A 53,267-nucleotide genomic window follows, 5' to 3' on the forward strand; every position below is an offset into this window, starting at 1 on the left:
TTATGCTGTACTACAACCGATTGAGGTGGTGTTTGTGTTAAGTGGACAGGTCCCTGAAAACGTGAGGTAATTTTTAAGAAAACTTCCGAGGTTCGTTTGAAGTATCGAGAATAACGTCATCCAACCAAGCTGTAAGCTTAAACGACTACCTTAGCCAAAGGTTAGCGCCTTCTCCTCGTATACAGCTCTACAGCCAGCCAGAGCGGAAGGAAAAAGATTCCAAGTACCGCAAAGATTTTTGCAATAAAAATGAAAAACTCAAGCGTCTTTCCTCTCAGCACAGAGTCTGCAAGCATGAAGGCGAAGAACAAGTACGCGACAATACCTATTACCGCGTTATGTGCCAGTCTCGCTTTTTTGTCCTTGGCAAAGTCATCCCTGTCAAGAGTTGTTGAATGACTTACTAACTCTGGGAAATCTTTCCAGCCGTAGCCATTTTTGCGTAAGAGGAATGTGACGAAAAGGAACGAGACAGCAAATAAAGCAACTTCCGCTACCAGAAGCTCCAAAATTCTTTCTTCAACCTGATATATGTGCAGATTTCTAAAAGTTACTACTGCCATCATACCAACAAATATTGTAGTAAAAAATACAATATGAATAAGACCAATATGTTTTCTCCCCTCAACACTTCTCAAAATCCTCCAACTGTAGCCATAGCTATAGGCCAAAATCAACGCGAAAACCCACGGTGCAAACATGTAAAAACCTACCATCAAAATGAATTCTCCAACAGCAAATAACACCTCTGCATCAAACTTCTCCTTGGGAGCTGCTGGTTTGGAGGACTCAAGAAGGTAGTTGAAGCTGAAAGGGAAAGTCAGGGAAAGAATGAGTGAGAAAACAAGTACCTTCCTGAAGAGTGGTTTTAGCCTTTCCTCCTGTTCCCATTTTTCCACTTCACTCTTTTTCACCTTTCTCCTCTTAAGAAACAGAGGCCGTTAGAGAGGAGAGAGTGACAGCGAGAAGCAGGCTTTGAAGAGTTGAAAGACTTGAATGCCGAAATAGGAAAAACAAAACAATGACCTGAATAGCAGTGATGACTACCAACCTCATACTGAATGTTTTGCCAGAAATTTAAAATGTTTTGAGTCAGCACATATAAGTGGTTTTGACTCGCTTACTATCCATATCCACCAGATAGGAAAAGGAAATAAATGGCATCGTAAACGCTTATCATGGAACCTCTCGAACTGCTGAAAAAGTACGTGAGTGATGAGAAGCTGATAAAACACTGCATCGCGACCGCTGCTGTGATGAGAGAACTTGCAAGGGAGCTTGGAGAGGATGAGGAAAAGTGGTGGACTATAGGCATTCTCCACGACATAGATTACGAGCAGACACAGGGAGACATGGAAAAACACGGGATTGTCGGAGCAGAAATACTGTTGAAAGAAGGGGTGGATGGAGAGATAGCCGAAGTTGTCAAGAGGCACAACCACATGCTCTTTGGTGACTACGAGAAACCGGTTGAGATTGCGTTACAGGCAGCCGACAGCGTTTCGGGGCTGGTTATTGCATGCGCTCTTGTAAAGAAAGGGAAGATAACCGAGGTAACGCCGAAGACTGTAAAGAAAAAGTTCAAGGAGAAGAGCTTCGCTGCTGGATGTGACAGAGACAGAATCAGGATGATTGAAAAGCTGGATATGCCGCTGGAGAAGCTATATGAGGTGGCGATAAGGGGATTGATTAGCGTTAAGGAGGAACTCGGTCTTTCCTGAGTTTAACCTTTAACCTGAAACATCTCTTCCTTTCATCCCACTCCAAGCTCTTTATCTGCTCCATAACTTTTTCAGAAACGACAAAGAACTTCTGCTCCCTGCAAACCTCGTAAAAATCTTTTTTGGTTATGTTGAGCCACTCTCTGAACTCATCAAAGACGTTTTTTTCAACAACTCTAACCGTTTTCCCTCCCAAACATACCCTCACCGTTTTGTCGTGTAGCTCCTTCCTCAGCCTCCACTTTGCCACAAGTGGTGGTTGCACAGCCCTTATTGCCTTCTCCACATCCTCTCCGTCCAGCTCAACCCTGAGCAGAATTTCGGCGATATTGTTAATTCTGTCCGGAACACCCACAACGTCTCCTCTGAGCTCTATCCTCCTGTAGTCAACTTCTACTCCTGCCCTCTCAAGAGCTCTCCCTATTTTTGACGTGTAGCCCTTCTTTGTCCCGGTTTTATCCACTATACCGCCAATAATGAAGCACTTCGCCCCTGTTCTATCATAAAGCTCATCTCCGTTCGGGTCGAGAAGGACAACCTTTCTAATCTCATTTTCCCTCAAAAATTCCTCCGTTGTTCTCCAAAAACGCCCGAATCCAACGTCCCTGCAGGTTACAACAAGTTTATCGTCCCACATGTACTCTCTGATAACACCGAGAGTTTGCTTAACCTGAAGCTCTATCTTCCACCTCTCTTTTTCTGTATGCTCGTCATAAAATCGGCAGTCCACAACAACAAACGGAAACGGATACTGTGTCAGCTCATCCTTGCTTAGCAGAATTTCAGACTCACATTTCCCGACATATGCTTGCGGGGGTAAGTTAACAAAACGTCCATCGAGGGTGAAAGAATGCTGCAACCCCCCATCACTCCTGCAAACCTCAGCCTTACCATTTGCCACGTAAAGAGCCATCTTTGCAATTGGGTCTGGTGAGGACATCACCTTCTTCAGTCTAGTCCCTATTCTCTCCACTCCTCTCTTCCTAAGCTCAGAGATGAAGACGTCTTTGAGGCGCATTGAATGAAGGTTCGCACTTGAGTTAAAAGCTTTAGTAGCGGAAGAATTTTATATACGTCCACAACCTTCCGACATGCAGTACGAGAAGGTCAAACCTCCGGAGAATGGAGAGAAGATAAGATACGAAAATGGAAAACTCATCGTTCCGGATAACCCGATAATCCCCTACTTTGAAGGAGATGGAATCGGCAAGGACGTGGTTCCGGCAGCCATCAAGGTTCTCGATGCGGCAGCGGAGAAAATAGGTAAGGAAGTGGTCTGGTTCCAGGTTTATGCAGGAGAAGATGCTTACAAGCTTTACGGCAACTACCTTCCCGAAGATACACTGAACGCAATAAGGGAGTTCAGAGTCGCGCTTAAAGGCCCCCTCACAACTCCTGTTGGGGGTGGGTTCAGAAGCCTGAATGTCACCATCAGACAGGTTCTCGACCTCTATGCCAATGTCAGGCCAGTTTACTACCTCAAAGGTGTGCCGAGCCCGATTAAGCATCCTGAAAAGGTGAACTTCGTAATTTTCAGAGAGAACACTGAAGACGTTTATGCAGGAATCGAGTGGCCGAGAGGCAGTGAAGAAGCTTTGAAGCTCATAAAATTCCTCAGGGAAGAGCTCGGAGTAACCATTAGAGAGGATTCCGGAATCGGAATAAAGCCAATAAGCGAATTTGCAACGAAAAGGCTCGTGAGGATGGCCATAAGGTATGCCATCGAGAACGGCAGAGAAAGCGTTACTCTTGTACACAAGGGGAACATTATGAAGTACACCGAGGGAGCGTTCAGGGACTGGGGCTATGAGGTGGCAAAGCAGGAGTTCGGAGATTACTGCATAACCGAGGTCGAGCTCTGGGATAAATATGGCGGAGATCGGCCTGAGGGCAAGATTGTCGTTAAGGACAGAATTGCCGACAACATGTTCCAGCAGATTCTGACCAGAACTGATGAGTATGACGTCATCGCTCTGCCAAACCTCAACGGAGATTACCTCAGCGATGCGGCTGCGGCACTCGTAGGTGGGCTCGGAATAGCTCCGGGAAGCAACATTGGTGATGGTATAGGTGTTTTCGAGCCCGTTCATGGATCTGCTCCAAAGTATGCAGGACAGAACAAGGTTAACCCGACTGCTGAAATCCTCACTGGTGCACTGATGTTCGAGTACATTGGATGGAAAGATGCGAGTGAGATGATAAAGAGAGCAGTTGAGATAACGATAAGCAGTGGAATAGTAACCTACGACATCCACCGCCACATGGGTGGGACAAAGGTGGGGACAAGGGAGTTTGCTGAGGCAGTTGTGGAGAACCTGCAGTCACTATGATCCAGATATACGGTGCCGGGATAGCTGGCACTTACCTTTACCACTTTTTATCATCTGAAGGACTTGAAGTGGCTATTTACGACAGGAGAAAGGAGCCGGACTGCAGATGTGCATGGGGAATCGTTTACAGCGAGGCCAAGAGCTTTTACTCAGAAATTGGCTTAAATTTCGACGATTATGTTATTCTTAAACCAGAATTTGTTGTGGCAAACGGCGTGTGGCTTAAAAACAGAGACATCGTAATCTTTGACAAAAAAAAGCTCCTATCCAACCTCTGGGTAGAGATGGGTAAAGTTGAGGAGCCAGAAATTATAATTGATGCGACTGGAGTTGCCAGAGCGTACCTGCCGAAGATTGAGAATGATAGGGTTCTTCCAACAGTTCAAACCAAGGAGAAGCATGACGTAGAGCCGAACCTTTACATTCAGATGGAAAGAACAGGTTATGCATGGGCTTTTCCACTCGGCGACGGATGGTGGCACATTGGGGCGGGAAATATCGAGAGGGGGGAGATTGAAAGACTGCTGGCTGAGCTGAGAGCCAAATACGGTTTCAACTCCACAAAGCCGGCTTGCAACTGCGTCGGAAAAGTTAGAATGCTTCCCCCTTCACGCTGCAAGCCGTTTGTCAGTGGCAATGTTGTAGGGGTTGGTGAGGCTATCGGATGCGTCAGTGGTGCTGGTGAAGGTAACGCTCCAGCACTCGCATCTGCAAGAATTCTTGCTGACTGCTTGCTGAACTCTGAACTCGAAAATTACGAGCAGAGAATACTGAAAGAGCTTGAGTGGGTCGAGAACGAGCAGAGGTTTGTGGATGCGATGTTACAGAACAGCTATCTCACTGCCATAAGACTTTTACCGAAAATAATATCGGTTGAGAGCAGAAGAACAGTTCAGCACTCGCTTGAAGAGATCAGAAAACTCATAGGAATATGAAGAGGTTCAAATTCCAGTACAAGGAGACGATCGTAACTATCCTTACGGAGAGCGAGGAGTTCTACAAGATAGCGGTAAATGCAATTCTTGAAGCAAGGAGCGAGATTGAGAGCTACATCCTCCACAATCCGGACTTCTTCACAAGCTACGAGCCTATCGATTGCTCAGGAGGTGAAATTATAAACAGAATGTGCAGGGCGGGTGAGATTGCTGGAGTGGGGCCGATGGCAGCAGTTGCGGGAACGATTGCGTCATATGCAGTTGAGAGGATGATCGAAGCTGGAGCGAAGCTTGCTGTGGTTGACAACGGCGGAGATATTGTCATCCACACGGACAGGGAGTTGTTGATTGGAATCTACCCCTCCAATTTGGCTTTCAAAGTTCAACCAGTAGACTACATGGCAATCTGTACCTCAAGTGGGAAAATAGGCCACTCAGTAAGCTTTGGGAAGGCAGATGCTGCCACAGTTATTTCAAGAGACGGGAGTGTGGCTGATGCTCTTGCCACTGCATTGGGGAACACAATTGGGGATTTTGGCAAGGACGAGCTTGAAAGGACGGTATCCGAATTTTACAAAAAATACTCCAAGTTTGCTGAAGGGATTCTCGTCATAAAAGACGATTTGATAGCCATGGCTGGTAATCTTCCACCCATCGTTTCTGCCAAGTCAGGAGAGGACCTGATCACTAAGGGGTAGTTTCACATTTTAATATTTATCTTTAAAATACTACCAATCTTGAAATTTACTTTTCGTAATTAAATCTTTATAATTATTATCATAATGAGTAACAGTTAAATAACATGGATGGCAACATTATAATGATAGTGTAGATGATAACAATGAAAATAAGGAGGTGATCAAAATGGTAACCGAGGCAGAATTTACAACAGCCCTTGCAAAGTTTGCAGAAACTTCAGCCACAGCTTCTGCTGCCGCAGACAGAGTTATTGCCGTAGCCAACGTCGACCCGGGGAGAATATCGGAAGGATTTAACGTACTTCTCAACTGGGGGATGAAGATTGCAGCGCTCTTATTTGAAGAAATTTCAAGAAATCCATCGCTAAATGCCAAGATGGTCGCATCACAGCAAATGCTCTTCGCCAACATCGACGTAATAGCATCCGTATTGATCAAGTTCGGCCCTTACATCAACAAGATTCTTGGAAACTTTGGCCTGTCGCTTGTCAAAATAATTGGGTTATTTTTGGGATTCTGATTTTTCCTTTTTGAGGAAAAAGTATTAAAGCCTCTTTTGAACTTTAATTCATGGTAATCGGAGTAACTATGGTCAACGTTGCTCCCGGCAAGGAGAAAGATGTGTATCTTGCCGTTAAGGGCAAAAAGGGGGTTCGCGAGGTTTACCATGTCTTTGGTGAGTTCGATTTTGTTGTTATTATCGAGACAGACAGCCTTTCAGAGCTTAATAAGCTTGTAGACGAGATACGGAGTATAGAGGGTGTAACCAAAACACAGACGGTAATTGGAGCTGAAATATGAGTGGAAAGCACAGAGAAATCAGTGTAGCTGAGTTCTTCGAGAAAAACAAACATATTCTGGGATACTCAAACCCGGCAAAGGCAATCATAACCGTCGTAAAGGAGGCTGTTGATAACGCCCTCGACGCATGTGAGGAGGCTGGAATTCTGCCAGACATCTTCGTCCGAATCTCAAAGGTTGACGACCATTTCAAAATCGTCGTTGAAGACAATGGCCCGGGTATTCCAAAAGAGCAGATACCGAGGGTTTTCGGAAAGCTTCTTTACGGTTCAAGATTCCACGAGATAAGGCAGAGCAGGGGGCAGCAGGGTATCGGCATTTCTGCAGCTGTTCTCTATGCTCAGTTAACAACAGGAAAGCCGGCTATAATCATATCGAAAACACCTGATGAGGAGAAAGCAAAGAAGGTGGTTCTGTACATCAACACCAAGAAAAACGAGCCTGAAATTGTTGAAGAGGGAGAGGAAGAGTGGTATCTCCCAAGCGGCACGAAAATTGAACTGGAGATTGCAGGTAACTACGTTAGAGAGAGGAAGCAGAGCGTTTACGAGTATCTGAGGGAGACCTCTGTCATAAATCCACATGCAAAGATAACTTTCGTTGAACCTGATGGGACGATAAACGAGTTTAAGAGAGTAACTGAAGATGTTCCACCACCTCCTAAGTCCATCAAACCTCACCCGCATGGGATAGAGCTTGGAACGCTGATGAACATGCTGAAAGCGACTAAAGCAGCGACTTTACGGAAGTTTTTAAAGGACGAGTTTGTTAGAGTGGGAGACAAAATTGCCGATGATGTTTTGAAGAGAGGTGGTTTCAATGGAGATGAGGTTCCGCAGGAGATGGGGAGGGATGAGGCTGCGAGACTGCTAAATGCATTCCGGCAGACTGACTTCCTCCCACCACCAACGGACTGCCTTTCCCCTATAGGCGAGGCGATGATTGCCAAAAGCCTGATGGCAGAGTACCAGCCTGAGTTTGTGTATGCAGTAACAAGAAAACCCAAGGTTTACTCAGGTCACCCTTTCCTTGTAGAGGCTGGGATAGCGTATGGTGGTGAGATAAAGTCTGAAAAGGTCACACTGCTCAGATATGCTAACAAGATACCTCTTCTATACCAGCAGGGAGGTTGTGCCCTGACAAAGGCTGTTGAAAGCGTTAACTGGAAGTCTTACGGTATGCTCCAGAATAAAGGAGAACTTCCATCTGCTCCTGCTGTCATACTTATACACCTCGCATCAACCAACATCCCTTATACATCAGAGTCAAAAGAGAGTGTGGCTGCAATTCCAGAGATAGTTGATGAAACCCGCCTTGCACTTCAGGAAGTTGGGAGAAGACTGAAGGAGTATCTCGACAGAAAGAGCAGACAGCAAAAGAAGAGGAAAAAGGAAGAAATGATTGGAAAGGTTTTACCACTGATTGCTGAAAAGGTGTGTGAAATTCTCGATAAGGAGCCACTCGAAATTGACAGAATTGTTGCGAGAATAATGGGTTATCTGCATGTTGAAAGAGTTGTGTATGAAAAGGACGGTGTCAAGGAGGTTACTATAAGAGTCTCCAATTTTACTCGTTCTAAGAGAAGTATAAAGCTGTATGAGATGTGTTCTGGAGAGGTCAAGGCTGACGGAGCTAAGATTTCCGGGACAGGTTACTCAACGGTTATGTGGAACGTAGAGGTGAAACCAGAAGAGGAGGTTGAGTTAACCTACCAGCTAAAAGGAAAGATTATTAACAAAAATCCGCTCGTTGAAGGAGTTGAAGAGGATTTGCTTAGCGGAGCGGAAGTTATGAATTTTCTTTAACAACATCAAAAATGCTTTTGATCACTCCCAACATCTTTTCTCCTTTGTCGGTCAACTCATACTTCCCCGCCTTTTTGCTCACCAGCCCCAACTCCATTAGTGCTTTTAGGCTGCGGTCAACAATTCCGGGATTAAGGTTCGTTTCTGCCATAATCTGTGAGAACTTTTTTGGACCGTCTTCAAGGGATAGAATTACAAAATTAACACCACTCCTCGATATGACTTTAAGAGCTTCCTCAACTTTTTTCAAGTCAGTGTCATTCTCCTCCACACATACTTTGTTGTTCATTAGCATATAAAATTGTTATGAATGGGTTCCAAGGGAACAACAAAGCTTAAAAGACCTCTTGCCCCTAACCAAGAAATGTATGAAATTTGACGTCATAATTGTAGGAGCAGGACCGGGAGGGATGTTTGCCTCGTACAAGCTTGCAGGAAAGCTCAAAACTGCTATTTTTGAGATGGGCAGAGACATTTCAAGAAGAAAGTGTCCTAGCGATCTTTTCGAGAGCTACTGTACAAAGTGCAACCCGTGCAACATTACCTCAGGAGTTGGGGGGGCTGGTGGCTTATCTGACGGAAAGCTGAATTACGTCCATCCTGAGTATCCCTCAAGCTTCTCTGTTGGCGGTGACTTCGACTTTCTTGATCCCAACTACCTTATCGAAAAGATGAAAGAGGTTGATGATATTTTCCTCAAACACGGTGCTCCGGATGAGCTTTACGGAGACGACCTCAATAAAATTGAAGATTTTCTTAAGAAAGCCAACGCTGCTGGAATAGAGTTTGTCCCCCTGAGGCAGAGACATGTTGGCAGTGATGAACTTCCGAAGGTTGTTAAAAGCATCGAAGACAAGCTAAAGAAGGACGGTGTTAAAATATACACTCGCAAGACAGTTGTGGATATCGATCCAAAGAGAAAGGTTGTAAGAACGGAAAAAGGAGAGGAGTTTGGTTACGATTATCTGATAATCGCCGTTGGCAGAAGTGGGGCGAACTGGCTCGAAAAGTGGGCCAAGGAATACAACCTTGAGGTAGCTGAAAACTCGAAGGCCATTGACGTTGGAGTCAGAGTTGAGGTGCCGGCATCGATAATGGATGATATAACCTCCGCAATTTACGATCCAAAGCTGAGAGTTGTAACGAAAAGGCATGACGACTACATGAGGACTTTTTGCACCTGTCCGAGGGGATGGGTGATAAGGGAAGACTACGGCGATTTTTGTTTGGTAAATGGCCACAGCAAGGCTAAGGAGAAGACCAGCAACACAAACTTCGCTCTTCTGGGTCACTACGAGTTCACCGAACCATTTGACGAGCCCAACGAATGGGGAAGGGATCTGGCAAGGATAACGACAAAGCTTGGAGGAGGAAATCCCATAGTACAGAGGTTGAAAGACCTGAGACTCGGAAGAAGGAGTACGGAAAGCAGAATAAAGAACAACAGGCTCGTTCAGCCCACACTAAAAACGGCAATCCCGGGAGACATAAGCCTTGCCTATCCTGGAAGAGCTATTGACGATATTCTTGATGCCCTTGAGAGGCTCGATAAGGTGATTCCCGGTGTTGCTGACGATTCAACTCTTCTCTATGCTCCCGAAGTGAAGTTCTACTCCCTCAAGCTGAAAGTAGATGAGTGGATGAGGACGAACATACCATACATTTACGCAATTGGTGATGGAGCGGGTGTGAGCAGGGGTATTGTTGGGGCTGCTGTGACAGGTTTGATCGCTGCAGAGGGCATTCTCAGGGAGAGAGGGATGGAATGAATGAAGTTCTGGGACATCAGGAAAGTTGAAAATTTTTCCCTCAACCTTCAGCTTGAGAATGGTAAGCTGGAGAAGCCAAGATACAGCAAATCATCCAGCAAGGGTTTCAGGGTTCTCAAGAACGGGTTCTGGGGGGTTTTTGAGGGGAATGTTAACGACAACGAAGGGCTAAAGGAGGCTGAAAAAAACGCATTCACGCAGGGAGATGGGGACATAGAGGAGATCGTCAGTAGAGGAAGCTACAGAATGAGGGTAAAAAGAGATCCTCAGGATGTCTCTATCGAAGAGAAGGTGGAGTTGCTGAAAGACCTTGAGAAAATAATCAGGGATGTCTGCGTAAGCACGAAAGTCGCTTACTTTGAGAACAGAAGAAATTTCCAGTACAGAGATTCGTGCGGGTCAGAAGTCGAATATGAGGTTTTGAGAACCGGAATCTCTATAATGGGCGTTGGTAAGGGTAAGAGCCTGCAGTTTCTCTCGAAAAGGCAGATGAGAGTTGGCGGTTACGAAGTGCTGGATGGTGTTGATGACAAAGCTTACGAAATCGTTGAAATTTTGCCGAAGCTCGTCGATGCGTCATCTCCACCATCAGGCCAGATGAACGTCGTAATGGATTCCAGCCTGGCGGGAGTCTTTGTCCACGAGGCTTTTGGCCATGCCGTCGAAGCTGACCACGTGCTTCAGGGAGCAACAGTTCTCAAAGGAAAGCTGAACCAGAAGGTGGCTGATGAGAGCGTAACGATAATCGACGATCCTACTCTCCCGGAATTCGGCTTCTTCCCCTTCGACGATGAGGGTGTAAGGGCAGAGAAAAAGGAGATAGTCAGGAGCGGAGTCCTCAAGAGCTTCTTGCACAGCAGAGAGACCGCGAAAAAACTTGGCGGTGTCGCCGGAAATGCCCGGAGTCAGGGTGTTGACGTGCCGATTGTCAGGATGAGCAACACATACATTGACAGCCACGAGTACAGCTTTGATGAGCTTGTTGAAGAATGCAGTGAGGGAGTTTACCTGATTGGGTCGAGGGGTGGGGAGACCAATCCTGCAACGGGTTACTTCCACTTCAATGCTCAGTATGGGTATCTCATCAGGAATGGAGAGCTTGCTGAGATGGTCAGGGATGTCTCCCTCTCTGGAAACACTCTGGAAATTCTGAAAGATGTTAAAATTGGCAGAGAAATTGACTTTGACCCCGGATTTTGCGGTAAGGCAGGTCAGCTTGTTCCCGTGTCTGATGGATCTCCTCATGTGCTTTGCAGAGCGACGGTTGGTGGGGCGTGATGGAGTGGGAAATATTTGAGTTTAAAACAAGATTCATATCGGCAGAGGTCGAAGCTGGGAAGCTCAAGTATGTGAGCTCCGGTCTCGATCGCGGTTTCTCAGCAAGGGTGATTTTAAACGGAAGAGTGGGGTTCGCTTCGGCATCAACGAAAGATGAGGCTCTGTCTCTGGCTGAAAAGATAGCGAAAGTGTCAGAGGATGAACTTGATGACTTCCCCTGTGAGAAACCTGTAAGAGTTGAAGGAATTTACGACAGAAGGGTGGAAGAAGTAAATTCCGAGTATATCATGGAGGAGTTCGAAAGGCTAAGGAGTGCTGCAGATAAGGTGAACATAGCAGCTGCAAGAATCGAGCACGCAGTTGAAGAGGTGAGAATAACCAACTCCTTCGGTCTTGAAAGCTACGAAAAAGCAACGTCTTCATCCTTCATGGTCGAGGCCGTTTTTCAGGAGGGCAGTGCCTACGAAGTTTGCGAAAGTAGAAGCATCGAACTTGATATTGAGGGGACTGTGAAAAGGGCCGAAAGGCTTGCGGTGGATTCTGCGTCAGCGGTCAAAATCGACAGCGGGTTTTATGATGTGGTTCTTCAGCCAATTGCTGTCCACCAGCTACTCTCAAACACACTCTACCCCTCGCTTTCAGCGGAGAATGTCGAGAAAGGAAGGAGTGCTGTTAAGCTCGGTGATGAATTTGGGAGAATAACAATTATCGATGATCCCACTGTTGAAGGCGGTTTAATGAGCTGTGGATTTGACGATGAGGGAGTTTCAGCAAGAAAAACAGTTCTAATCGATAACGGTGTTGTTAAGAGCTACTACACAGACTGGAAACACTCCAAAAAGTACGGCATTACCGGAAATGGGTTCAGAGTTGAGGAAGGCAGCTTTCCCTCACCGGTGGTCAGCAATGTGGTTCTAAAAACAGAAAAAGCTGAGGATGACAACTGTCTCGTAATCCACTCCTTAGTGGGCTCCCATACTGCAAATCCTGTTAGCGGCGAATTCAGTCTTGAGTGCAATAACGCTTACTTCAAAGGAAAGGCTGTCAAAGGGGCGATGATATACGGAAACGTTTTCGATTTGCTGAAAAAGGTTGAAGGTGGTTTGGAAGAAGTAAGACAGGTGGAGAACACAATCACAAAGTCACTGCGCTTTGAGGGTATGAGAGTTATCTGAACATTCTTGTGATGAACATCGCGATGAACATCAGGAAAATCAATGCAATAATCAGCAAAAACACGTCTCTTGCTAACCTTCCCAATTTCAACTTCTGTTCTTTCTCAATAACCTGAAAATCGAGTGATTTGCTGGAACTCTCATATCCAGCTTTGCCCTTAAACCTTACTTCCAGCTTGTGCCTTCCCTTGTATGGTGCAGGGAATGCGAAACTGAACATCCCGAACTCGTTCGTCTCAACCTTCCCAAGCTCTCTTCCGTCAACGTAGATTGTAACCTGAGCTTTTTCTAATGGAATCCAAGATTTTTTCTCCTCATCATAGTACGTGAGCCAGCCCTCCACCGTCACAGCTTCATCCTCTGCTGGGGCAGCATCGAGAAAGTGGGCCGAAATCCTCGTTTTACGGGATGATAAATCTGAAGAAAACATACACTACCACCACCAAGATGAACACGTGCTTTAAACCTGCCTCAATCCTTCCCTCACCCATCTGACCGGCCATTATACCTGAGAAGAATGCGACGAGCAGTGAAGTCTGCATGAAAGTGTCCTTGACAGCTTTGAGGTCGATTTTTGCTGTGAACTGAGTAACCTCAACCGATGCAAAGACTGTGAGCATATTCTGAATCAGAATGTAAGCCGTGTAAAGGAAAACGGCAAACGCAAGATAAATAATAATGGTGTACATGCTCATCTGAGCCTTTATCCTGTCTCTAACCTCTATTTCCAGTTCAGTGTACATGGAGGCGGTGTTTAAGGCATCCCTTATGCTCGGTGTTGATTCAATTGCCTTCACGAGCAGGGTGATGGCCTTTGCCACAATTTGACTTCTAATTCTGCTTTCAATTTTTTCCAGAGCAGAGGTAATAAGCTCACCCCACTCGACTTCCCTCTTGATTTTTCTTATCTCCCTACCGAGAATGCCAAGTTCGCTTTCCGATAGATGTCTCAACGCCTCAACGACGTTTAACCCAGCCTCATTTAGGGATGCGAGCTGCTTCATAAATTCCGGAAGCTCTCTCTCCATTTTTGAAAGCAATCTCCTCTTGTATTCGATGAATACTATTGACGGAAAAATTACGACTGAAAGCGTGATGAAAATTAGCAGGTCGAGGTCTATTTTACCGTGAAAGTAAACGAATATAAATATAGCCGGAACAAGGAGATAGAAGGAAAGTGCACGAAGTGTTAGCAGATACGGCTCTTCGATGAAAGGCATCTTCAAAAAGTCGATTATTCTTCTCAACCTTAGCCTCCAGATTTCAATCTTAAATCCGGTTTCTCTGTCTGCAATATTGAAGAAAATATCGCTTCCCCTTCTTTTTTTGTGCTCAGCAAAACCCACAGGCTCACTCGGCATTGAAGATTTAATCAACCACATTAGCAGTAGCGAGCCGAGGGGTATGAAAGAGAACATAACTATCCTGAAAATTTCCATTGTCCCGGAGCCTATCATCTGGAAAACCACAAGAACTGTGAGGAAAAACAGCGGAGCGACAATGAATAGGGCAAGGTATATCTCGGCGTAAACCTGAAGGGTTTCAAAGAAGAGAGCATAGTAAGTTTCCCTTTCGGTAAGCAACTGCTCCGATTTTGCCCTTAAATATTCCACTATGTCCCCTCCACCCTCATAGACGTTGATAAAATTCTCCATAAACACCTTCAGCTTCTCTGACGGTGTTGTATCTGAGACATATCTCATGGCAGTTATCATGTCATATCCAAATACATCCACAAGTGTTACGATTTTATCGAATTCTCTGCTGATTTCGCCGAAAATTTCCCTGTTCTCTGCTACGAATTTGAATATTGAAATAAGAGGTACTCCACCCTTCGCCATTCCCAGCATCATGTTCACGGCATGGGGAAGAGCGGATTCTATCTTACTCCTCCTCATATTGGAGACATAGAAGGGATACGAAAGAATCAAATATCTCGTGAAGCCAAAAGCCAGGATTGCGAAGCCCGCAATAAGGGCGAGTTCGAACTCCCAGTAAGGTATCGCAAAACCCCTGACGACTAAATTCCCACTTGGTTTTATAAGTTCTGAGAAGAGAAAACCGAGAAGACTGCCGGGGATTATTGAAAGCAGCGGGTAAAAAAGGGCGATAGAAAGAAGCTCCGGTACGGTCATTTTTAACCTCGCACCTTCTATTGCAGAAGATAGGCCCAAATAATTCCCCGGTTTTCTTCTATACCTTCTCCTGTAAAACCTCTTGAGTGCTAATGGAGCGTAAAGAGTCATACGCCTTCCTCCATTTTTGTCATTGCCAGTTCAGGATTGCGGTAGTATGCGTGAATATGTTTGGTAACATCCTTGTAGTTCTTGATCCCTTTACTCAACATGAGTTCAAGGTACCTCTTTCTGTCGAGCAGTTCCTCGTAAACTTCCTGCACGCTCAAACCCAGGAAATCCGCTATCTTCTCAAGCTTTTTTGGCATGCTAATCTCGATATGCTTATCCTGCTTAGGGTCCCACTTCACGAATTGATTCACCAAGAGGTTTTTGTCTGCAGGATCTATACCGAGGATTTCATTTACCTCCTTGGTCCTCCTCAGCCTTGTTGCCCCCCTAACCCACATAGTCTGGACGAGAGCAATATCGAGGAACTGAAGCATGCTTCTCGGCACCTTTAATGGCTCAGATTCGAGCCTGTAAACCATCTGGTTGATGTCTCCAGCGTGAAGTGTTGAGTAGCTGGCATGGCCTGTTGACATTGCCTGGAAAAGTGTTTGTGCTTCTCTTCCTCTGACTTCACCGACAATAATGTAGTCCGGTCTCTGCCTTAACGCTGCCTTCAGCAAGTCGTACATATCTATTTCACCCTCACCCATCCCTGTCCTGGTAACTTCTGCGACCCAGTTTTCGTGGTAGAGCTTTATCTCCCTTGTATCCTCAATTGAGATGACCTTGGCATCCGGAGGGATGAACATCATAATTGCGTTTAATGTGGTCGTCTTCCCGCTCGCAGTTTCTCCGACAATGATTGCAGAAAACTTGTGCTCTATTGCCATCCAAAGATATGCAAGAACAACTGAAGGGACCGTTCCCTTTTCTATCAAATCTATCGGTGTCAGCGGCTCAACCGTGAACTTCCTTATGGTAAAACTTGAACCGTGAGGAGTCACTTCGGTGCCAAAAGTAGCCTGCAATCTGCTTCCGTCAGGGAGAGTGGCATCGACTATGGGGCTGGCTACAGATATGTGCTTTCCACTTCTCTGTGTTAGCCTTAAAACCATTTTATCGAGCTTTTCCTGGTCGAGGACGATGTTTGTCTCCAGATTCCCGTATTTCTGATGGTAAATGAAAATGGGGATTCCGTAACCATCGCATGAGATGTCCTCAACATTGGTGTCCTCCATTAGAGGGTCTATCAAACCATACCCAAAAAAGTCACGGAAGAAATAATATAGCATCCTCGAATAGAAATCATCAGTGAATTTCATCGCATACTCCTTAGCAAGCTTTTTAATTGCCTTTACAAGCACTTCTCCCCGCTCTTCAAGTTCGACAGAAACATCCTGCAGCACAAGTACTTTTTTAAGGTCATCATAAATGGCAGAAATGATCTCTGCTTCCTCTTTGCTTACTGTTGGTTCGAGAGCAAAGTAAACGTTTCTGAACTCGTCCTCTTTCTCAAGAATTATCGCCTTCGTGAAGGGCTCCTGGACCCAGTATTCCTCCACAACTCTAATATTGCCACCAAATTCAGGAGTCTCAAGTAAGTTTTCCGTTGTGATGTACTTTCTCAGTATATCGTAGTGACTCTTTGCCATTGATTAACGTTATATTCTTCTAAATATATGCTTTTCTTGCAAATCTACAAGTCATCTAACAATTGCTAATTACAGGTCGGGCAAATCCCATCGATTGCTTGGGTCTCCTTCCACATATTTCTCAACTAATTTCCTTTCAAGGTCGACGTTGAATAGATTTGCAAGGGAGATTACCATGAACAAAACGTCAACAAGCTCTTCCTCGACATTTTCGTTTTTTCTCACCGCTTCAGCCAGTTCTCCAACTTCTTCGAAAAGAACTGCCAGAAGAAAAAGGGGGCCGCTCTTCGAATCGATTTCATAATATTTTTCCCTAAAAATTTTTTGAAAATCTCTGAGTTCCATAAAAATTAAAATTACTGTTGAGGTTCCCTTCCCACGCTCTTTGCCCAGGTGTAGGCCAAGGTTCTGTAGAGAAGGTGGGCGAATTTAGAGTAGGGGGCGTATGCAATGAGGGTGAACACCAGAACTAAATGAGCCAAGTACATGTAGTATGCAGCAGCACTCCCCGTATATCTCAAAGCTTCGATGCCCACGCCAGTAAGTCCAACTGCAAATATTGTCCCGAGGAATAGCCAATCGAAGTAGGTGCCGTAACCCACTCTTTCATCGCTGAACCTCGCAACAATTGCCCAGAGTGAGCCAGCTATCAGCAGAATGGCTCCAATATTCCCTATGATTTTGACTGGGTCAGTGGGTGGTAATGCGAGCTCTTCAACGCCCAAGCCATAGAGGTAGACGATGTCACCAAGAGTGGCAATGCCGAGGATTATGAAGCCCCAGAAAATCATGAAGTGCGCAAAATAGCGGTATCTTGCCGTTCCACACTCGGCAAACCGTGAATGCTTAAGGATGTCAATTATAGACCAGAAAAGGCATTCTATGAATCTCGGACTTGCCTTCACCACTTCTAACTCCGCATTCTCGCCAAGCCTGTACTCGTAAACCTTTGAGACCTCTGAGTTTATTCCGCTCCAGAACCTGTATGCTCCTATAGCTGCAACGAGTAAAGCCCAGCCTCCGACAAGGAAACCTGCAAGTTCAATGTGTAAGTGCGGGATGAAGTTTCCTATTACAATCTCACCTTCAGGTATTTTTGGTGAGGCAATGCTCAGGTAGAGCAGTGTGAGGATTATCGGGATGGCAAAGTAAACGACTATACCCGCTGGCTTCATCAGTATCTTTGCAAAAAAGTTGGGGAAAGCGAGCTCCTGAATAACCTTGGCCCTTATCGCTCCAAGAACCTCTCCGGGCTTTGCCCCTCTTGGACAGTACTCACTGCAGTCGTTGCACTGGTGGCAGAGCCAGACATCTCCGTCCTTTATCAGCTTGTCCTTCAGACCCCACTGTGCCCAGATCATCTCCTTTCTCGGGAATGGGGCTTCCTCAGGGCTTTGCGGGCATACAACGCTGCATGTTGCGCACTGGTAACATTTCTTAAGTGTTTTACCCCCGAATCCAACAACATCCTTTACAAATTGCGTATCAACCTCCATACTCCACCTCAGAACCCCTTATACGGGTTCGCTCCAATTTCCATGATCTGGTTGACGAAGTTGTCGATGATTTCTGTAATCTTGTCCCACTCGTTTATGGAGATCTCTACAACCTGCACTCTCTCTTTCTCCAGCATCAGCCTCTCAAGCGTTTCTGCAACATTCTCCATTCTTCTGTTTGCAAGCTCACTCCCTCTAATGAAGTGGCACTGGTAGTCCTCGCCATACTTACAGCCTATCAGCAGAATGCCGTCAATACCCTTCGAAAGCGCATCAGCAATGAAGACCGTGTTAACTGAACCGAGGCACCTTACGGGGATAATTCTTGCAAGCGGGCTCCACTTCTTGCCATTCAAAGCCGCCATGTCCAACGCTGGCAGAGCATCGTTCTCGCAGGCGAACACTATGAAGCGGAACTTATCCTCAGCACCCTCATCCCAGTTTGGATCCGGGACGTATATGGACTTGACCGCTGACGCCATCTGGTCGATGCTGTAGGTCTTGAAGCTGATAATTCTCTCTGGACAGGCTCCAAAGCAGATACCACATCTCCTGCATCTAAGCGGATTTGGCATTGGTGTACCCTTCTCATCTTCGTCGAGGGCTCCAAATGGGCACTCTTCCGTACACCTCTTACACTGCGTACAGCGCTGGAGGAAGAAATTCGGGAAGTCGATGTCTCCTGTTCTCGGGAATGTTGTCTTACCCTCTGCAACAAGCTCAACCGCCTGAATTGCCTTGAGCGCAGCACCCTTGGCGTCTTCAATGCACGATGCAATCTCCATCGGTGCTCTCACGGCTCCTGCAGCGTAAATACCAAGCCTTCTGCTCTCGTACGGGAAGCAAATGTAGTTTGAGTCCGGGAAGCCGTATTTCAGCGTGGGTAGTTCAGGACCCTGCCTGTACTGGAGGTTGAGGATGTGTCCTGCCTGCTTTATGACCTCGATATCTTCTTCACTCTTTATCGGATGTGGCTCAGCGATGTGCTTGTACGGAACAGTTTTCTCATCTGGGAACTCCTCTTTCACTGTGTAGAGTCCCTTGAGCGTCGAAACCATTCCGGTTGCGAGAACGACGAGGTCGGCTTTAATGGCGATATCTTCTCCCAGCAGCGTGTTTGTAACGATTACTGTTAGCTTTCCACCCTCCTCCTTTATCTCCTTGATATCACCTTTTGTTAGGTAGATACCGTCATCCTGCTGCATCTCCTTGTAGAAGTCTTCCCACAGTCCCGGAGTTCTCATGTCCTTGTAAATTATGAAGGCATTACCGTTGGTAAACTCCCTAACATATTTTGCCTGCTTGAGGCTTACAAGGCAGCAGACTGATGAGCAGTAGGGCAGGTGGTTCTCATCCCTCTGTCCAGCACACTGGATGAACACCACATTCTTAGCTTCACTTCCATCTGACTTTCTGATGATTTTGCCCTCTCTGGCCATCTCCTCAAATTCGATGTTTGTAACAACATCGGCAAACTTCCCGTAGCCCAGTTCTTCCAAAGCTGTGGCGTCGTAGGGCTTCCACCCAGTGGCGACAACGATGCCGCCAGCCCTGAACTGCACCTTCTCTCCGTTCTGGTTTAACACAACATCAAACATTCCGGGCTGGCCGCTGATTGAATCAATCTGGGCAGAGGTGTAGATTTCTATGTTCTCATTCGCCTTTACCTCTTCAATGAGCTTGAATACCGGATTCTCCTCAATTTTTGTGTATGGAGGCTCAATTGGCAGAGTCTTGTAGTATTTAGCAACCCATCCACCAAGCTCTGGCTCCTTCTCCACCAAATAAGCCTTGTAACCTGCCTTCGCAACCTCAAGTGCCGCTGTTAGTCCAGTAACACCACCACCAACAATTAGGATGTCTTTCGAAATCTCTTCGATATAGGGTTCAGGCTTCTCAGCCTTCTGGGCTTTTGTAATCGCGATTCTCAGGTAGTCCTCAGCAAGCTCCTGAGCGTGCTCGTCGATGTCGTGGCTCCAAACAACACCTTCTCTTAGGCTCGCTCTTTCAACATACTTGTCATCGAACGTGAACAGTGCGGTTTTTACACGGGGTGAGCATGCAGCTATAACAAGCGCATCAAGCTCAGCAGCATCGTTTTTCAGCATTTCGACTCCTTCCTGTGAGCAGAGGTGCGGATGAACCTTTGGCTCGATTCCAAACTCTTCCTTTGCAACATTTTTCAGCCTCTCAATGTCCAGCTTATCAATATCACAACCGGTACAGATGTAAACACCAACTTTCTCCATCATTTCACCTCCTTGCAAGCTGAATAGCTTTCAGCGCCGCTGCCGTTGCCGATTCGTTGGCTGAAGCAACCTCCATTGGCATCGCTGCAACACCTACTGGAATTATACCCGGCTTTGCCTTGACAAACCCGTACTCGTCAAGCTCAATTCCCGGAATGGGCTCAATAGCTGGCTGCATTCCCGTAGCGAGGACAACCATGTCGACTTCCTTCTTGCTTTTAACACCGCTTAGCGTGTCCTCGGCAGTTACAACGAGCTTCCCGTCAACCTCCTCAACCTTGGCAACCTTGCCCTTGATGAGTTCGATATTTTCGTCAGCCTTAACTTTTGCAAAGAAGTCCTCATATCTTCCAAATGCTCTGATGTCGATGTAGAAGATGTAGATTTTCGCATCCGGATACTGCTCTCTCACATAAGTCGCCTGCTTCAAGCTTGCTAAGCAGCAGACTGCAGAGCAGTATGGCAGGTGGTTCTCATCCCTGCTCCCGGCACACTGGACAAATGCGATGGTTTCAATTGGCTTTCCATCTAATGTTTGGATGACACCCCCAGTCGGGCCGTTTGGAGAAGCCAGCCTTTCCATCTCCATGTTCGTTATGACGTTCTTGTACACTCCATAGCCAAGATTGTCAAGTTTGGTTGCATCGTAGGGCTTCCAGCCGGTTGCCACGATAATAGATGAAACGTTTAGAGTCAGCTCCTTCTCCTCCTCGTTCAGGTCAATGGCGTTGTACTTGCATGCCGAAACGCACTCTCCGCATTTATCGCAGTAGTTGTCGTCGATGTAATACTGGAACGGCATTGCCATGATGTTGGGCAGGTCGATCGCCTTCTTCTTCTTCAGTCCGAAGTTGTATTCATCCGGAGCTTCAATTGGACAGACCTCTTTGCAGGCTCCACAAGCCGTGCAGTTCTCATTGACATATCTCGGCTTGATTTTCACCTTTACCGTAAAATTCCCCGGCTCTCCGCTTATCTCCTGAACTTCAGCGTTGGTGAAGTATTTCAGCTTCGGTGTGCTCTTCATTCTCTTGAAGAGGATTTCAAGTCCGCAGAATGGTGGACAGAGTTTCGGAAAGTACTTGTTCAACTGGGACACTCTTCCTCCAAGATATGGGTTCTTTTCCACGAGAATCACATCATACCCCGTCTCGGCAGCTTCTATAGCAGCAGTCAGTCCAGAAATTCCGCCTCCTATAACAAGTATCTCGCCAGCCATAGCTAACACCTGATTGCGTATTTCAACCTCTGGCTTGAAAAGAAGTTAATAAATGTATCGAAATTAAGCCACGTTCGAAATTCAGGATTTTTGGAAACCGAAAACATTTTTAAGATTCAATTGTTTATATACTGTGGTGAGAGCTAAGCTTCTGTCATGGCATGATGGAGTGGGCAGCAGAACTTTTGAATTTGATGTTGATATCGAACCAAGAAGTTATACAATTTCACGAGTTAGCCAGCTAATCCCTATAATCGCAAGTGAGGATCTCACGGTATGCAAGGGAGAGGTGGCTGTCATTGGTATCAGATTAATTGAAGTACCTGAAAACACTATTGTAAGCCCTTTAACGGCTGTAAACCACGCAAACGGTTTTGTTGTCGATGTAATCGAGTGCGGGCTTCCCGGGATGGTTGAGGATGAGAAGTGCATAAATCACGCCATCTTCATCCCCACAAGGTCTGGAGATGTAAAAGAGGGCGATTTGATCGGAATACTACGGATCAACTTTGTCAGGACTGGACTGCTTTCCAGAGTGATCCCATCAAAACCAAAAGTTGAGACCAAAAACGTCAGGGCTTTCTTAACATGGATAGAAGATGGAGTTTTTTACCGAGAGAACGTAACAGGGACCTTCAGCGGTTATTTCGAGAGTGATATCTGCAATCTAACACCTGTTGTGGCAAAGGAGAGGGCAAAGATTGGAAGGGGCGAGGCTGCGGTTGTTGAGATTGAAAAGATAAATGTAGAAGGTGGAAGTATAATCTCACCCTACGGTCTGACTGCAAATGCCTTTGCGCAGCTTCTAAATCTTGTAGGAGATAAAGTAAGGAAGTTTGAAGAGAAAAGGAGTTTTAGTGAGGCTGTTTTGCTCGGTTTTGGGAATGGAGTTGTGGAAGAGGGGGAGGTCTTAGGTCTCCTCTGCGTGGCGGGTGGAAATGGAGGAGAGAACAGCGGGTTTCTGCAATTTTCTCAGAAGTCAGGAGGTGGAGTTGTGAAGACACTTCAGGAATTTAACAGCGGAAGGCTTAAGGTAGGGAGAAAAGGTGAGTGGAAACCGGCCATCTCCGCTGAGACTAAAAAGCTTAAAAGGGGTGCTGCGGAAATCATCAAAATCAGGCCAATTGACATCTCTGACCACTCCACGATCAGCCCTCTTGGCATTATGAGGCAGGCGTACGGAACGATGGTAGGAGGGATTGCGAGGGAGCCATGGAATCTTGAGAGCAAGAAGACTATCAGAGAAGTTGTTTTCCTTCCGATAATGGATGGTGAAGTTAAAGAGGGGCAGCTTGTCGGTGTTTTCAATGTTACGAGGGTTGCTGAAGGTAAGCTTTAATTTCCATTCATCTTTTCTCAAACCGTGAAGGTTTATCTTGGAGGGGAGGCCGAGGTCAAAATTCTGGATGATGTTGTTATTAAAACAAGAATTCCAAAGAGGTACAGGATAGGGGTACTTGACAGGGAGCTGAGGCTGCGGAGGACTAGGATGGAGGCGAAGATAATCTCTGCAGCAAGAAGGGCCGGAGTTCCCACACCTATTGTGCTTGATGTCGAGGAAGATACGATTATCATGGAGAGAATTCACGGGACAGCAGTCAAAAATGCAATGAGCGAAGAAGTTAGCAGGGAGGTGGGAAGACTGACGGCAAAACTCCACAAAGCGAATATAATTCACGGAGACATAACGCCAATGAATCTGATTCTGAGTGATGGAAGAATTTACTTCGTCGATTTTGGGCTCGCGTTCTTCGACAACAAGGTGGAGCCGATGGGTGTCGATGTCCACGTTTACTTTGAATCGCTGAAGGCAAGTTTTGAAGATTGGAAAAAGCTCAGAGATGCGTTTATTGAAGGTTATCTGGATGAGGGAGGCAAAGAAGAGGTTTTGGTAAGAGCGAAGGAAATAGAGGAAAGAGGGAGATATGTTGAGAGAGTTAGTATGTGATTCTCTGGCAATTTCCTGTATAAAATTTCCCGTAAAAACTATATGTTGGTAGAAAAAGAAAGCACATGGTTGGTGCAGAACCCCATATGCAAGAGGACCCCTTAATTGCCGCCGGTCTCTTCATAATCCTTCTTCTTGTATTGATTCTCCCGTTCAGAGTCAGAAAAGTTGAGGAGAATCTTGAGCCATTCTTTTTAATAATGGGGATTGCTGCCGTAACAGTAAGTGGTCTGTGGAGCACGAAACTCATTGTCGAAGCTCTCGAAACACCTGTTAAGATTACCGAATTTATGGGAATTCCGATAGGCATATTTCAGGTTGTGCTGATTGTAGGATTGATAATCCACTACTACAATAAGCAGGTTTACTCTTTTCTTGTTGGAGTCCTAAAGAAAATGGGTATCAGGGCATTTGCCTTCCTTGTAGTGACAGTTTTCGGCCTAATTTCCAGCATAATATCTGTTATAGTCTCCGCTGTAATACTTGCTGAAATTGCACTTGTGATGCCCTTGGAAAGAAAATCAAAAATCGAGTTTGTGGTTATAGCGTGTTTCGCTGTAGGTTTAGGAGCCGCACTCACACCAATAGGTGAGCCTCTCTCCACAATCGTAGTCAAGAAGCTCAACGAGGACTTCTTCTACCTCGTAGAACTTGTTGGAGAGTACATAATTCCTTCAGTTATCATTCTGGGCATTTACTCAGCGATTAGAGTGGGTGGCGTTTCCGTTAAAGAGATAGAAATCCCCGAATACACAGAGACTTTGAGAACTGTTGTTGTAAGGGCGATAAGAGTTTATGTCTTCATCGCAGCATTGGTGCTGCTCGGAGAAGGATTTGCGCCAATCATTGACTGGTACATATCAAAGATTCCGCCTGAGATAATATACTGGGTGAACATGGTTTCAGCAATTCTCGATAACGCAACCCTCGCTGCTGCAGAAATAGGTCCCCAGCTTACAGAACTGCAGATAAAGGGTGCTCTGATGGGTCTTATAATCTCAGGAGGTATGCTGATTCCGGGAAACATTCCGAACATCGTTGCTGCCGGGAGGCTGAGAATTACGATGAGCGAGTGGGCAAAAATAGGCGTCCCGCTTGGACTGCTCATGATGGGTGTTTTCTTCGTGATAATCTATCTGCTGTGAAAAGGTAACCTTATAAACAACGCGGAGATGGGAGGGGAGTGAAGCGCCTCTACGCCGACCTCGGACTGGCTCTGGTCGCTCTGATCTGGGGATCCACGTTTCCGGTAGTAAAGATAGCCCTCGACAGCATGTCCCCATTTGCTTTCAACACCGTTAGATTCTTCATTGCATGTCTTTTCTTCCTTCCCTTCCTGAAAGGGTGGGATTTCAAGGATGGATTTAAAATAGGCGTTGTCTCCTTCCTTGGCTATACCTTTCAGACAGTGGGGCTTGACTACACCACCGCAACGAATGCTGGCTTCATAACCTCAACCTATGTGGTTCTTGCTCCAATCATCTCGTGGCTCGTCTACAAGGACGTGTTCGACAGAAGAGACGTTTCAGGTGTTTTGCTGGCTTTCATCGGATTCTATTTCCTCTCAGGTTATTCAGGATTCAATATTGGAGACATTCTTATGCTCTTCTGCGCTCTCTTCTTTGGAGCGGAGATAGCCATGATTTCCCACTACTCTCGCATAACAAATCCGACAATGCTCGCATTCTGGCAGGCTTTTGCCATATTTATCCTCTCCGCCCCGTTTGCTGTATTCATCACCACAAAATTTGAAATAAACACAACCGTAATTATTTGTCTTCTCATAACCGCATTCTTCGCAACTTTCGTTGCAAAAATGTTGCAGAACTGGCTCCAGAGCTACACTAAGTCCTCTGATGCCGCCGTGATTCTGTCTCTCGAAGGAGTTTTTGCCCACCTATTCAGCGTTTTGGTTCTGGCAGAGATATTAACACCGCTGCAGTACTTTGGAGCATTTTTAATATTGCTTGCGGTAATCATCGTTTCTCTCAGAATATAGCCGTGAAAAATGAGAAATTTTGATTTATCGCAATCTTCATATAGTTTGAAAACAAAGATAAAATTAAGGTGATAGTATGGGCGTGCACAGAATAACGAGTGAGGCTGCGAAGTATTACGCTCAGAGAGAAAAAATTGTGGGGGCAGGAGTTTCCCTTCTCGGTGAAGCCAGTATGAATCTAGATAAATTGACTAAGGAACAGCTTGAAAAACTTGGGGATTTAGCTGCAAAGCTCCTACCACACTCTCCGGGCTATGCGGGCAAGATGATGCCGATAGTCGCGAGACTGTTCTGGAGACTTGCCGGAGTGGGGGAGAAGGAGTTTGGGTTCGCAGAGCTTGACGAGCTTGAAAAGGAGATAGAAAAACTGAAAGAGGAGCTTGAGTTCAACTCTCAGCAATAAAGCAAACAAAGTCCTTTTCATCGTATTTTAGCCTTCTTCTCCTTATTTCTTTGACTTTGAAGCCTGTGTCCTGAAGCATGTCTATTACTTCTTTTTCAGTGTAGAATCTCGCTTTTTGGTAGAACGGACTGTCCTTTCTGGCGTATTCTCTCCCCAACCTTGAGTCTGCGGGAACTATACACGTAACGAGTATGCCATTTAGGACTCTCTTAATTTCTCTGAGAACCCTATATGGATTGTCGAGGAAGCAGAGCGTAAAAACGAGATAAACTGAGCGGAATGATTTGTCTTTGAATGGAAGGTTGGCAGCATCTCCCCAGACGCATTCAACTCCTCTTTTCCTCGCAATTTTGAGCATCTGGAGTGAAATGTCTATTCCAATATCAATCCCTATTATTGCGAATCTTCCGGTTCCCACTCCAATTTCCAATGAAGGTGAGACTGGCTTTGGGAGCAGTTCCAGCTCAGCCTCGTAAAGCTCCCTGTTTTTGTCGTACCAAGCATCATACCTTTCGGCGTTTCTGTCAAAGATGTCCATAGTTTTCACTTAAACTCCAGAATTTATGTCTTTTCGCGCTTCTCTCTCTCGGAAAAAAATAAGTATGGTCTGGCGTTAAGAAACTCAATGGACGTAACCATCGCCCTCATTGCAGCGCTTGCGATAGCCTTTGCGATTGGCTCTAACGATACCTGTAACTCTTTTGGGATTTGCGTAGGATGCGGTCTGCTTACGATAAAGAGAGCATCTTACATTCTTTTCCTGCTGGTTTTTGCCGGAATGCTGTTTGGCAGTGGTAGAGTAATGGATACTGTGGGCAGGGAGCTTGTTGAGCTTAACGAAATTGTGGTCTCCGTCTCACTGATAATTTCCTCGGCGGCAATTGTTGTTGCAAACTACCTCCGCACTCCCGTTTCAAGCCATCAGGCAATCGTCATGAGCCTCATCGGCTCGGCATTCGCTCTTGGGAACAGAATTGATGTTAATACTGTAGCCAAAATCATCCTCTCGTGGATTGTCTCACCTTTTGGGGCACTTTTCCTCTCCATATTTATTTACTGGGTCATGGAGAATACTCTATCAAAGCTTCCCGCGTTGAAAGTTGAGAGGGTTCTGAGAGTACTATTGTTCGTTGGAGCAACGATAATTGGATTCAACACCGGAGCGAATGAGCTTGCAACAGCTCTCGCCCCCATAGTGGCGTTTGGAGCGATGAATGTCTTCGAAGCTGCCCTGCTTGGCTCTGCAATGCTTTTCCTCGGTGCATGGATAGTCAGTGTTAGAGTTGCAGAGGTTGTGGGAAAAGGGATTACTGCTCTCGACCCCTTCACGGGATTTGCTGCACAGTTTGCTGCTGGACTGACAGTTTTGCTTTTCACAGCCATTGGAATGCCAGTCTCAACAACCTACTGCACTGTTGGTGCTGTAACGGGAGTTGGCTTATACAAGAGTGTCAGGGGAGTTAAGTTTGCCTTCCTGAAAAGAATTGTTGCGAGCTGGATTCTTACACCATTTGCATCCTTCACTGTCAGCTTTGCTGTAACCCTGCTTCTCTCTCAACAAGTTTTTTGAATCTGAGCGCATCGTCAAACATGTGCACGTTGTTGAACATCACATACCCGTCCCTGTCAATCATTCTCAACAGGTTTTCAAGCTCCTCGTCGGTATATTTATGCTTGTAATCAAATCCATGAAGCCTGTAGTAGCATATTTCTCCGTAAAGCTGCTTGGACACGAAGGGGTCAACGACGTGGATTAAATCCAGCTCCCCACATATTTTCCTTATATTCTCCCCACACCAGCCCCTCGGCTCAAAGCAAAAGGTGAACTTCCTCTCAATGCTGCCAAAAAAGGTTCGCATATTTTCTATGTTTTCCTCAGTGTCTCTGAAGCTCCTTGGTGTTTGGAAGACGATTATTTTCGCCTTCAAGGCTTCTGCAATCTCTCTCGTTTTTTCCCATGCCATAAAAACAACTTCTGTTGGTTTGAAAAACCCGCAGTTCTCGAATTTAATCCCCGCCTTTCTGTAGGTGGGGCTGTTTGGGGGGTGAGTGATTACCTGCCACGCCTTGATGGTGAATTCAAAAACTTCAGGTGCGGATTTCCTCCATTTCTCGGCTGTTTTAACTTCTGGTGGCTTGTAAAACGTCTTCTGGACTTCTACAACATTGAACGTTTCGAAGTACTTTTTCATCGAAACGGGGAAGCCGCAGCATCCCACTTTCAACTCCATGTTGTTTAATTATCCGGCAGCTACAAAAGATTGTCCTTGGAAAAAGATATATACATCTGACATCAAGTGTCAACATGGAGGTAATCACAAATCCGGACAGTTTTTTGAGAAAAAGGCTGGATAAGGGATTTGGCGAGGCATTGGCGATTGTTATTGTTGCTGCTGTTATTTCATCCCTTGCTTCCTACGTAGTTGCCCCAGTAGTGCTTGAGAACGTGCGAGAGCGAATTTCAGAGGTAGGGACTCTTACCGAGGAACAGATCGAAGCAATGCTTAACATGACATATTATGGAATGCTAATCTCTCCCTTCATCACAACACTCGTCTTATGGCTGATAATCTCAGTTGTTCTCCACATACTCTCAGCACTTTTCGGTGGGGAGGGGAGTTTCGGCAATCTCGCAAAGCTTGTGGCTTATTCCTACATCCCGGTCATAATCCTTAGCCCGATATCGATTTACCTCAGCTACGAAACGACTCAGCAGGTGCTTTACGGACTGAAAAGCTCCCTTCTGCCAAACACGATTTTGGGAATTGCTACGACATTGTGGCAGGCAGTTTACTGGACTTTTGCTGTCAAAAATGCAAGAAATCTGGATTTAAGAAACTCAGCGATTGCAGCGGGGATAGTATTCATCGCATACATCCTGCTGACTATGTCTTCGCTGATTTTCTCATTTCTCTCAGGGACTCCCTGACTGACTTGTTGAAGGCTATCTCACCTATGGACTTCATGTGTCTGCAGGCGCTTAAAATAGTCTCAACTGCCAGTCTGTAATAGACTCCACCCTCCATGTTGCTCAAAAGCAATTCCTCAAGCTCCTCAAGCTTTTCTATTGTTTCCTCGGAAAGCTCAACATCAGAGTTGAAGTATGCCTTTGCTAGGGAATCAAAAATTTTGCCAAGCGTTTCAAAGTAGCCTCTTGCCCTCTTAAGCTCCTCCGGAGTCATTTCAACAGCGTAGGTCGAGAAGTTGTAAAGTGAGTCGGCAATTTCTTCAATCAGCTTTGCAACGGTTCTTATTCCCAATATCAGCCTTAGTTCATTCCACTTACTCGGACTTGAGAACTCTCTGACTAGCCTGTGTTCCTGCCTGACTGCCAGCAGATAAAGTCTGTCTGAATCCTTTTCGAGGTTTTCAATGTCCTTCAGAACTTCCCTGTCTCCCTTTTCTATGGCTTCTATTATCGTCTCTATCATGCTCTGTATAATCTGGCTCATTCTCCTTACAACGCCATAGACATCGAAATCCGTTGAAGTTAGGCACTTCAGCACAACTTTGCCCTCTGTTGCATCAATTATTTCCATTCCAATCAAATCTTTCACTATCTCCCCTATTTTGCTGACCATCCTCGCGTTTATCCTATCATCGCTGATGACTATTTCATCAATCCCCTGCAGGTAAAGAGCGTAAATGAACCTCCGCACGAACTTTTCGTCGAGCCTGAACAATTTTTCAATGTGAACGCTTGTTACTCTGGAAAACTCTCGAAAAGATTTTGGATAAAGAGTTATCACGCTATCCTCAACCTGCAGGTAGATGTCGTCGCCCTGCTTTAACTCGTTATCCTTTACCCAGTTCTTCGGCAGACTTACCATGTAGCTTGAACCGCCTATTAACTGAAGTTTTCTGACTTCCATTGATACGTACTCCTATTAAGTGATTAAAATACCTTTCCTTTTCTTGATGTTCCACTAATAGATAACTATAAATTCAGAACCACCATAAAATATAACATGTATAAGTACTATGAGCTTAAGGAGCTTGAAAGTAAGGCTCCAAAACTCTTCGGCATTCCGACGGGGACCAAGCTTGATGAGCTCTTCTACAGGGTTGAGAGAGAAGGTGATAGGTACGTTAAAAAACCCCTTGGAGGTATTCCTCACCTCGCGGTAATGAATATTACTGGAGTTCCCGATACAGGGAAATCACTGCTGGCTGAGCAGTTCGCCATAACCCAGGCTGGAAACGGTTACAGAGTTCTCTACGTGACGGTTGAGAGTCCAGCGCATTTCCTCTATACGGCAATGAAGGAAAGGTGTGAGGCGATGGGTGTAGACTTCAGCAAGGTGGAAAGCAACGTTGTCGTTATAGATGCGAGTGAAAGCGATGAGCTTAGAGAGAACCCAAAAGCCCTCATGGAGACCATGGCCTACGCGATCAGAGAGAAGAAGATTACCAACACCATAATAGACAGCATCACAGGTCTCTACGAGCATAAAGAGATGATGGCAAGACAGATAGTAAGGCAGTTCTTCAACTTCATGAAGAAGCATCGCCAGACGGGAATTTTCGTCTCACAGAAGAGATCTGCACAGGCGAGTGAGAGTGCAGAAGCTGCTGGTGGACTGGCTGTCGCGCACATTGTTGATGGAACAATTGTTCTCGACAAGAAGCTGATAGAATCTCGCTGGGATGTTAGCCTTTACGGTCTCCCCCTGGGTAGCGTTCTCAGAACAATAAGGATTGACGGATGCAGAATTGCTCCTCACGATTCAAGAGTATGGGTTTTCGAAATCAGCGAGATTGGAACAATTGAAATTGTAGCCCCACTGAGCGAGTACATCAAGAAGAGGGGGAAGAAAGACCTTGAAGAGGAAAAATAATGGGGGGTGGTGGATATGGGATTTGAGGTTATTGCCAGGCCAAAAGGTGGAAATATAGATAAAATGGCAGAGAAAGTGTTCTATGAGAGCATAAACCTCCTCGGTGGTTTGAAGAAGCTAATCGAGTACAGGAATCTCACCTGGCTGCCGAGTCTTGCTGAAGCGGCATATGTTGTTGTGCTGAAAAACGAGGCCATGAAAACGTACGGAGAGATTGCCAGGGAGCTTGGGATAACAGAGCAGACGGCAAAGAACATCGCCACGGCAGATGAAGAGGAGGTTAAGAAGTACCTCGAAGGAGAGCTTGAGGACAGGCCGAAGGAGCACATTGCTGGTGGGATAGCAAAACTCGCCTACAAAAAGCTGAAGGAGGAGGGCAGGCTTGATACAGAGGAGGTCGAGATAAAGCATGAAGAGCTTGAGGTTCTGGACATAGACTGGGCGGTGCACGTGCTTGCGAGAATTAAGGGATTGGATTTCCCAGTAGAGAAGGATAAGCTGCTCGAAAGGCTTAAGGGGATGGTAATAAAGGGCAAGAGCATTGAGGAGATTCTTGAGAAGATTAACTATCCGGTAAAGTCCCCTGCACAGCTTTTGCACGAAATAAAACTGCACATTTAATCCCAAATCTTTTTTTAACCTCTGTTTACTTGAGTTGTGGAAATCGTAACCTACTCTAAAAACGTTTTCATCCCCCTCACAAGAAATTGCAGAAACCGCTGCGACTATTGCGGATTCAGAAGCGAAGAGATAAACATAATGAGTGAAGAAGAGGTAAGAAGTGTTCTGTCAGCGGCTAAGGGTGCCAAGGAGGCTTTGTTCACCTTTGGAGAGAGGCCAGACGAGGCTTACCCTGAATTCAGAAAGGCACTCAACGAAATGGGTTACAAAACCATGCTCGAATACATACTTGAAATGAACAGAGTCGCTTTGGATATGGGCTTCTTACCTCATACAAACGCCGGCATTCTCAGCAAGGAGGAGATGCGGAAGCTAAAGCCATACAACGCCAGTATGGGCCTAATGCTTGAGCAGGCTGTAGAGCTTGAATGTCATGCGAACAGCCCTGGAAAGAGGCCAGAAGTCAGGATAAAGATGATTAGAGATGCGGGAAAGCTTCAAATTCCATTTACGACCGGAATTCTTATTGGGATAGGGGAAAAGAGGGAAGATAGACTTTACTCTCTCGAAGTTATTGCAGACCTCCACGAAAACTACGGGCACATTCAGGAGGTGATTATCCAGAATTTTAAGCCAAAGAAAGGTACGCCAATGGAAAATCACCCTCCACCCACTGCCGAGGAGATGCTGGATGCGGTAAAGGCCGCAAGAGAGATACTGCCCGAAGAAGTTGCTGTGCAGATTCCACCAAATTTAGTTGATGACATCTACCCCTTCATAAAGGCTGGAGCTAACGATGTTGGTGGGATTTCCAGCGTCACTCACGACTACATAAATCCAGAGTCGCCGTGGCCTGAGATTGAAAGACTTGAAAAAGCTCTCCGTGGGGAGTTTATACTTAAAGAGAGGCTGCCCATTTATCCAAAATTCGTAAAGCTTAAATGGTATGCTGAGACCATAGAGCCGTTAATTGAAAGGTATTCGGACGCTGATGGTTATGCTCGCCCTTGACGATTTGCTAAGGAATCCTTATGAAACTCTCAGAGTTGCTGATGAGCTGAGAAGGGAACTGGTTGGAGATACTGTAACTTATGTGGTTAACAGGAACATAAATTTCACAGACATCTGTATCAACGACTGCAAGTTCTGCTCCTTCCGTAACAGAAGAAAGTATCTGCTGAGTCTCGAGGAAATCAAGCAGAAAGTCGAGGAAGCAGTTGAATTCGGTTGCACGGAGCTTTGCATACAGGGCGGTTTGTTACCAAATGCTGACATTGACTTTTACGTTTCAATCCTTCAGGCTGTAAGAGAAGTTGATAAAAAAATACACATTCACGCCTTCTCACCTATGGAGGTTGTGCATGCGGCGAGGAACAGCAATATGGCCGTGGAAGACGTTTTGAAAGAGCTTAAAAAAGAGGGTTTGGGCTCTATGCCCGGCACAGCTGCGGAAATTCTCGACGACAGGATAAGGTCGTTCATCTGCCCCAAGAAGCTCAAAACGGCTGAGTGGGTTGAGGTCATAAAAACCGCCCACAGAGTGGGAATACCGACAACGGCAACGATAATGTACGGTCACATCGACACGTGGGAGAATAGAATAAACCACCTTCTCCTTATTAAGAAAATACAGCAAGAAACCGGAGGGATTACCGAACTCATTCCCCTGCCCTTTATGTCCAAAAACAACGAGCTCGGAAAGTATTCGAAGGGGAGTTCGGGATTTGATGACCTTCTGATGATTGCCATTTCAAGAATTCTCCTCTACCCTGAAATCAGAAACATACAGGCGTCCTGGGTGAAGATGGGTCAGAAGTTGGCTCAGGCGGCGCTTCATGTAGGTGCGAACGATCTGGGAGGAACTCTGATGGAAGAGAACATCTCCAAATCAGCCGGAGCAACTTCTGGTGAATTCATGCTACCAGAGGAGCTGAGAGAGCTGATAAAGGTGGCAGGAAGAATTCCGAAACAGAGAGATACGCTCTACAACATTTTGGAGTAGCCTCAGACTCTCCCTTTCATCATTTCTCAGGTCGCCCATCAGTCATCATCGGCCATTTTATTGTCTGCAAAACGGTTTATCTTTTTTATCTAAAACGAGAACTGCTCGGCAACGACTTCTCCGTTAAGCAGCCTGTATAATTTCCCCTGTATTCTGCCTCCCTTGACTTCCAGAATGATAAAGGACGGTATTGTTGAAAAAGCTCCGCCGCCCCAAACGCCCGTCATCGATCCGGGGTTCAGCAGAATTTTATTTCCATAATAAATGTCAGGAAGATGAGTGTGACCTGAAATCAGCACGTCAACACCCATCTCAGTTGCAATCTCTTCGAGCTGTTCTCTGTTACCTCTTGGATAAACCTGATGCCCGTGAACAACTCCAAAACGAAAATCCTCGACCCTGAACTTAGCTGATTGCGGGAGTGCGAGATGATCCATGTTTCCCCTAACAGCTATCACCGTTTCTGCAAGCCTCTCACCGAATCTCAAGACTCTCTCTGATGTGAGGTCTCCGGTGATAACAACGATATCGAAGCCTTCGAGATACTCCACGAACTCCCTTGGAATCTCCTTTGCCCTTTCCGGGATGTGCGTGTCACCAAAAATTAGGATTTTCATAGCAGCCAGTCAGGCAATTTCTGCTTTGCGATTAAATCACCGTAACTCTCCCTCTCCCTGATTACATTCCATTTATCGCCATTTACAAGAACTTCTGCGCATCTTGGTCTTCCGTTGTACTGACTGCTCATCACGAAGCCATAAGCACCAGCATCGAAAACCGCTATCAAATCACCAGCTTCAACTTTTGGGAGCTTCCTGTCTTTCGCCAAAATATCCCCGCTCTCACATATCGGTCCAACAACGGTGTAGGTTTCCTCAGCCTCCGCGTTCATCTTGTTCGCCACAGCCACTCTGTGGTAGGAGCCATACATTGCAGGCCTTATCAGAATGTTGAAACCTGCATCAACAGCAACAAAGTTCTTATAGCCCCTCTTTACGGCATTAACCCTCGTAATTAGCACTGTGGTGTTGCCGACAATGCTCCTTCCCGGCTCAAGCCAGAGCTGTGGGTCGGAGTTTAGCTCAGCCTTTCTTTTCTCAAATTCCGGAAGTATTGCGTTTGCGAAGTCTTTTGGTGTGGGAGCACCTTTACCCTCGTAATCAATTCCGAGGCCACCACCCATGTCAACAAAGCGTAGATCAACACCCAATTGCTCTATTTCCTTTGCAATGTCCATCACTTTGTTCAAGGCATGCACGAATGGGGAGAGGTCGAGAATCTGGCTGCCGATGTGGCAGTGTATTCCTGCAGGGACAACACCGTCGAGTTTTAGTGCCAGTTCATATGCCTCCCTCACCATTTCGTGCGGAATGCCGAACTTTGACTCTTTTAGCCCTGTAGCAATCTTTGGATGAGTTTTTGGATCGACATCCGGATTTACGCGGAAGGCTATCTCAACCTCCTTTCCACTCTCTCTTGCAATCTCAGAAATCGTTCTAAGTTCATCCAAGCTATCAACGCTGAATTTAACTCCGGCAGTTATTCCCATTTCAATCTCTTTCCTGCTCTTTGAATTTCCGTTGAAGAGAACTTTCTTTTTGTCAAACCCTGCGAGGGAGGCGAGGTATAGTTCTCCGTCACTAAAGACGTCGGCTCCAAAGCCGTGAGAAGCAATTATTTTCATCAGAGCGAGGTTGTTGTTCGCCTTTACCGCGTAAAGCAAGCCCTCGTTTGGAAAAGCGCTCTTGTAAGCGTTCAGGTTGTTTTCGAGTATGGCTTTGGATGTGATGTAAACGGGAGTGCCCGTCTCCTCGACTATTTCCGTGACTTTCACATTCTCAATAGTCAGAATCCCATCACTGCTTAAGAACATGAAATTAAAAGAACGAATAGGTTAAAAATAGTTACTTTGAAATCTCAATTTTGAGTCTTTCTGGATTGTACTTCCAGTCCGCTGGCAGCACTCCCTTCTCCTTATAATAGCTTGAGAGCCTCCAGATTTTGGCCTCGATTAACTGCAACCCTCTCCTGTTGTGCTTGTCCTTCCTGTGGACTTCAAGATGTGCCCTGAGCTTCAGTGCCTTCTTTATGAGAGCCTTAAGATCCTCAGGATACTTTATCTCAACTCCGTGCTCTTTCAGAATTTTCTGGATCTTCTTCCCCGTAACCTGCTTCACTGACGGAATGCCGTAGCGGTCTCTTAGAATCATTCCGATCATGCTCGGCTCGTATCCCTCATTGTAAAGCTCCAGTACCTTCTTTTCAACCTCTTCTGGAGACATGTCCACCCATTCCGGTGGTGAGTCTCTATAGATTCTTTTTGATCCTGATTTACCTCTCCTTCTTGCATGAATTCTTGCCATGATCGTCACCTCTCAGCCCTCTTCTTGGGATTGGAATATATAACTTGCGTTCCAAGAGCCTTTAAGTGTACTCAGACCTAAAGTCAGAACTTATTAATTGTTTTGCGAATACCGTCCCACGCCAATGCTCTCGTAAACCATCATAAACATCTCCATCAAAAAAGGATTTATATCCTGACGGCAAACCCTGAGTGCAGATCTGCTTACCTTGCTGGCCCGGATGGGGTAGTGGTCATCCTCTGGGACTGTGGATCCCAGGAGCCGGGTTCGAATCCCGGTCCGGGCCCATATAATAGGGTTGGAGGCACGGGGACAAATTTGCAGGGTTTAAATAGCTCTTCTAACAGAAGTAAAAACATGATTATGGTGGACATGGAGACCTGGAGGAGCATAGACTACGAGGGCGCACTCAAGAGGGAGCTTAGGCTCCTCGAAAGGAGCCCAATTTCCGAGAAGAACAAGAAGTTGATTCTGAGGTACATGAACCACAGGTTTGCGAGGGGAATCAGCATAGCGAGGGTGCAGAGGGAGATGAAGTCCCTTAGGCTGCTGTGCGAGAAGTTCGATGCAGACCTTGAGAACCTCGACGAGGACAGTGTTGAAGATCTTCTCGCATCCGTCGAGTTGAGTTATGACAAACTCAACACCATAAACGAGTACAAGAAGGCTCTAAAGTACTTCCTGAAATTTCGGGGAAAAGAGGAGCTGGCGAACAAAATCAAGAGAAAGGAGCCACAGGACAACGAGCTGACGAGGGACGACCTTCTGAGTGTCGATGAGGTGCTGAAGCTCGTGAGTGTGGCGATGAACGACAGGGATCCAGCACTCATCATGTGCCACCTCGACCTCGCATGCAGACCAGAGGAGGTCCTCACCCTCACAGTGGGGGACTTCGTGAGGGACCCATGGGGCATAAGGGTCGAGATGCGGAGGAGCAAGACCTTCCGCCGGTCGCCCCACCTGAGCTTCTCGTTGCCTTATGTCTCCAGGTGGTTGAGTATTCATCCCCTCAAGAATGATCCAAATGCTCCGATGTGGCTTGACCTCAACAAGTTCCGCAATGGTGTGGTGATGCCGATAGATAACGCTGCTTACGATCGCATCCTCGACAGACTGTTCAAAAGGGCTGGGATAAGGAAGAGGAAGCGCTTTTCCCCCTACAACTTCAGGCACACAGGGATAACGCTCTGGTCGGTGCTTCTGACGGAGCAGCAGTTGAGCAAGAGGAGCGGACACATTCCAGGCTCGAGGCATCTGAGGAGGTATGCGAAGCTCGTCGATGCAGATGCCGATAAGAAGATCCTCAAGGAGCTGGGGCTGATCAATGGAGATGAGATGGAGCCTGACGTGAAGCGCCTGCAGCCGGTAAAGTGCGGCATCTGCGGGGAGTTCAACGAGCCCTTCAGGCAGAGGTGTTGGAAGTGCAAGGCGGCTCTGGACCCCGCAAAGCTGGCCATGGAGTTCGGAGACGAGGAGATAATCGAGGCAGTGATGGACGACAGCTTAGAGAGGCTGATTGAAGAGAAGATAAAGAATATGCTTGTTGAGATTCTTAAAGCTGAAGGAGAAATCAAATCTTAATTTTTTGTTCTTTGAGCTTCATTGCCGCCTTCAGGACTTTCTCCTCCGGTACTCCATACTCCTCCGAAACCCTCTTTACGGCCCGGAGGACTATTTCTCTCATCTTCAAGTCACTCTCACCTCCCTAACGATTTTAGCCCTATAGAGGTGCCCTACAAAGATCATTAGCTGGATTGAGTCCATACCGAGCCTAAGTGCTGCCTCCTGGATGGTGTTGCTGTTGATTATCCCGACGACCTCTTTGAGGTCAACTCCCTCAACCGACTCCAGGTTCCTTCTGACGAACTTGTACAGCCCCTCGTTGTGCTTCTTCTCGATTCGTATCTTTCCGTCTCTGTCAATCATCCTTCTCCCTCCCCACCAGAGTTCCCACCGCCAGGCCGAGGACGGCCCCCGTGGAGAAGCCCACCAGATACGTCGTCAGGTCTGGAAATTCCACCCTGAGGTCGCACGTGTAAACGGGCTGGTGCACGCTCTGCCAGATGGTGATTGCAAGGCTTATCGCTGCGATAATCAATGCAATGGGTATGAACGTCCAAGTTGCCGTCAGGCACCACTCGGGCTCTCTACAGGTCATCCCACCACCCACGCCTCCAGTGTCGCCTGCCCCTTATGCCCCCTCATCCACTTCTCAACGTCGAAGAGCAGCTCCGTTCCGTTATCCCTGCAGACTCTCAGCAACTCCTCCGGGCTGACTCCCAGGCTGACCGCATATTCGAATGCCTCTTTCGTCACCCTCTCGCAGTCCCTGAACATCTTCCAGAGTGGTATGCCGACGCTCACGGCGTATTCAAGGCCGTCCTTGTCCAGCTTGCCCACATGCTCTCGGTTGAAGTGCTCGTACTCTGCGGATTTTGAAGAGAAGGTTCTGCCGCATACAGGGCATGTGTGCTTACGGGGCATTGTGGATCACCTACTTCACGAAGTCCAGCAAGCTCCTCATACCCTGGGCAACTCTTGCATCGTTCAGCAGCCTTTCAGCAGCACTTCTGAGCTCTCTTTCAGCCAGGTATCTGAACATCTCAACGAGGTGGCCTCTCTCAAATCTCGCAGGGATGAGGATCTTGACGAAGTCTTCATCCCATATTACCCAGCCTATTCCGTAGTCTATCAGCTCAAGAAGGGTAGCTGTGTCTGGGATCACCATGTTGGTGGCAACCCACATGTAGTCGACGTAGGACGATCTCGCCACGGCCTGGGTGACGACCTTCCTGAAATCGGTCTCCTTGAACTCTATACCTATCCATCTTTCGTATTTTCTTTTGTTCACCCATTTGAGCTTGATCAGAAGATCGAACTCGAGTTTCTCGTCATGAGCGGTGTACCAGAACCTCGGAAGCAGCTCCTCCTCCCAGTCGTATGCCTTCACATCTGCGAGGTGATATTTTATAATCCATTCTGCGACCTCGTAAGCCTTCCGCTCTTCTTGGTTGCCGTTTTCCTCGAGCCACCGTCTGTACTCCTCCAGGTTCATGCCACCACCCGGTGCAGGAGTCTCACGGGGCACCTCACCACTTCCCATAGACCATCCTCCTCTTCTCTACAGGGCTGAAGATCCTCTGGTGGCAGGAGCGGCACAACGGAAGGTTGGCCAGCCACACCGGATCCCTCACCCTGCGGCCGCAGTAGGTGCACTCGAAGCCCGTCTTGTGGAGTTCGTCCTGGAGGATGTCGAGGACACGCTTCTGCTCCGTAGGCTGGAGGTGGCGGAACAGCCGGACTATGTTCGAGGTAGGCCCCACCTCTGGATCCTGGACACATGCGGACCTCATGGCTGCTCAACCCCTTTTACCTCCGGAAACTCCTGAATCTTCTCAGGCCAGCGGAGGTTGTCTTTAAGGAAAACGGGCTTTCTGTGTAACCTCGCCTCGATAATTATACTATCGACCCATTCTGGCTTTGGTGGTTTGTACGGGTTGGTCTGAGCGCCGATGATGACCCAATCAATGTGTGCCCAGATCCAACCACTGATGTAAACCGGACCGAGAAGAGGCTCGAAGCTCACGAAGTTGATAGTTCTGCCATTCTCCTCGTACCTCGGCAGGTCGAATATGCGGTCCTGATCTTCGTAGCTTGTAACTGTGGTGCCGAGCCAGCAGTTCTCTGGGAACCTGAACTCTCTGTACCTTGCCGGATTCTTGGTCAGAAACTGAAATATGTGCTGCGGGTTGTCTTCAGCGACCTTGATTACGGCCTCAATCCACTTTGCAGGAACCCAGTTGCCGAAGAGGTCGCCCATCGAGCAGACGAAAATTTTTGACGGTTTTTTGAGCTTGTAAGGTTCCTCTAACCTCTCAGGGTGGAATGTGGGCTTATACCCATTTGGGAATATGGACCTAAAGCGGTTGGCGATCTTTCTGCCGTAGCAGTAGGGGCATCCGTGGAGGCAGCCGGTCACGGGGTTCCAGGTGAAGTCTGTCCACTCGATTTTGGTGCGGTTCATGGCTCCTCAACCTCCCCTCCATTTACCTCCACCATCTGCAGCGGTCCCACATTGTACCTCACCTGGAGGTTGTGGAGGGCCAGCTCCTGGAGCCTCCTGAAGAGGCGGTAGGTGGTTTCGACGTCCTTCCGGCAGTGATCCTCGACCTCGTCCCACCTGCCCTGCCTGACGAGCTCTGGGACATCCGCTCCTGTAACATCGTCCTCCACCCTAATATCCAGGAAAGAGGCGATTTCTGAGAGCTTGCAGTACCTCCTGTTGGTGAGGAGGTAGCGCTGCACGATGTGCATGAGGTCGATCCGGTAGCAGTCCCTTAGCACGTGCACGGGCAGGGAGTGTTTGAGGCCCCTCGCCGTCAGAAACGGCAGGTCGAAGCCCGTGATGTTGTAGCCCACCAGCACCGGGTTGGGCCACCTCGAGAGCTCCAGAAGGATGTGCTCAACCAGGGCCCTCTCCGTGTTGTCCTCTGCCGTGTGGACCTCCAGGGCACTAGGCGTTCTCATCCCTACGGCGACGATCTCGTCCTCCAGGGGGTTGAGGCCGGTGGTTTCGATGTCGAGGATTATGGCGGTGAGGGAGAGGATCATGATCAGCCCTCCGTTTCGATCCTCGGGGCCAGGATGTACTCCACCCTGACGTCGTCTCCGTCGAGGACGAACCTCGCCGGGTAGTCGTTGCCAAGGTGGATCGTCAGCACATCCTTCGGCTTTGCGGCCTTGCAGAACTCCTTGAGGTACTCGACGGCGAACATGCTCCTCGCCTCCCCTCCGTTGTAGTCCACTAATTTGTCGGAGGGGAAGGTGGCCCTGATCGAGTCCATGTCCCCCTGCGCCTCCATCACGAATGCTTCTCCGTCTGTCTGCAGCACCACCGCGTCCGAGATCTTCTCCGCCAGACCCACGACCTTCTTGAAGTCCTCCAGGGCTATTTCCACCACGGCCGGGAGCTCAAGGTTGGGGACCTTGGGCTCCCTCCTGATGGACTCCGGCTTCAGCAGAGGGAGGGTGTAGGAGATCCTGCCGTTGCTGAGTGTGATCCTGTCTCCTATCTCGAGGTCGATGATGTCTCTGGAGGAGAAGGCCCTGATGGTGTTCTTCAGCCTGTCGAGGTCCAGACCTGCGGTGAGTTTGCCATTGAAGCTTTCGAAGGCCGAACCCCGGACGTCGATGATGACCATCGCCACATTCTCCGGGTTCACCGCCCTGATGTGCAGGCCCTCGTCGAAGTGGGCCCTGACCTCCCAGGCGATCACGCTCGCTGCTTTGACCACGTCGGCGAGGATGCCAGCCCTCAATCTGCCCTTAAAGCCCAGGACCTGCATCAGGCATCAGCCACCTCTTCCACCTCATCCTCTCTGCCCTCCTTCAGAAGAGCCAGGTGGCCACTTGAGTTCAACCCATTTCTTAATCGACGGATTGAACGGGCAGATTGGCTTTTTTTCAGTATTAAACTCTGGAACAATCAGAATGCACGGATTTTCTGGATCACAATCGTAGCATACAAAAATTCGAGTTGAAAAGGCAAACATCAGGCATCAGCCTCCTCAAACTTTCTGAAATCGCCAGCGATAAACTCCACATCCTTGAAAACGACGAATGCGTAAGTTGGGTTGCTAAGGAATAGTCTGAGATCTCTGTTATTGCTGAAAACTTTCTCTGAGAAGGCAAAACCGATTCGGAAGTATTTTTTGCGTTTAGATGGAGCTGATAACTGCCCTTCTAAATCTTCTGATATCACCACGTACTTGTAGCCGTCCTTTTTCATCTTCTGCAGTAGATCAATAAACTCATCCACGGTGCCAACCATCGTCGTCATCACGCATCAGCCTCCTCCTCTAAAAGCTCCTCATCGACTTCAGGAGTCACGCATCTCCGTGCCCTAATCTCAATAATCTCTGCTTCACAGAAACCTCTGTCATTGTAGCGGCAATCTACATTGTTGCATTCAACAGCAGGCATCAGGCATCACCTCATGGCCAAACAAACCTCTTTACCACACAATCGCCCAAGCCCTCCCACAGGGATGTACCAGGCACATCTTGGTCCGATGCAGACGGGTTCTTGCACCTTGGCTGGAACGCCGGCTATTGTGTAGGCGAGGGCTCTGAGCGGGCAGATCTTTGGCTCTGGCCTCTTTTGTTCGCTTAAACCAGACACAACAACCTCCTCCATCACACCACACCTCCAAAAAAGCTCTCAAGCCGCCTGATGTTGTCCTCACTTAGGAGAAGACCCGCCTCGTGCTCCAGGTGCCTCAGGACGTCCTCGGCTGTCAGGCGGTGCCAGGTCCAGATTGTCCTCCAGCCGCCATTCCAGCGGCGCTCCAGAAAGTCCACCCTGCAGCCCTGCTTGCGTTTGTAGCGGCGGATGCGAAGCAGTTCGAGGCCGTTCCAGGTGCGGCCGAGGTTCAGGGTCAGTTCCTCATTCCGTTCCAGTTTTGGGGTCATGGTTTCAAACCTCCCTATTGGTTTCAGTTTTACTAACATTATTTGTTTTTGCAACTCATCTTATTTAATGGTTGCGGTTTTGCAACCACTATTCAAAATTGAAACTAAAAATTAAAATACTTCGATAAAATATTTTACCAAAAGTCGGCGAGGAGATAGTATGCCTTATGAAACCGTCTTTGATCTGATTACAAAATCAATAAATCCCTTCATAAACGAGATTTCCAGCACCTTGACCTTTGGGCCATCCTCGACCACATACAGGGTCGATACTGTCACATTCAGACGAAGAGACAGGTCTTACAGGATTATCGATATGTTCGAGATGTGGAGGGAAGAGGTATTTAGAAAATATGGTCAGAAGAGGGTAGAGGAGCTTTCAGCGGAGGATATCAAAGACATTGTTAAGAGCTACTATAATTTGTTTCTTTACCTGACAAGATGGTTTTGGTCCAAAGAGGGGTTGGCAAAACTATGGTGGTTTGGTAAACACCTTGAAAAAGAGCTGAATTCCGACCACCAGATATTTACAGAAGAGACTCTGCTTGAATTGGCATTTAGCAATACTAAAATCCCAGACAACCATCCTGTGGAAGAAAAAACAAAGAATATCCCCATCATTGCAGGTATATCTTTGGTGGTCGGAGTAGTTGTAGGTATTCTTATCGGATTCCTCATTTGATGTATCGGTCAGCAGGGTAATGGAACCCCCGGAATACGGTCAACAAAGTGTCGGAGGTAATAGCTGGGGCGCTGACTTCCCAGCCACATCAATCTCGCGGCTCAAATAGCTATCACCACCTCGTTGTACTTCAACTCCACCCTCTTCGCCCTCCCACTGTTGTGCAGCTCTATCAATCCAACCCTCTCGAGATCCTTCACATCCAGATAAACGTTCTTGACGTCCCTTCCGACCTTCTCCGCCAGCTCCCTTATCGACTTGGGCTTGTACTTCTTTATCGCCTCAAGGATCTGCAGCTTCTGCGGAGTGAGGAATGAAACGTCCGTTACAACTATCTCCCCCTCCTCCACCTCCACATCGGGGTTGGCGAGGAGGTGCTTCCAGTCCTCGTAGTCCATCAGCGCCACGTAGTCATCGGGATGATCCTTCAGATACCTCTCAAGCCTCTCCAGACTACCGTACTTCCTCTCAAACTCCTTAACGAGCTCCTCCGCCCTGACCTTCCTCACGAACCTTATCCGCATAGCTCCTCCCTCAGCTTGTCCAGCTTTACTTTCCCATACCTCTCGATGTGCCTTACCACGATCTCAACAACCTCGTAAACGTCATCGGTCTTTATCGGCTCCCTCTCTGGGTGGATGTGGGGATACCCGTGGTGATAGTTGTCGATCAGGACGTTGTCCTCCTTCACCACCACGGCCCAACCTTTTTGGGGAACAATTCTGTAAAGCACTGTTCGCCCCTTGACCTTTATCTCCCTTTCCATTGTTGGTTAATACACCAACATATATATAGCTTTTTTGGTTTTTTACCAACATAAAGATCGGTCAGCAGGGTAATGGAACCCCCAGAATGCGGTCAGCAAGGTGGTGGGGGTAATAGCTTGGCGGTATAGAAAATCCCGAAAGAAAGACTGTAATGGGATTTTCCCTCCTTTAATAGAATATCTACTTAAAAGAAACCTATTAAGAATAGGGTTCACATAAAATTTGGAATAGCCAAAATTTATTTTTTGCCTTGAATCGTAATGGTTTTAGTTCCATTCACATTAAATTTATGATAAGTTGATAATATTATCTTAATCTTATGAAAATAGACGATAGAGCAAGCTAGGCCAAAGCTCTCTCCTCGTAGAGAACGCGGTCAAGAACGGAGAGGTGGGACCTGAGCATCCTCATCCTCTCGGCAACGATGCCGAAAGCTTCCCTGTCTCTCAAACTCATCTCCTGCCTGTTCAGACGCTTCGAAAACAGGTTCCTCAAAAACCTCAAGAGCAGGATGAACCAGTACCTCTTCCTGTCGTCGAAAACCAAGGCAGCCCTCTTGCTCCTGCTGTAGCCCTTCCGCCTGAACGCACCCCTCACACCCCTCGTGTAGCGGCCTATAAGCACGTAGGTCTCGTTAGCGGCCCTCTTCTTGTGCTGCCCCGCCCTGCCCCTCACACCCTTAACCTGCCTCACGAGCTGGTTGAGGTTCTCCTGCGCCTTCGAGGGCGGTATGTACCACCTCCTCCTTCTCACCGTCAATGCAACCATGTGGACCTCGTACTTGGTGATGGGGATGAAGAGCACCAGGGTGTCAGTGAAGCCGTCCCCCTTCTTGCCCGGCGAGAGGTGGATGTAGTCCCCGGGTCTCTGGATCCCGGCGGCGGAGAGCATCTGCAAAAACAGCATCTGCATCTTTGAGGAAACATCTTCGAAATCAAAAGAAAAGGGAGGTAAGAACCTTCCAGAACGCCACACAGGCTCGAAGATCTCCCTGTTCAGTTCCAGAATCTCCGCTATCTGTGAAGGTTCGCAGTCTTCGAGCCCGCGCCCCAGGTAGTACCTCAGGGCATCCACGAGGGCCTTGGGGAACCTTATCCCCCGCGCCCTCACGAGCTCGACCATCTGGTCCAGCTCCGCACACTCCTCGATGTCCCTGATAGCATCTATTAAGTCGTCGAATGATGGTCCTTGGTGGGTGGTTGAGGCGTCAGCTGCTGTCATGTGCTTTCAAAAGTCCCCTATTGGTAAGATCTTCACGAATCAAGGCCCTAATGTACTCACTGATCGACTTTGCCCCCAGTATTGGCGATTCATTCTCTATTAACTGTTCTATGAGATCCTTCCATTGTGCAGGTACGTCAGACCAAACTCGATCGAAACCTTTACGCACCATTGCAACCTTTATTCAGTAATTACACCTATTTAAGGGTTGTGATTCTGCAACTTTTATTCAATTTTGACAATCAAATCTTTATTATTGGTTTCAAAGATGAAGTATGGTTGAAGAATTGGTAAAAGGTTTAGCAAAATCAGGTGCAATTAAAATCCTCAGAGCACTAAAAGATGATGGCAAACGATTGACGGATCTTGTTAGAGAAGTTGATCTTGATAAATCGACGGTATGGCGTCGTTTAGAGGAGTTTGAGAAAAAGTTATTCTTGGTTTATGTAGAATACAATAGAGAACTAAAAGCTCCAATTTATAAATTAACACCATTCGGCCTCAAAATCCTCCAAAAGCTGGAAGAGCTGGAGCAGATCTACGAGGAGGAGATGCGGAAGGCCCCACCCAGGGGGAAGGATTTTATCGAGAAGGGTTGAGGGGATAGGAGCTGGTAAAGAAAAGAAAAATTAAGCAAGAAATTCTTCGATACTCGGTTGTATGAGCTTTTCAATGTCTGACTTCCTTGGGTAGACGACTGAAATTATCAGCCAAGTATTGTAGAGATTGTGAGTTCCCAGAACGAAGTATAGGTGCTTCTTCTTCGGTAAATCCTCGTAAAACCTCTCCCTGACTTTAAAGGAGGCTACTTCTGGACCGTGCCTTTTCAAGGTGTTTAAATACAACATTCCTAGTTCCCAGTCCTCGCACATAATTCTGTGCTCTATGTGACAGTCCTGACAGCAATGAAAAACATACCTAAATTTCTTGTCAATGGGATCTATTTTCACCGCACTCTTACCATCAGTAAGAGTTATTTGCTTAGACATTTTTACGAGTTTTGCGCCGTATTCACTCTCTTCCCAGAAGAAATCCTTTATTATCGGTTTAACCACGCAAAGTGAAACCTCACTATCGGGTTTTTCTTGGGTTTCGTCGAGGTTCACGAGCTTCTCGTCCAGGCGTCTCTTAATCTCCCTATAATCTTCCTCCTCGAGAACTTTTATCGAGTTCCAGTCTATTTTTCTACTTTCAGGCCTCCTGTCTGAGGGTTTATCATCCTCCAGTTTGTACTCGATCCATGTTTTCTTCTTGAATTTTTGCTGACTTCCTCTCCAGAATAGCTGCCATGGAACGGGGTATATCCTTCTCCACTCGTTATCCTCGGTGAGACCGGCAATACAAACAAGATGTTCGTACTTCTTACTTACGACAGGGTACGTTTTGGCCAAAACCAGCAATCTTTCGGTTTTCAAAGGTGTATCACCTCAAAACCGTCTCTCTCAAGAAACTCGGCAATTATCGATCTGTGACACTCGCGCCAATCAGCCTCAAAACACATGAGAGCGCTGGTTTTCGTGGAGACGTAAGACTCTAACCTCTTTAGCTCTTCCGTACGCTCCTCCAAATATTTTCGGTACAATCTCGCAAACTCGGAGAAACTCATTAACTTGGATCGCAAATCGTGCCGCAACTCCTTGGGAGCTCCGAGGGATGTTAGGGATATGTACTCTATACCCGCCAGTCTAAGCTCTTTTTCCAGTGCCCTCTTTGAGAACCCATTTTTTCTACTGAGAGGTAGTTCCCTAACGTCTATCAGCCTCACGATATTGTGCTCGAGGAGCTCGTCTATAAACTCGTCAACCGTCTTACCCTCGTAGCCGATGGTGTATACTTTACCAACTCCACTCCTCTTTCCAAGAAGCTCGGAAGCAGGTTTGAATGGGTCTTTCTCCACTATTAACTTGCCTTTAGAGTATTCCATGAGTACTTCATCTCCTTTTTTTAAGTCCCAGGTCTCAGCGACTTCCTTAGGAAGGGCAATGTAAAAAGTACCCTTGTGGTACTGGACCTTTCTTCTATACATGTTCTCACCGTTACCCCAAGGAATCCCCAAGGATAAATATTTTTCTCTTTTTAAATTTGCTTTTTCAACAACACGATCTCAGAACGTCTTCTCGTACCACTCCGCAACGGCCTTCTTCACCCTCTCCGGCGTGACGAACCAGATTATCTCCTCGAACAGATCGTCCAGCAGGTCCTGCCCCATCTCTATCCTGCAGCTCCTGAAGTCCATGTAGAACAGCCCGTACAGCCGCCCGACGGCCTCCCTCACGGGGACCAGCTTCGCATCTACGTCGACCTTCTCTTGCTGGCCTTTCATCCTCAGGATCACCTTCAGCCTGTAGTCCTCCCTCTCGAGCTCCTCAACCATCCCTCTCACCCCTCAACCAATCGTAGAACCTCTCAGCCACCTCCACAACCTTGCCAGCGTTTTTGTCCGGGCTGCTGAGCCTCGACTGTTCCGAGACCGTGACCACCTCGACAGCCAGCTTCAGTGCCGTGTGCCGGGCTATCCGTTCCTGCTTCTCCCTATACATCTTCTCAATCCGCTCCTCCCGGCTCATGAATATCTCTACCCACGCGGGTATAAAGCTTTGAACCCCCGGATGCAAGTGAAAAATCCTTTACACGTAGAAATTTGTTTTACTTCAGTCAAACTACCCAAGAGCAGGGATGTGAACCTCCCCCTTGAGGTGCCTCACCACGGCCGAGATCCTCTGCAGCGTCGCAATGTCCAGCTCCCTCATCACGTTGTGGAGCGTCGATTTTCTGGGCGGGTTCCTGTAGGTCCAGCCATGCTGCCTCAGCAGTTCGAGGTTCTCCTGGCACCACCTCTCCGCCTGCCTCAGGCTCCACCCTTCCTTGAGGGTCAAGTACACCACGGCCACGAGCAGGGTGCGTGGGTAGGGACGTCTCCCCCTCTTCTCCTGGTGATGACCCGACCCACCGAGAACCATCTCACACGCCTGGAGGATGACCTCGAACTCACTCTCAGCCATGCACCAGCACCCCCTCAGACGCAATCTGACCTGTCCAAAAAATAGAATTTGTGATTGTCCCTACATCTTCTTCAACTTCTTGATTCCCTCATCTACGACCTTAATTGCCCTCTCCCTCTTCTTCCCCTTGAAGTCCCTGTCCCTCATGACCACGAGTTTCATCAGGTTCATCCTGCTCGCAGCCCTTCTCCTGCTGATCCTCCCACTCTTGCGGTCGGAAAGAATAGCCTCAACTATGTCCTCAACCTCAACGACCTCATCAAGCCCCTTCTTCCCCCTGTCCTTCACCCTCTTGCCCAAATACACGTTTTTTCTCCTTCCCAAAACCATCACCCCCGTAAGACCTTAACAACTCCTCACACATGGCAAAGAATAACCCAAAAAATTCAGGGTGAACCTTGAAGCTGAACGGCGGCAGCTCCACCCTCATCATTGCGGACGCCCCACTATCACCTTCATGAAGCCGAACGTCAGCACCAGAGCTGCAAACACTATCACAACCCTGCTTACGTCCCAGGGCAGCAGCACATAGCAGGCGGAGGCAAACACAAGGGCGAAGACCATCGGCAATTCCTCTCCCTCCGTCTTTATGTACAGCAAAAACTCGATTATGACGAACAGCACCAGGAGGAAGAAGCCCTGGAAGATGGTGTTCCACACGTAGTAGGATGCCGCTATCAGATCCCCCTGCTGGAGAGCATCCTGGGCTTTAGTGAGATTGAGCAAGGGCTGCCAGGGCATGTTATCACCCCTCGGGATTCCTACCCAGGAAAGCCAATATGGCGGCAATGTAGCTGATGTAGCAGATTGCGGTGAAGATCTCCTTTATCGGTGTGGGAACGCCTATGATGTTCAGCGTGTTCATCACCAGAACCCCATTGACAAACACGTACCCAAACACGGTGGTAAACTTCGTCAAGGCCGAGATCCAATCGCCGAATGGGAATAAAGATGGACTGTAATCGGCCTGGACACTGCTCTCGTTTTGCAGCAGGCCCATGACTTTCTCGTCGCCCGTAATACTACCAAATCCAAACGAACTCACGAGAGTCAGCATTATGTTGAATATTAGGAAGAAAGAGGCGATGTAATAAGCTCTCACCTTCCACCACCTCCAATCCTCACCAGGGCCGCGTAGACCACTATTGTGGCGACGATAATTGAGGGGATCCTCAGCAGTCCGAACCAGTAGAGCAGCATGGCCATCCCTGCAAAAACGGCAACCCCAACGGTCCTGTTCTTGTAGCTGAAAAGCCCTCCAACCGCCAGCAACACAAAGCAGCTCATGAGGTTGTATGCAAGGTCGAGGTTCTTGGAGGCAATGACGGGCATGAAGGATGTCACTATCTGGTCAAACAGCTGGGTTGACAGTGCAGCCCCGGGACGGAACACCTTGAAGTCGCTGATGGTCCCGTACTTTGCGTGTTCGGCCTCAAAAACTGCCTTATAGGCCTCTTTTACGTCTGTTGTGGCGTAAACGAATGATGCGTTGCTCTCAGTGGACTCAGAGTAGTAGAGCTGATTGCCCTTCATGTCGTAAACCCAGAACCTGACAAGCGTGGTCTGTCCAAGCTTATCGGTGTAGATCAACCCCACTGAGTCCGTAGTGGTGTTGTCTGCCCCAACAGACCTGTTGAAGGAGAAGGCCCAGTTCACGTCAACCCACATAGGTTGCTCAATCGTTGGGTTCCTTATCTCTAGGATCTTTGTCTCACTCATTGATGGTACAAACCAGCCTATGATCCTCTCCTCCTGATCGTTTCTCACGCATATCTGATACCTCTGGCCCGCAGTGAGGTACGTGCTCACATCTCCAAAAGCATCAAACTCATCCTCGTGAATCGTCTCGAGGTTGCTGCCCATGAGCTTCTTCAGCACCAGGATGGCGTTGCCGAACTGTCCGGTGTAGTCAACGAGGCTAAACACAACCTGAACCACATTTTCGCTTGGAAGCCACATGCTTCTCTCAACCAGACCGTTACCCAGACTCACGAGAATCTGTCTGTATACGCTACCGTCTGTTTTTACCCAGTAGTTTCCAGGCGCGGGCAAATCAGCATTGAACAGTACCGCCTCCTTCGTCACCTCGTCCGTGGTTAAATCAATCGAGTAGTTGGCATTGAAAACCGTAGCGTTGGCGGCGATTTTCTCGCCGCTTTCGTCGTAGAATTTCACGCGGAGTGCTTCGTACATAGACTTTTGTTCAGTAGCGGTTAAATCTCTTGTATAAAAGCGAACCTCATCAACTATTCCTTTTAAATGCCTTGATCCATCGTTTCTGTCGCCCCAGCGCCCAATAACGAACGCTTCTCTCTTAATTGTCGGTTCACCGTCCGGTTTCCATGTTGTTACAAGCTCGCCATTTACATAAGCATCGACCGTTTTCGTATCTTCGTGCCAAACACCAACGATAAAATACCAGCCCGGTTTGGTGAAAACTCCCGGAATCCGTATCGTGGAAACTGGCGACCTAACCGCGATATATAAATCGTCTCCTGCCTGAGATACGCCGAAACTCCATTCCCAAACGTACGGAATTCCGAATAAACCAGCCCATTGCGTTGTATCTTCAATATAAACCCATCCGGCGATTGTTAGGCTCTTATTCTCGTAGTCGATTGCAGTGAGATTTACTGCTGCATTGACATAATCGTCTTCCCCATCAAAGCTCAACCCATAGCCATACCTGCCCTCCACGCTCGTTGCACCGTAAATAGTGCCGTCGTTGCCGTTTCCGCTGTCGTCTTCAACCACATCCACGAACTTGACATTATCCACATAAAACGTACAGCTGTAATCATCATCCTCGTACAGTGTCCATGTTCCGATTTCAACTGTGTCCACACTATCATTGACCGTTATCTCAACTGAGTGCTCCCCCACCTCTGAGCTCGACCACACCACATTGCCGTTTATCTTCACCCGTGCGGGGTGAGCGCTGCTGCACGATGTTATTTTAATGTCTAATGTCATTTTGTCGACGTAGCGGTTTATGCTCCTTGAGATCTTGCCCCATCTGTCATAGTTCGTGCCTGTGTCGTAGTGACCTGTTATTTTAATTGAGTACGACCCGTCGGAGGCCCAATCCGTTGACCGCTCTGGTGTTGTGCCGTAGTACGTTGATGCACTCCAGCCCTCCATATCACTCTCCCAGCTGAAGTGCAAATAGCCTCCACCCTCATTTCCATCCTCAAAGCTGAACCTGAGCACTAACGAAGGATCGTCAGCGAGAGGGGGCGTGGGGATGGCTGCCTGCACCGTTGCTGTTGCGATGAGCAGCAAAAGCAGCGAGATCAGTACTACCCTAACCTTTCCACCAGACCTCATATGCCAGAGCCGCTATAAACCCCGCAAATGACACACCAAGCACAAGCGCCATTGGAATAAAGTTAAAGCCCCTGTCCACAGCATCAATCGCCTCCTGCGGTGTGCCCATCTGCTCGCTCACTGTCCCAACTTGGGTGAAGACAGGATAGACAAGCAGGAACATTATTCCGAATGCCACGAAGAACAGGAACAGCACCATGAGCGTGAAGACAATCCCTGATTCACTTCTTTTTCTTGCTGGTCCTCCCACTTCTTTTCTTACCTCTACTGCTCTTCCCTCCAATCCTACCCTTAATCTTTCTAACATACTTCTTCCCCTCCACGGCCAGAATATCCTCAAACCGCAAGACAGGATTCTTGACCTTAATTCTGTGCCTCCCCGACTTCTTGCTGCGCCTACTTTTTTTCTCCTCCCTGCCGATGTTGAATTTTGGCCTCAATTCCATTTTTGGAATCTCTATAAGCTCCTTAGGCTCCTGCTTCGTGAGTTGCCTGAGTTTCTGAGCTTCATTCAGTGCAAATTTCTGCCCTTCGCCGAGTCTTGCGATCTGCCCTATCGTGCTAATTTTTATCTTAAGCCCCTCGGCCACCTTCTCCAGCTCCCCTGTGTCTAGCTTGAATTCCTGTCCGATCCCCTGACCGATTCCCATCTCGAGCTTATTCAGCTGCTTGAAGAACACCCTCTTGGATACATGCTCCAAACTCGAGAAAACCGATTTAGTGTCGAAGAAAACAGGAACCTTGCTCCCTACATCAAACTTGTTTGCAAGCTTTATTTCCTCCCTGAGCTTCTTCAAGTCCTTGAGTTCCTCTCTCAGCTTCTCTTTTTGCCTGATCTTCTCCGTTTTTACCTCTTCCTTTACCTCTTCCTTGAGGATCTGAATCTGACTCTGCCTGCCCTTTGTAATCCTTGTCTTGCCCTCTTTCTCCAGCTTGGCGAACTCCTTCTCTCTCTGCTCCCACCTCTTCCTTAGCTCTCTGCTGAGATCTCCCTTCTCTCCCATTTTCTTAATCTCTGTCCTCCTGAGGTCAATCTTGCCTATCTCCTTGAACTCCAGTCCCTCTTTCTCAAACTTCTCCCAGAGCTTCTCCGGTAGCTTCTCAGCCTCAACCTCGCTTTCAACCCTGAAGCTCCTCTTACCTCTATACTGTGTTTCAATCTTTGCAAGCTCCCCTGACTCTGAGAGGTCTATAATCTGTGTATTTTTCAGCCATTCCTGCCTCTCAAGCCTAATCTCCTCAGCCCAACCGAGATCTTCAGCTAACTTCTTTAGTTCTGCAAGCTGTTTGGGTGTAAGTTTTTTCAGCTTCTCATCAGCAAATTTGGCCTCAATCAACCCTATGTCGCTTCTTGATAAAGGTCTGATATCTCCCTTGAGATTGCTTACTCCAAGCTCAATATTCTTGTACGTCTTAGCAGCCTCAAGCAACACCTGTGATAGTGGTTTCTCCTCGACAAGCTCCAGTTTAGGCCTGAGAATTCCCTTCTGATATAGTGGCTCCGTAACCCTCCACTTCACGTCCTGAACCTTCAGCTTCCCTACCTCTACGGCAATCTTGCTTTTTTCAGCTACCCTTCTGAATGCGACACCGGCAGGCTCTGCAAGCTTCAACGCTCCTGCCTTTGCCAGTCCTGCACCCTTTGCTGTAGCTCTGCCGGCAACTTCTGCAATGGCGAACTCTCCTACAATCTGACCTGCGATGAAGGGGCTTCCATGTACGGCCTTACGCATGCGAGGTGTCAGCCCCTTGAACCAATCAATGGTGCCTTCAGCAACCTCCTTCCCACCCTCAATCGGATTTTGTATTATCTTCTGCCCGGCGATTGCAAGTCCGAGACCCATCCCTGCAGCCCCTGAGGCCAAACCCAAACCCAGCTGCTCGACTGCGGCCTTTCCTCTCTCAACGGACCATGGCTTGGTTTTGTCAACGGCCTTCTCACCCCTCACTCTCTGCTGAAAGCTCCATTCTTCCAGCCTTATCGCCTGCTCCTCCAAAGGAGAGAGTTCAACTCCATGCTTTTCAAGCTCTTTAATCGTATCTTCAGCGCCGAAAGGCATCTTACCTTTGCGAAATTCCTCAATTCTCTTCCATTCCTCTTCGGTTGCTCTCGGTGGTTTGACAAGCTCTTCCTGTTCAAATCTATATTCCTGCAAGGTTACTTTTCCACCATACTTCTGCTCGATTACGCTTGCAGCCTCTTCTGGAGACTTGCCCTGTGCGATGAGCTGTCTGAATTCCTGGTTCGCTTGCTCCTCCTTGCTCACAACTGGTTCAGAAGGTCTCGCCTCAGGAATCTCAGCTCTGGTTGGCTTAGCCTGTGGTGTTGATTTATGACTCCTGTGGCGTCTGCTTGAGGAGCTGCTTGAT

Annotated in this window: 68 protein-coding genes and 1 tRNA gene (1 of these 69 running past the window's edge); 25 read left to right on the forward strand and 44 right to left on the reverse strand. The window is 47.5% G+C overall.

Annotation, left to right across the window (positions count from 1 at the left end):
* Positions 1–161 precede the first annotated feature (161 nt).
* Positions 162–914 carry a hypothetical protein gene (locus tag H0Z19_RS04970; protein ID WP_290724409.1) on the reverse strand — a complete coding sequence of 251 codons (753 nt, stop codon included), beginning with the start codon at positions 912–914 and terminating at the stop codon, positions 162–164.
* Between the two features lie 264 nt (positions 915–1,178).
* Here H0Z19_RS04970 and H0Z19_RS04975 point away from each other — a divergent pair, with 264 nt between their 5' ends.
* Positions 1,179–1,721: an HDIG domain-containing metalloprotein gene (locus tag H0Z19_RS04975; RefSeq protein WP_290724411.1), complete on the forward strand. Its 543-nt coding sequence runs from the start codon at positions 1,179–1,181 to the stop codon at positions 1,719–1,721.
* Here H0Z19_RS04975 and H0Z19_RS04980 read toward each other — a convergent pair.
* Complete coding sequence (locus tag H0Z19_RS04980; protein ID WP_290724413.1) at positions 1,696–2,739, reverse strand: tRNA (guanine-N1)-methyltransferase; 1,044 nt, start codon at positions 2,737–2,739, stop codon at positions 1,696–1,698. The two genes, H0Z19_RS04975 and H0Z19_RS04980, sit on opposite strands and share 26 nt — an antisense overlap.
* Before the next feature lie 73 nt (positions 2,740–2,812).
* On the opposite strand from H0Z19_RS04980, the gene icd reads away from it, so the two are divergent.
* The 6 genes from icd (at position 2,813) to top6B (ending at position 8,290) form a co-directional block, all read left to right on the forward strand.
* Complete coding sequence (gene icd / locus H0Z19_RS04985) at positions 2,813–4,051, forward strand: isocitrate dehydrogenase (NADP(+)) (protein ID WP_290724415.1); 1,239 nt, start codon at positions 2,813–2,815, stop codon at positions 4,049–4,051.
* On the forward strand, positions 4,048–4,986 hold the full coding sequence (locus H0Z19_RS04990) for an NAD(P)/FAD-dependent oxidoreductase (RefSeq protein ID WP_290724417.1): 939 nt from the start codon (positions 4,048–4,050) through the stop codon (positions 4,984–4,986). Before icd ends, H0Z19_RS04990 begins: the two co-directional genes overlap by 4 nt.
* Positions 4,983–5,684, forward strand: a complete 702-nt coding sequence (locus tag H0Z19_RS04995; RefSeq protein ID WP_290724419.1) for a UPF0280 family protein — start codon at positions 4,983–4,985, stop codon at positions 5,682–5,684. Before H0Z19_RS04990 ends, H0Z19_RS04995 begins: the two co-directional genes overlap by 4 nt.
* Before the next feature lie 166 nt (positions 5,685–5,850).
* Positions 5,851–6,204 (forward strand): hypothetical protein, encoded by a 354-nt coding sequence (locus H0Z19_RS05000; protein ID WP_290724421.1) that lies wholly within the window; start codon positions 5,851–5,853, stop codon positions 6,202–6,204.
* Between the two features lie 50 nt (positions 6,205–6,254).
* Positions 6,255–6,485 (forward strand): Lrp/AsnC ligand binding domain-containing protein, encoded by a 231-nt coding sequence (locus H0Z19_RS05005; protein WP_290724422.1) that lies wholly within the window; start codon positions 6,255–6,257, stop codon positions 6,483–6,485.
* Positions 6,482–8,290 (forward strand): DNA topoisomerase VI subunit B, encoded by a 1,809-nt coding sequence (gene top6B, locus H0Z19_RS05010; protein WP_290724424.1) that lies wholly within the window; start codon positions 6,482–6,484, stop codon positions 8,288–8,290. Before H0Z19_RS05005 ends, top6B begins: the two co-directional genes overlap by 4 nt.
* Here the strand turns inward: top6B and H0Z19_RS05015 are convergent.
* Positions 8,274–8,561 (reverse strand): helix-turn-helix domain-containing protein, encoded by a 288-nt coding sequence (locus H0Z19_RS05015; RefSeq protein WP_290724426.1) that lies wholly within the window; start codon positions 8,559–8,561, stop codon positions 8,274–8,276. The two genes, top6B and H0Z19_RS05015, sit on opposite strands and share 17 nt — an antisense overlap.
* 97 nt (positions 8,562–8,658) lie before the next feature.
* Here H0Z19_RS05015 and H0Z19_RS05020 point away from each other — a divergent pair, with 97 nt between their 5' ends.
* Genes H0Z19_RS05020 through H0Z19_RS05030 form a run of 3 tightly spaced genes read left to right on the forward strand, consistent with a single transcriptional unit; the run spans position 8,659 to position 12,512 of the window.
* A complete protein-coding gene (locus H0Z19_RS05020) occupies positions 8,659–10,059 on the forward strand; it encodes an NAD(P)/FAD-dependent oxidoreductase (RefSeq protein ID WP_290724428.1) in 1,401 nt (466 codons plus the stop codon).
* Positions 10,060–11,337: a TldD/PmbA family protein gene (locus H0Z19_RS05025; protein ID WP_290724430.1), complete on the forward strand. Its 1,278-nt coding sequence runs from the start codon at positions 10,060–10,062 to the stop codon at positions 11,335–11,337.
* Positions 11,337–12,512, forward strand: coding sequence for a TldD/PmbA family protein (locus H0Z19_RS05030; RefSeq protein ID WP_290724432.1), 1,176 nt, complete (start codon positions 11,337–11,339; stop codon positions 12,510–12,512). Before H0Z19_RS05025 ends, H0Z19_RS05030 begins: the two co-directional genes overlap by 1 nt.
* Here the strand turns inward: H0Z19_RS05030 and H0Z19_RS05035 are convergent.
* The 7 genes from H0Z19_RS05035 to H0Z19_RS05065 all read right to left on the reverse strand — a co-directional run bounded on the left by H0Z19_RS05035 (position 12,505) and on the right by H0Z19_RS05065 (position 21,254).
* Positions 12,505–12,942 (reverse strand): hypothetical protein, encoded by a 438-nt coding sequence (locus H0Z19_RS05035; RefSeq protein WP_290724433.1) that lies wholly within the window; start codon positions 12,940–12,942, stop codon positions 12,505–12,507. The genes H0Z19_RS05030 and H0Z19_RS05035 overlap by 8 nt on opposite strands.
* Positions 12,914–14,758, reverse strand: coding sequence for a type II secretion system F family protein (locus H0Z19_RS05040; RefSeq protein WP_290724435.1), 1,845 nt, complete (start codon positions 14,756–14,758; stop codon positions 12,914–12,916). Before H0Z19_RS05040 ends, H0Z19_RS05035 begins: the two co-directional genes overlap by 29 nt.
* Positions 14,755–16,290, reverse strand: coding sequence for a type II/IV secretion system ATPase subunit (locus H0Z19_RS05045; protein ID WP_290724437.1), 1,536 nt, complete (start codon positions 16,288–16,290; stop codon positions 14,755–14,757). The genes H0Z19_RS05040 and H0Z19_RS05045 overlap by 4 nt, the downstream gene beginning before the upstream one ends.
* 69 nt (positions 16,291–16,359) lie before the next feature.
* Entirely contained in the window at positions 16,360–16,635 is a 276-nt protein-coding gene (locus H0Z19_RS05050) for a MazG nucleotide pyrophosphohydrolase domain-containing protein (RefSeq protein ID WP_290724439.1), read from the reverse strand.
* Between the two features lie 11 nt (positions 16,636–16,646).
* Positions 16,647–17,786 carry a quinone-interacting membrane-bound oxidoreductase complex subunit QmoC gene (gene qmoC / locus H0Z19_RS05055; protein WP_290724441.1) on the reverse strand — a complete coding sequence of 380 codons (1,140 nt, stop codon included), beginning with the start codon at positions 17,784–17,786 and terminating at the stop codon, positions 16,647–16,649.
* Between the two features lie 8 nt (positions 17,787–17,794).
* A complete protein-coding gene (locus tag H0Z19_RS05060) occupies positions 17,795–20,038 on the reverse strand; it encodes an FAD-dependent oxidoreductase (protein WP_290724443.1) in 2,244 nt (747 codons plus the stop codon).
* Position 20,039: 1 nt separating this feature from the next.
* Positions 20,040–21,254, reverse strand: a complete 1,215-nt coding sequence (locus H0Z19_RS05065; RefSeq protein ID WP_290724445.1) for a CoB--CoM heterodisulfide reductase iron-sulfur subunit A family protein — start codon at positions 21,252–21,254, stop codon at positions 20,040–20,042.
* A gap of 136 nt (positions 21,255–21,390) precedes the next feature.
* On the opposite strand from H0Z19_RS05065, the gene H0Z19_RS05070 reads away from it, so the two are divergent.
* The 5 genes from H0Z19_RS05070 to H0Z19_RS05090 all read left to right on the forward strand — a co-directional run bounded on the left by H0Z19_RS05070 (position 21,391) and on the right by H0Z19_RS05090 (position 25,604).
* A complete protein-coding gene (locus H0Z19_RS05070) occupies positions 21,391–22,593 on the forward strand; it encodes a DUF22 domain-containing protein (RefSeq protein WP_290724447.1) in 1,203 nt (400 codons plus the stop codon).
* A 24-nt stretch (positions 22,594–22,617) separates the two neighbouring features.
* Entirely contained in the window at positions 22,618–23,202 is a 585-nt protein-coding gene (locus H0Z19_RS05075) for a Kae1-associated kinase Bud32 (protein WP_290724449.1), read from the forward strand.
* Positions 23,203–23,267: 65 nt separating this feature from the next.
* A complete protein-coding gene (locus H0Z19_RS05080) occupies positions 23,268–24,347 on the forward strand; it encodes a DUF1646 family protein (protein WP_290724451.1) in 1,080 nt (359 codons plus the stop codon).
* 38 nt (positions 24,348–24,385) lie between these two features.
* Positions 24,386–25,201, forward strand: coding sequence for a DMT family transporter (locus tag H0Z19_RS05085; RefSeq protein WP_290724452.1), 816 nt, complete (start codon positions 24,386–24,388; stop codon positions 25,199–25,201).
* 76 nt (positions 25,202–25,277) lie between these two features.
* Complete coding sequence (locus H0Z19_RS05090; RefSeq protein WP_290724454.1) at positions 25,278–25,604, forward strand: hypothetical protein; 327 nt, start codon at positions 25,278–25,280, stop codon at positions 25,602–25,604.
* Here the strand turns inward: H0Z19_RS05090 and H0Z19_RS05095 are convergent.
* On the reverse strand, positions 25,588–26,142 hold the full coding sequence (locus H0Z19_RS05095; RefSeq protein WP_290724457.1) for a class I SAM-dependent methyltransferase: 555 nt from the start codon (positions 26,140–26,142) through the stop codon (positions 25,588–25,590). The two genes, H0Z19_RS05090 and H0Z19_RS05095, sit on opposite strands and share 17 nt — an antisense overlap.
* An 87-nt stretch (positions 26,143–26,229) precedes the next feature.
* Between H0Z19_RS05095 and H0Z19_RS05100 the strand changes: the two genes are divergently transcribed.
* Complete coding sequence (locus tag H0Z19_RS05100; RefSeq protein ID WP_290724458.1) at positions 26,230–27,174, forward strand: inorganic phosphate transporter; 945 nt, start codon at positions 26,230–26,232, stop codon at positions 27,172–27,174.
* On the opposite strand, the gene H0Z19_RS05105 is transcribed toward H0Z19_RS05100, so the two are convergent.
* A complete protein-coding gene (locus tag H0Z19_RS05105) occupies positions 27,131–27,835 on the reverse strand; it encodes a DUF72 domain-containing protein (RefSeq protein ID WP_290724460.1) in 705 nt (234 codons plus the stop codon). The genes H0Z19_RS05100 and H0Z19_RS05105 overlap by 44 nt on opposite strands.
* Before the next feature lie 74 nt (positions 27,836–27,909).
* Between H0Z19_RS05105 and H0Z19_RS05110 the strand changes: the two genes are divergently transcribed.
* The gene (locus tag H0Z19_RS05110) at positions 27,910–28,533 is read left to right on the forward strand and encodes a YIP1 family protein (RefSeq protein ID WP_290724462.1); all 624 of its coding nucleotides are present in this window, start codon (positions 27,910–27,912) and stop codon (positions 28,531–28,533) included.
* Here the strand turns inward: H0Z19_RS05110 and H0Z19_RS05115 are convergent.
* Positions 28,490–29,476, reverse strand: coding sequence for a phosphate uptake regulator PhoU (locus H0Z19_RS05115; RefSeq protein ID WP_290724464.1), 987 nt, complete (start codon positions 29,474–29,476; stop codon positions 28,490–28,492). The genes H0Z19_RS05110 and H0Z19_RS05115 overlap by 44 nt on opposite strands.
* 96 nt (positions 29,477–29,572) lie before the next feature.
* Between H0Z19_RS05115 and H0Z19_RS05120 the strand changes: the two genes are divergently transcribed.
* The 4 genes from H0Z19_RS05120 to cofH are packed head-to-tail and all read left to right on the forward strand — an operon-like array spanning position 29,573 to position 33,065.
* A complete protein-coding gene (locus tag H0Z19_RS05120) occupies positions 29,573–30,442 on the forward strand; it encodes a KaiC domain-containing protein (protein WP_290724466.1) in 870 nt (289 codons plus the stop codon).
* 15 nt (positions 30,443–30,457) lie between these two features.
* Positions 30,458–31,063, forward strand: a complete 606-nt coding sequence (locus tag H0Z19_RS05125) for a KaiC associated regulatory domain-containing protein (protein WP_290724468.1) — start codon at positions 30,458–30,460, stop codon at positions 31,061–31,063.
* A 36-nt stretch (positions 31,064–31,099) separates the two neighbouring features.
* Entirely contained in the window at positions 31,100–32,074 is a 975-nt protein-coding gene (gene cofG / locus H0Z19_RS05130) for a 7,8-didemethyl-8-hydroxy-5-deazariboflavin synthase subunit CofG (protein WP_290724469.1), read from the forward strand.
* Positions 32,061–33,065: a 5-amino-6-(D-ribitylamino)uracil--L-tyrosine 4-hydroxyphenyl transferase CofH gene (cofH, locus tag H0Z19_RS05135; protein WP_365892414.1), complete on the forward strand. Its 1,005-nt coding sequence runs from the start codon at positions 32,061–32,063 to the stop codon at positions 33,063–33,065. Before cofG ends, cofH begins: the two co-directional genes overlap by 14 nt.
* 89 nt (positions 33,066–33,154) lie before the next feature.
* Here the strand turns inward: cofH and H0Z19_RS05140 are convergent, their stop codons facing one another.
* From H0Z19_RS05140 to H0Z19_RS05150, 3 genes are read right to left on the reverse strand one after another with little or no spacing between them, the layout of a single operon-like run.
* Positions 33,155–33,682 carry a metallophosphoesterase gene (locus H0Z19_RS05140; protein ID WP_290724471.1) on the reverse strand — a complete coding sequence of 176 codons (528 nt, stop codon included), beginning with the start codon at positions 33,680–33,682 and terminating at the stop codon, positions 33,155–33,157.
* Positions 33,679–34,938, reverse strand: coding sequence for a diaminopimelate decarboxylase (gene lysA / locus H0Z19_RS05145; RefSeq protein ID WP_290724472.1), 1,260 nt, complete (start codon positions 34,936–34,938; stop codon positions 33,679–33,681). Before lysA ends, H0Z19_RS05140 begins: the two co-directional genes overlap by 4 nt.
* 31 nt (positions 34,939–34,969) lie before the next feature.
* Positions 34,970–35,428 (reverse strand): 30S ribosomal protein S15, encoded by a 459-nt coding sequence (locus tag H0Z19_RS05150; protein ID WP_290724473.1) that lies wholly within the window; start codon positions 35,426–35,428, stop codon positions 34,970–34,972.
* A 214-nt stretch (positions 35,429–35,642) separates the two neighbouring features.
* Here H0Z19_RS05150 and H0Z19_RS05155 point away from each other — a divergent pair.
* A tRNA-His gene (locus H0Z19_RS05155) sits at positions 35,643–35,714 on the forward strand.
* Positions 35,715–35,785: 71 nt separating this feature from the next.
* Positions 35,786–37,009, forward strand: a complete 1,224-nt coding sequence (locus H0Z19_RS05160; protein ID WP_290724477.1) for a site-specific integrase — start codon at positions 35,786–35,788, stop codon at positions 37,007–37,009.
* Positions 37,010–37,114: 105 nt separating this feature from the next.
* On the opposite strand, the gene H0Z19_RS05165 is transcribed toward H0Z19_RS05160, so the two are convergent.
* From H0Z19_RS05165 to H0Z19_RS05225, 13 genes are read right to left on the reverse strand one after another with little or no spacing between them, the layout of a single operon-like run.
* Complete coding sequence (locus H0Z19_RS05165; RefSeq protein WP_290724480.1) at positions 37,115–37,354, reverse strand: hypothetical protein; 240 nt, start codon at positions 37,352–37,354, stop codon at positions 37,115–37,117.
* Positions 37,347–37,586: a hypothetical protein gene (locus H0Z19_RS05170; protein WP_290724482.1), complete on the reverse strand. Its 240-nt coding sequence runs from the start codon at positions 37,584–37,586 to the stop codon at positions 37,347–37,349. The genes H0Z19_RS05165 and H0Z19_RS05170 overlap by 8 nt, the downstream gene beginning before the upstream one ends.
* Positions 37,583–37,912 (reverse strand): hypothetical protein, encoded by a 330-nt coding sequence (locus H0Z19_RS05175; RefSeq protein WP_290724483.1) that lies wholly within the window; start codon positions 37,910–37,912, stop codon positions 37,583–37,585. Before H0Z19_RS05175 ends, H0Z19_RS05170 begins: the two co-directional genes overlap by 4 nt.
* Before the next feature lie 10 nt (positions 37,913–37,922).
* A complete protein-coding gene (locus H0Z19_RS05180) occupies positions 37,923–38,483 on the reverse strand; it encodes a hypothetical protein (RefSeq protein ID WP_290724485.1) in 561 nt (186 codons plus the stop codon).
* Between the two features lie 34 nt (positions 38,484–38,517).
* Positions 38,518–38,781: a hypothetical protein gene (locus H0Z19_RS05185; RefSeq protein ID WP_290724487.1), complete on the reverse strand. Its 264-nt coding sequence runs from the start codon at positions 38,779–38,781 to the stop codon at positions 38,518–38,520.
* Entirely contained in the window at positions 38,778–39,452 is a 675-nt protein-coding gene (locus tag H0Z19_RS05190; RefSeq protein WP_290724489.1) for a DUF5131 family protein, read from the reverse strand. The genes H0Z19_RS05185 and H0Z19_RS05190 overlap by 4 nt, the downstream gene beginning before the upstream one ends.
* A complete protein-coding gene (locus H0Z19_RS05195) occupies positions 39,449–40,039 on the reverse strand; it encodes a ribonuclease H-like domain-containing protein (RefSeq protein WP_290724491.1) in 591 nt (196 codons plus the stop codon). The genes H0Z19_RS05190 and H0Z19_RS05195 overlap by 4 nt, the downstream gene beginning before the upstream one ends.
* A gap of 2 nt (positions 40,040–40,041) precedes the next feature.
* Entirely contained in the window at positions 40,042–40,773 is a 732-nt protein-coding gene (locus H0Z19_RS05200) for a DNA polymerase sliding clamp (RefSeq protein WP_290724493.1), read from the reverse strand.
* Positions 40,774–40,797: 24 nt separating this feature from the next.
* On the reverse strand, positions 40,798–40,980 hold the full coding sequence (locus tag H0Z19_RS05205; RefSeq protein ID WP_290724495.1) for a hypothetical protein: 183 nt from the start codon (positions 40,978–40,980) through the stop codon (positions 40,798–40,800).
* Positions 40,980–41,270, reverse strand: coding sequence for a hypothetical protein (locus H0Z19_RS05210; RefSeq protein WP_290724496.1), 291 nt, complete (start codon positions 41,268–41,270; stop codon positions 40,980–40,982). The genes H0Z19_RS05205 and H0Z19_RS05210 overlap by 1 nt, the downstream gene beginning before the upstream one ends.
* A complete protein-coding gene (locus H0Z19_RS05215; protein WP_290724497.1) occupies positions 41,267–41,410 on the reverse strand; it encodes a DUF1540 domain-containing protein in 144 nt (47 codons plus the stop codon). Before H0Z19_RS05215 ends, H0Z19_RS05210 begins: the two co-directional genes overlap by 4 nt.
* Positions 41,411–41,416: 6 nt before the next feature.
* Positions 41,417–41,626: a hypothetical protein gene (locus tag H0Z19_RS05220; protein WP_290724498.1), complete on the reverse strand. Its 210-nt coding sequence runs from the start codon at positions 41,624–41,626 to the stop codon at positions 41,417–41,419.
* Entirely contained in the window at positions 41,623–41,937 is a 315-nt protein-coding gene (locus H0Z19_RS05225) for a hypothetical protein (RefSeq protein ID WP_290724500.1), read from the reverse strand. The genes H0Z19_RS05220 and H0Z19_RS05225 overlap by 4 nt, the downstream gene beginning before the upstream one ends.
* 121 nt (positions 41,938–42,058) lie before the next feature.
* Here H0Z19_RS05225 and H0Z19_RS05230 point away from each other — a divergent pair, with 121 nt between their 5' ends.
* Positions 42,059–42,580: a hypothetical protein gene (locus H0Z19_RS05230; protein WP_290724503.1), complete on the forward strand. Its 522-nt coding sequence runs from the start codon at positions 42,059–42,061 to the stop codon at positions 42,578–42,580.
* Positions 42,581–42,681: 101 nt separating this feature from the next.
* Here H0Z19_RS05230 and H0Z19_RS05235 read toward each other — a convergent pair whose 3' ends face one another.
* The 3 genes from H0Z19_RS05235 to H0Z19_RS05245 all read right to left on the reverse strand — a co-directional run bounded on the left by H0Z19_RS05235 (position 42,682) and on the right by H0Z19_RS05245 (position 44,568).
* Positions 42,682–43,104: a hypothetical protein gene (locus H0Z19_RS05235; protein ID WP_290724505.1), complete on the reverse strand. Its 423-nt coding sequence runs from the start codon at positions 43,102–43,104 to the stop codon at positions 42,682–42,684.
* Positions 43,095–43,346, reverse strand: coding sequence for a hypothetical protein (locus H0Z19_RS05240; RefSeq protein WP_290724506.1), 252 nt, complete (start codon positions 43,344–43,346; stop codon positions 43,095–43,097). Before H0Z19_RS05240 ends, H0Z19_RS05235 begins: the two co-directional genes overlap by 10 nt.
* Positions 43,347–43,689: 343 nt before the next feature.
* Positions 43,690–44,568, reverse strand: coding sequence for a hypothetical protein (locus H0Z19_RS05245; protein ID WP_290724507.1), 879 nt, complete (start codon positions 44,566–44,568; stop codon positions 43,690–43,692).
* A gap of 275 nt (positions 44,569–44,843) precedes the next feature.
* On the opposite strand from H0Z19_RS05245, the gene H0Z19_RS05250 reads away from it, so the two are divergent.
* Positions 44,844–45,167, forward strand: a complete 324-nt coding sequence (locus tag H0Z19_RS05250; protein WP_290724508.1) for a winged helix-turn-helix domain-containing protein — start codon at positions 44,844–44,846, stop codon at positions 45,165–45,167.
* Between the two features lie 30 nt (positions 45,168–45,197).
* Here the strand turns inward: H0Z19_RS05250 and H0Z19_RS05255 are convergent, their stop codons facing one another.
* From H0Z19_RS05255 to H0Z19_RS05310, 12 genes are all read right to left on the reverse strand, one after another.
* Positions 45,198–45,983: a hypothetical protein gene (locus tag H0Z19_RS05255; protein ID WP_290724510.1), complete on the reverse strand. Its 786-nt coding sequence runs from the start codon at positions 45,981–45,983 to the stop codon at positions 45,198–45,200.
* Positions 45,980–46,594: a DUF488 family protein gene (locus H0Z19_RS05260; RefSeq protein WP_290724511.1), complete on the reverse strand. Its 615-nt coding sequence runs from the start codon at positions 46,592–46,594 to the stop codon at positions 45,980–45,982. Before H0Z19_RS05260 ends, H0Z19_RS05255 begins: the two co-directional genes overlap by 4 nt.
* A gap of 78 nt (positions 46,595–46,672) precedes the next feature.
* Complete coding sequence (locus tag H0Z19_RS05265; RefSeq protein ID WP_290724513.1) at positions 46,673–46,942, reverse strand: hypothetical protein; 270 nt, start codon at positions 46,940–46,942, stop codon at positions 46,673–46,675.
* Positions 46,935–47,135: a hypothetical protein gene (locus H0Z19_RS05270; protein ID WP_290724515.1), complete on the reverse strand. Its 201-nt coding sequence runs from the start codon at positions 47,133–47,135 to the stop codon at positions 46,935–46,937. The genes H0Z19_RS05265 and H0Z19_RS05270 overlap by 8 nt, the downstream gene beginning before the upstream one ends.
* A gap of 93 nt (positions 47,136–47,228) precedes the next feature.
* Positions 47,229–47,570 carry a transposase gene (locus H0Z19_RS05275; RefSeq protein WP_290724516.1) on the reverse strand — a complete coding sequence of 114 codons (342 nt, stop codon included), beginning with the start codon at positions 47,568–47,570 and terminating at the stop codon, positions 47,229–47,231.
* A 60-nt stretch (positions 47,571–47,630) separates the two neighbouring features.
* On the reverse strand, positions 47,631–47,894 hold the full coding sequence (locus tag H0Z19_RS05280) for a hypothetical protein (RefSeq protein WP_290724518.1): 264 nt from the start codon (positions 47,892–47,894) through the stop codon (positions 47,631–47,633).
* A complete protein-coding gene (locus H0Z19_RS05285) occupies positions 47,830–48,003 on the reverse strand; it encodes a hypothetical protein (protein WP_290724520.1) in 174 nt (57 codons plus the stop codon). Before H0Z19_RS05285 ends, H0Z19_RS05280 begins: the two co-directional genes overlap by 65 nt.
* Positions 48,000–48,311, reverse strand: a complete 312-nt coding sequence (locus tag H0Z19_RS05290; RefSeq protein WP_290724522.1) for a hypothetical protein — start codon at positions 48,309–48,311, stop codon at positions 48,000–48,002. Before H0Z19_RS05290 ends, H0Z19_RS05285 begins: the two co-directional genes overlap by 4 nt.
* A 4-nt stretch (positions 48,312–48,315) precedes the next feature.
* Positions 48,316–48,672: a hypothetical protein gene (locus tag H0Z19_RS05295; RefSeq protein WP_290724524.1), complete on the reverse strand. Its 357-nt coding sequence runs from the start codon at positions 48,670–48,672 to the stop codon at positions 48,316–48,318.
* Positions 48,669–50,471, reverse strand: a complete 1,803-nt coding sequence (locus H0Z19_RS05300) for a LamG domain-containing protein (RefSeq protein WP_290724526.1) — start codon at positions 50,469–50,471, stop codon at positions 48,669–48,671. Before H0Z19_RS05300 ends, H0Z19_RS05295 begins: the two co-directional genes overlap by 4 nt.
* Before the next feature lie 403 nt (positions 50,472–50,874).
* Positions 50,875–51,204, reverse strand: a complete 330-nt coding sequence (locus H0Z19_RS05305) for a hypothetical protein (RefSeq protein ID WP_290724528.1) — start codon at positions 51,202–51,204, stop codon at positions 50,875–50,877.
* A protein-coding gene (locus H0Z19_RS05310; protein ID WP_290724530.1) for a hypothetical protein crosses the window boundary here: on the reverse strand, positions 51,119–53,267 show its 3' portion. Its footprint extends 209 nt past the window's final position; the window shows 2,149 of its 2,358 coding nt (coding positions 210–2,358); the start codon falls outside the window, past its right edge — the gene reads right to left on this strand; the stop codon is at positions 51,119–51,121. The genes H0Z19_RS05305 and H0Z19_RS05310 overlap by 86 nt, the downstream gene beginning before the upstream one ends.

Source organism: Archaeoglobus sp., from assembly GCF_017656475.1.
Classification (GTDB): domain Archaea; phylum Halobacteriota; class Archaeoglobi; order Archaeoglobales; family Archaeoglobaceae; genus Archaeoglobus.

Bases quoted from the DNA above. Each gene is read 5' to 3' on its own strand.
- H0Z19_RS05195 (WP_290724491.1), bottom strand. From the start codon at position 40,039: ATGATCCTCTCCCTCACCGCCATAATCCTCGACATCGAAACCACCGGC.
- qmoC (WP_290724441.1), bottom strand. From the start codon at position 17,786: ATGGAGGTTGATACGCAATTTGTAAAGGATGTTGTTGGATTCGGGGGT.
- H0Z19_RS05225 (WP_290724500.1), bottom strand. From the start codon at position 41,937: ATGTTAGTAAAACTGAAACCAATAGGGAGGTTTGAAACCATGACCCCA.
- H0Z19_RS05125 (WP_290724468.1), top strand. From the start codon at position 30,458: ATGGGATTTGAGGTTATTGCCAGGCCAAAAGGTGGAAATATAGATAAA.
- H0Z19_RS05000 (WP_290724421.1), top strand. From the start codon at position 5,851: ATGGTAACCGAGGCAGAATTTACAACAGCCCTTGCAAAGTTTGCAGAA.
- icd (WP_290724415.1), top strand. From the start codon at position 2,813: ATGCAGTACGAGAAGGTCAAACCTCCGGAGAATGGAGAGAAGATAAGA.
- H0Z19_RS05150 (WP_290724473.1), bottom strand. From the start codon at position 35,428: ATGGCAAGAATTCATGCAAGAAGGAGAGGTAAATCAGGATCAAAAAGA.
- H0Z19_RS05020 (WP_290724428.1), top strand. From the start codon at position 8,659: ATGAAATTTGACGTCATAATTGTAGGAGCAGGACCGGGAGGGATGTTT.
- H0Z19_RS05100 (WP_290724458.1), top strand. From the start codon at position 26,230: ATGGACGTAACCATCGCCCTCATTGCAGCGCTTGCGATAGCCTTTGCG.
- H0Z19_RS05095 (WP_290724457.1), bottom strand. From the start codon at position 26,142: ATGGACATCTTTGACAGAAACGCCGAAAGGTATGATGCTTGGTACGAC.
- top6B (WP_290724424.1), top strand. From the start codon at position 6,482: ATGAGTGGAAAGCACAGAGAAATCAGTGTAGCTGAGTTCTTCGAGAAA.
- H0Z19_RS05030 (WP_290724432.1), top strand. From the start codon at position 11,337: ATGGAGTGGGAAATATTTGAGTTTAAAACAAGATTCATATCGGCAGAG.
- H0Z19_RS05045 (WP_290724437.1), bottom strand. From the start codon at position 16,290: ATGGCAAAGAGTCACTACGATATACTGAGAAAGTACATCACAACGGAA.
- H0Z19_RS05185 (WP_290724487.1), bottom strand. From the start codon at position 38,781: ATGAGGTCCGCATGTGTCCAGGATCCAGAGGTGGGGCCTACCTCGAAC.
- H0Z19_RS04995 (WP_290724419.1), top strand. From the start codon at position 4,983: ATGAAGAGGTTCAAATTCCAGTACAAGGAGACGATCGTAACTATCCTT.
- H0Z19_RS05275 (WP_290724516.1), bottom strand. From the start codon at position 47,570: ATGGCTGAGAGTGAGTTCGAGGTCATCCTCCAGGCGTGTGAGATGGTT.
- H0Z19_RS05305 (WP_290724528.1), bottom strand. From the start codon at position 51,204: ATGTTAGAAAGATTAAGGGTAGGATTGGAGGGAAGAGCAGTAGAGGTA.
- H0Z19_RS05180 (WP_290724485.1), bottom strand. From the start codon at position 38,483: ATGAACCTGGAGGAGTACAGACGGTGGCTCGAGGAAAACGGCAACCAA.
- H0Z19_RS05260 (WP_290724511.1), bottom strand. From the start codon at position 46,594: ATGTATAGAAGAAAGGTCCAGTACCACAAGGGTACTTTTTACATTGCC.
- H0Z19_RS05040 (WP_290724435.1), bottom strand. From the start codon at position 14,758: ATGACTCTTTACGCTCCATTAGCACTCAAGAGGTTTTACAGGAGAAGG.
- H0Z19_RS05120 (WP_290724466.1), top strand. From the start codon at position 29,573: ATGTATAAGTACTATGAGCTTAAGGAGCTTGAAAGTAAGGCTCCAAAA.
- H0Z19_RS05285 (WP_290724520.1), bottom strand. From the start codon at position 48,003: ATGATGAGGGTGGAGCTGCCGCCGTTCAGCTTCAAGGTTCACCCTGAA.
- H0Z19_RS05290 (WP_290724522.1), bottom strand. From the start codon at position 48,311: ATGCCCTGGCAGCCCTTGCTCAATCTCACTAAAGCCCAGGATGCTCTC.
- H0Z19_RS05005 (WP_290724422.1), top strand. From the start codon at position 6,255: ATGGTAATCGGAGTAACTATGGTCAACGTTGCTCCCGGCAAGGAGAAA.
- H0Z19_RS05270 (WP_290724515.1), bottom strand. From the start codon at position 47,135: ATGAGCCGGGAGGAGCGGATTGAGAAGATGTATAGGGAGAAGCAGGAA.
- H0Z19_RS05105 (WP_290724460.1), bottom strand. From the start codon at position 27,835: ATGGAGTTGAAAGTGGGATGCTGCGGCTTCCCCGTTTCGATGAAAAAG.
- H0Z19_RS05230 (WP_290724503.1), top strand. From the start codon at position 42,059: ATGCCTTATGAAACCGTCTTTGATCTGATTACAAAATCAATAAATCCC.
- H0Z19_RS04975 (WP_290724411.1), top strand. From the start codon at position 1,179: ATGGAACCTCTCGAACTGCTGAAAAAGTACGTGAGTGATGAGAAGCTG.
- H0Z19_RS05215 (WP_290724497.1), bottom strand. From the start codon at position 41,410: ATGCCTGCTGTTGAATGCAACAATGTAGATTGCCGCTACAATGACAGA.
- H0Z19_RS05090 (WP_290724454.1), top strand. From the start codon at position 25,278: ATGGGCGTGCACAGAATAACGAGTGAGGCTGCGAAGTATTACGCTCAG.
- H0Z19_RS05080 (WP_290724451.1), top strand. From the start codon at position 23,268: ATGGTTGGTGCAGAACCCCATATGCAAGAGGACCCCTTAATTGCCGCC.
- H0Z19_RS05190 (WP_290724489.1), bottom strand. From the start codon at position 39,452: ATGAACCGCACCAAAATCGAGTGGACAGACTTCACCTGGAACCCCGTG.
- H0Z19_RS05060 (WP_290724443.1), bottom strand. From the start codon at position 20,038: ATGATGGAGAAAGTTGGTGTTTACATCTGTACCGGTTGTGATATTGAT.
- H0Z19_RS05240 (WP_290724506.1), bottom strand. From the start codon at position 43,346: ATGGAAAGGGAGATAAAGGTCAAGGGGCGAACAGTGCTTTACAGAATT.
- H0Z19_RS05115 (WP_290724464.1), bottom strand. From the start codon at position 29,476: ATGGAAGTCAGAAAACTTCAGTTAATAGGCGGTTCAAGCTACATGGTA.
- H0Z19_RS05065 (WP_290724445.1), bottom strand. From the start codon at position 21,254: ATGGCTGGCGAGATACTTGTTATAGGAGGCGGAATTTCTGGACTGACT.
- H0Z19_RS04980 (WP_290724413.1), bottom strand. From the start codon at position 2,739: ATGCGCCTCAAAGACGTCTTCATCTCTGAGCTTAGGAAGAGAGGAGTG.
- H0Z19_RS05025 (WP_290724430.1), top strand. From the start codon at position 10,060: ATGAAGTTCTGGGACATCAGGAAAGTTGAAAATTTTTCCCTCAACCTT.
- H0Z19_RS05250 (WP_290724508.1), top strand. From the start codon at position 44,844: ATGGTTGAAGAATTGGTAAAAGGTTTAGCAAAATCAGGTGCAATTAAA.
- H0Z19_RS05140 (WP_290724471.1), bottom strand. From the start codon at position 33,682: ATGAAAATCCTAATTTTTGGTGACACGCACATCCCGGAAAGGGCAAAG.
- H0Z19_RS05205 (WP_290724495.1), bottom strand. From the start codon at position 40,980: ATGTTTGCCTTTTCAACTCGAATTTTTGTATGCTACGATTGTGATCCA.
- cofH (WP_365892414.1), top strand. From the start codon at position 32,061: ATGCTCGCCCTTGACGATTTGCTAAGGAATCCTTATGAAACTCTCAGA.
- H0Z19_RS04990 (WP_290724417.1), top strand. From the start codon at position 4,048: ATGATCCAGATATACGGTGCCGGGATAGCTGGCACTTACCTTTACCAC.
- lysA (WP_290724472.1), bottom strand. From the start codon at position 34,938: ATGTTCTTAAGCAGTGATGGGATTCTGACTATTGAGAATGTGAAAGTC.
- H0Z19_RS05165 (WP_290724480.1), bottom strand. From the start codon at position 37,354: ATGATTGACAGAGACGGAAAGATACGAATCGAGAAGAAGCACAACGAG.
- H0Z19_RS05035 (WP_290724433.1), bottom strand. From the start codon at position 12,942: ATGTTTTCTTCAGATTTATCATCCCGTAAAACGAGGATTTCGGCCCAC.
- H0Z19_RS05160 (WP_290724477.1), top strand. From the start codon at position 35,786: ATGATTATGGTGGACATGGAGACCTGGAGGAGCATAGACTACGAGGGC.
- H0Z19_RS05235 (WP_290724505.1), bottom strand. From the start codon at position 43,104: ATGCGGATAAGGTTCGTGAGGAAGGTCAGGGCGGAGGAGCTCGTTAAG.
- H0Z19_RS05245 (WP_290724507.1), bottom strand. From the start codon at position 44,568: ATGACAGCAGCTGACGCCTCAACCACCCACCAAGGACCATCATTCGAC.
- H0Z19_RS05110 (WP_290724462.1), top strand. From the start codon at position 27,910: ATGGAGGTAATCACAAATCCGGACAGTTTTTTGAGAAAAAGGCTGGAT.
- H0Z19_RS05175 (WP_290724483.1), bottom strand. From the start codon at position 37,912: ATGCCCCGTAAGCACACATGCCCTGTATGCGGCAGAACCTTCTCTTCA.
- H0Z19_RS05265 (WP_290724513.1), bottom strand. From the start codon at position 46,942: ATGGTTGAGGAGCTCGAGAGGGAGGACTACAGGCTGAAGGTGATCCTG.
- H0Z19_RS05200 (WP_290724493.1), bottom strand. From the start codon at position 40,773: ATGCAGGTCCTGGGCTTTAAGGGCAGATTGAGGGCTGGCATCCTCGCC.
- H0Z19_RS05170 (WP_290724482.1), bottom strand. From the start codon at position 37,586: ATGACCTGTAGAGAGCCCGAGTGGTGCCTGACGGCAACTTGGACGTTC.
- H0Z19_RS05050 (WP_290724439.1), bottom strand. From the start codon at position 16,635: ATGGAACTCAGAGATTTTCAAAAAATTTTTAGGGAAAAATATTATGAA.